Raw genomic sequence first — 55,956 nt, 5'->3', positions numbered from 1 at the left:
TCCGCTGGTCTGTCCACCCGGGCCCTGGTCAGCGTCGTCCACTTAAGGCGGGACGGTATCCGCATCGTGCTCTCCACGCCGCTGCGGGCTTCGGTCGCCGCGTGCGTGCTGGTCGGTGTGGCGGTCGCGATCATGGTTTGAGGCTGGCCCGGTCTGGTGCGCCGGCCCGGGCCGGTCGCACCGGATTCCTCCCACGCCTTGCAGTCGTTGCGGTTTCCGGCGAGAGGCCGGCCCACCACGACGACCAGGCGGGTGTCGGCATCGATGACAACCTGGTGATTGGTGGAGTACCTGTAGTTCTTGGACTGTGCGGACACCGTGTGGTCCCGGGTTGGGACCAGGGTGCCGTTCACGATCAGCACGGCGTCCTTGGCGAACCGCTTGCGCGGCTGGAGCGCGAGCATCGGTCCGAGATGGTCGATGATGCGGTCCGCTGCCGGCTTGAACACCCCGAACAGCGGCGCGAGCTGGCGCATCGTCAAGTTCGTGCGCCAGTACGCCGCAACCAGCAGCACCCGGTCCTCCAGCGGCGGACCCCACGGCCGACCTCGCCGTGCCGCGTCCGCGCCTTCACGGCACAAGGCGGTCAGCAGCTTGCCGAAGCAGCGCGGGCTCAGCCCGGTGAACGGGGCTGTCCAGGACGGTTCCGACGCCGTGATCACGGCAGCCAAGCCGCGATCATCGCACCGGGCCGGTGCCCCGCCAGCAAGCCTCCCCGCTTCAGCGGAACTCGTGCACCACCCGGATCTCGCCGACGATGCGGGCGTTGAAGTCGTCCAGCTCCTCGGCCGGAACCCAGAGCTCGAGGATCGTCTGCCCGCCGGCCTGCTGGACGGGATACCGGCTCAAGAACTCCGCGTCGACCTCGAATCGGGTGACGAAGCCAGCACCGTTGTGCTTCACGTTCCAGTCCCGCGCAATCTTGATCGCGTAGTCCTCGTTGAGGACCGGATAGAAGATCGGCTGCTCGGGGAGGCGGGGCGGCCACGCACGCCAGTTCAGATCGCGGACCAGGTCCAGCTCCTTGGAGCCGGTGGGGCGCCACAGGGTCGTCGTTGCTTGCCGGCTGGTCATGTGAATCGCTCTCTGAACCGGGAAGCCGCTGGCACGGCCGGTCGGGAGACCGGAACCTACCGGCAGCGTGAACTAAGCAGCTACCGAGTTTTCGAGCCCGACCATCGCCGTGACCAGCAGTTACGGAAAGTCCTACCCCTAGACAGCGAACCACATAGGCGTGAACGCCTAGAGCCAGTACGGGCGCGGCTAGAGCTGCCGATTGCTATTAGGCGCACGGCCGTTGAGAATTCATCAAGCGAAAGCACTCGACCCAAGAACGGCCAGAGTAGCGCTGCGTTTATCGCAGTCGCAACAGCGCCGAACAGGTACAGAGGGACCGCGAAATGACCGGCTCAAGAACTACCGCTTTCCGCAAACCAAGACGCAGTCACGGACCGGAGTTGATCAGCGACGTCCCGAACACGGATGGCGTCGGGTTTCGGCCAGGACGAGGCGTCGAGAACGTCGGCCCTGGTCACGCGCTGAAGAAGCGTCGCCCGAACGTCACGACCGACCGACCCACCATAATCGTCGAATCGGAAATCACTCGAGCTATTTGCATCCCGAGCCAGAGGAATGGCTGGCGTTTTCATTACATCCGCCACCACCAGTCCGTGCAAGCTGCTGGTCAGCACCCACTCAGCACGCCCAATAGCCGCGAGCACGCCGTCAAGCGGATCCGAGGTGTATACGACGCAGGCGTTCAATCTTTGCGCGTGAGATTCCAATTTGCTGGTTGTCCGCGCATCTCTTTTAGCACTGTAGTGTGCCACCACCACGCCGCCACTCTTCCTATCGCCTGACACAAGGCGCCCTTCGAGCAGCAGAGCCGGATCCCCTAGAGTCGTAGTTTGAGGTAGTCCCAGCAACTTTCGCGTTTCAGGTCCGCGAACGGCTAGCAGGTCGAGGCGGCGCACTCCGCGTCGAACCCGATCAAGCAAGTCCGAGGAGTCGAGTTGAGGCAGACCTGACCCGATCACGGCGGTTCCTTCACCTGCCTCCAGGGCTGCCCTCTGGAGAACTGAACCCAATGTGAAGACCTCCGCTGCTGGGGCATCCGCGTGCCTCACCGCAGTCGTTTCACCAAGCTCCATACGAAGAATTGAGGGGGCCAGTTCATCACCGAAGTTACGGAGCGCCCAAGGCGGCAGCAGACGCCCATCGCTCCGACGCGTCCAGAGGTAACGGAGGTCAAGGACCTTCTGACGGCGAGTTCCCGTCATTGGCCTCCACCAGAAGAGCCGGATCGGGGGGGTGGTCGCGGTCATGACCAAGGAGCCTTCCTGCCGCGTGAAGGGCAACTAGCAACGCAGTCGTCACGGCGTAGTTGACCATTACATAAATACCGCCGCCGTTAACGACGAACGACCTAATAGCCAGAAATGAAGCAGCCGGACCTATGGAGGCCACGCCCGGAGACGCAGCATCAACCATCGAACGCAATCTGTCACAGGTTTTCGCAGGCGAGGCGCCCAGCACAAGAAAGATGGTGCGGCAGCCGGCGCACGACGTGCGGGGGAATGATCCTGATAAATCGCAACAAAAGCATGCGGAAAGTCTAGTCCTGCCGAGGCGGGCGGAACGGCGGCGCGCCGCAAAGCGCAACCCCACCTCGGCATCCAGCAGGAGCAGGACACGGTCTTGATCGAAGGCCTCAAGTGGTCGCTCGAGTCGACGGGAGGCGGGGTCAGCAAGATGATGCGGCCGTCGAGGACTTCACGGAGACCGACACCGCCCGGTCCGCTCCACGATGAAACCCCCAGGTCAGTAGCCTGGGGTTTATTTGGTAGCCGTTGTCATTCCGGGCACGGTGGCGCTTGCCGGTATCGGGTCGACGTACGACGGGGCCGCACCCCGCGGCCGACCCCGACCGGCCAACGCGACTGCGGCCATCGGCATCCGATCGATCACCCGTGTGGGGCGAACGGATCCGAGGCGCCCTGCGCCATGGGGGCCAGTACCGGAAGGCGCCCAGTCCGACTTGCAAGGCGTGGCCATCGTTTTTGTGCGCGAAAAGGGTCCACGGAGCCCTCCCAGGCGTGAGGGCGCAGTCACCCTTGGTAGCACAGTGACGCTTGTGACGCTCAATCCGATGTGTGACTTGTGGTGAAGGTGCGAGCAAGTGATGTAGCTGATGCAGTCGTTGCGAATGTCGCGGCTGGAAATGTGATGGCCTTCACCCCGATGTGGCAGACAGTGATCAATTCCTTACGCAAGGAACGCGTGAGGGACTGCACGCAAGCAAACGTGCGACCTGGAGGTTTTCGAGTGCGACCGTTCACCCTCAACTACGCGTTCCCCAGAGGGCTTCCGGCCGTCATAACGCCGTACCACTTCGACGCTTCGCGTCAACTGAACGTGCTTCCCGATGGCCGCCCTGCCGTCAGCGACCCTGACCTCCTTCTGGCAGTCGGCACGACGACGTCCACCGCCGGTTCCCAGACACACTTCGACGACTGACGCCCCGTAGCCGAATGACCGTACTGATCCTCACGTCCGAAGAGGACGTGACCGCCGACATGGTGGTGGCCAAGCTTCATGAGGCGGGGGCACCCGTGATGCGGCTGGACCCCGCTGACCTGCCGGGCAAAGCCGTGTTGTCCGCCGACTACGCCCACGGCGACTTCAACGGCCATCTGTCGGTGAACGGGCATGTCCTCAGCATGGGGGGCCTGCGCTCCGTATGGATGCGCAGGCCCGGTGAGCCGGCCGCGAACGCGGCACACCCCTCGCCGTGGCTCACCGCCGAAACCCGTCAGGCGCTGTACGGAATGCTCCACTCCGCCTCCACACGGTGGATGAACCATCCGCGCAACGCCGACCAGGCCCGCCTGAAACCATGGCAGTTGAGGGTCGCCCATCTCAGCGGCTTCGCCGTTCCACCGACCGTCTTCACCACCGCCCCGCGCCTGGCGCAGCAGTTCGCGCAGGAGCACCGGGACGTGGTGGTGAAGTCCGCCTCGGGACCGCCGCCCGGTGACCCCGCGCTGGCCCTGCCCACCACCCTGATCGGACCCGACGCGGACTTCTCCGCGGTCGCGGCCGGTCCCGTGCTGCTGCAGCGGTACATACCCAAGCGTGCCGACATTCGGCTGACCTGTGTCGGCACCCGGCTGTTCGCCGCGCGGAAGACGGCCGAGCCCGGCCAGGTCGACGGGCGCTACGGCGACACCGGGCACGCCTGGGAGGCGGTGTCCGTGCCCGAACGCATCAGCAAGTCGGTGCACGATTACGTCGCCCTTGCCGGACTGGCGTACGCCGCCTTCGACTTCGCCGAGGACGAGGACGGCATCTGGTGGTTCCTGGAGTGCAATCAGGGCGGCCAGTTCGGCTTCGTCGAGTTGGAGACCGGGCAGCCGATCTCGGAGGCGCTCGCCCTGTGGCTGTCTCAGCGCAGGACGGATCGCCGTTTTCCCGAGGGCCACTGGTGAGCGGGCGGATTGTGTTCGCGATCTCCCGCATCGCGTGATGGCCCCTCGTGGCTACTGATGGGCCTCGGCAGGCAGGAGAGGGCCGCGGCGGACGTGACCCGGCTCCTCGCCGCGCAGACGGGCGACAGCGGAGACGGCTTCCTGCTCCAGCTGTTCCAGGGCGGACGTGACGTCCCCGTAGCGGGCGTGCTCGATGACGGCGCGTACGGCCTCCTCCAGGCTCAACAGCCCGGCGGACACCCTGTGGCCGGGGCGGACCCGGGCGTACGCGGACCAGGTCCCCGCGTCGGACGGGATGCCAGGGCCGACCGACCGGATGACGCGGCCGACCGGGAAGCCGCCGGGAAACCCGTCGTCCACGCAGACGTACACCACGTCGTCCGCGGCAGCGCTCCGCTCGGGCATGAGGAAGAGCCCGCGTTGTGCCAGCAATCCGGCGAGAGACTCGTCTACGACGGTCAAGTCCATGTCCCTTCCTCGGGGGCGGCGGCCGCTCCCCCGCCAATGGCCGCCGCCCGGTACAGCGTGCCCTCGGGTGCTTCCCGCGGTTGAACTCCGGGGGTGCGATGGGCACTTGCAAACTATGGCGAGAGACGCTGCAATGCGGATGAAATTCTGATGATGCGCGGAGCGGGGCGGAGGCTTCCGGGTGGGTACGGGATTACGTCGGCGGCTGCGGCTCGCCGTGCTCGGCCCGGTACGGGCCTGGCGTGACAGCACACCGCTGGATCTGGGACCTGTCAGACGGCAGGCCGTACTCGCCGCGCTGGCGCTGCGTCCGGGCTTTCTGGTGAGCCACGAACAGTTGCTCGACGGGGTGTGGGGGGCCCAGCCGCCGAAGTCGGGCCGCAGCGTACTGCCCAGTTATGTCTACACGTTGCGGCAGACCTTCGACGCGCCGGGCACCGGACCGACGGATTCGGTGATCCGCGGGGAACGGGGCGGGTACCGCCTCGTCGTGGACGGCCTCCAGCTCGATGTGGCGGACCTGGCCGAGCAGGTCGACGGCGCCCAGCGCGCGAAGGCATCCGGCGATCCGGCCACCGCGATGGACCGGTTGTCGGGAGCACTCGCCCTGTTCGACGGCGAGCCGCTGGCCGGGCTCCCCGGACCGTTCGCCGACGTGGAACGGCAGCGGCTGCTGGAGCGCCTGCGTACGGTTCGCGTGGAACGGCTCGAGTGCCTGGTTCTGCTGGGCCGCTTCGCCGACGCCGGCTGCCACTGGCCCTGCGCATCTCCGGATCGCGGCTGCAGAACCGCCACACCTGGGCGGTGGAGTACCTGGTGGGCCGCATGGCGGGCGATGAGCACCGGCTCGGCGAACTGAGCGTCGGGGATCGCAGCGTGGAGGCGGCCTTCAGCCTGTCGTACGACCAGCTCGCACCCGAGCAGCAGCGCGGATTCCGCGCCCTGGGCCTGGTGCCGACGGTCGAGTTCGACGTGCTGACGTCGGCGACCATGCTCGACCGGCCGTCGTACGACACCGAGCAGGTCCTGGAGAGCCTGGTCGACACGAGTCTGCTGCAGCAGCCGCGTCCGGGCCGCTACCGACTGCACGACCTGGTGCGGGTGCACGCGCGGCGGCTCGCGGAAGCCGCGCCCGCCGAAGCCGGCGCGACACGCACCGCCGCACTCCGCCTCTACCTGGACGCGGCCCGGATCGCCAGTGACTGGGGCCCACGCGGTTTCCCCACCGGACCCCGACCCGCCGACGCGCCGTTCGCGCACTGGAAGGATGCGGAGGCCTGGCTGGACGCGGCCGGCGGAGAGCTCGCCGACGTCGTCGGACACGCCGCGGCCCACGGCGAAGCCGACTTCGCCTGCTGGATCGCCGAGGCGCTGGTCGACTACTTCGTACGACAGGGCCGCTACCACGAGTGCCAGATGGCTCTGGAGATCGCACTCGACCACGTGGACGAGGCCACCGACCAGCGCATGGCCCTCGCACTGTGGAACTGCCTGGGCTACACCGCCGTATACCAGCGCGGGTACGCGCACGCGCGCACCTGCTTCACCGAGGCGCTGGACCTCGGCCGACGCCGCCCCGACCCGTGCGAAGGGGCCCGTACTCTCGCCGGGCTGGGGGCTCTCGACCTGAGTGTGGGCGAGGGTGAGCAGGCGATTCGCCATGTCACCGCGTCGGTTGACCTGGCCGAGCGGCTGGGCAACGACTGGCTCGCCTCGACGGCACTCGTCGTCCTCGGCCTCGCGCACTACTTCGGGTAACAGAACGAGGAGGCGCTGGCGTGCTTTGCCGACGCCCATAGCCACGCCGAGACAGACGGCAGACCGCGCATGCTCGGCAGGCCCTTGAGCTGCGCCGCCGACGTCCACCTCCGCCTCGGCCACTACGGTGAGGCCAAGAGGCTGTACCGCGAGGCGATCCACCTGGTCGAGCAGGTCGGGGACATCTTCCTCTGCGCCCGCAGCCTGACCCGGCTGGGCACGGCGGAGCAGGGCGAGGGAAACCTGGGCGCGGCCATCGCCCTCCATCACCAGGCCCTCCTGCAACACCAGTTGCTGAACCCGCTCACCGACCCCAGCTGCGACTGGCTGGAGATGGACATCCGTTCCCGCTTGGGCCGCGCCTACTTGGCGACAGGCCGCGTACACGACGCGCACCGGCAGTTCCAGTCCGTGCTCGACGTACACGACGCCCGTGCGCACCGCGCTGACCGCGCACGGGCGACTGAAGGGCTCAAAGACCGCGAAGCCCGGTAGCGACAGCGAAGCCGAGTAGAGAAGGCGAAGCCCGGTAGAGGGCCATCACACAGGTGCTCGCCCCACCCGGAAGCTGCTCCGGCGACAGGTGCAGAGCCGCTCGCCCGGAAGGTGGCGAGGCACGAAGACCAGCCCGTAGATGACGAGCACGGACAGGGCCATCGTGGCCAGGGACCAGAGAGGGAACGTGGAGAGGAAGATCAGCTGGCCGACCATACAGGCGGCGGCGAGCACGATGCCGGTGATCCGCGCCGCTCTCGACCCCATGAAGACGCCCAGAGCGGCCAGGATCTGTGCGATGCCGACAAAGATCCACACCCAGCCCCAGACTCTGCTGCGCAATTCCGGGGTCAGGCTGCGCGAACACGGCATCGCCGGTCACAGCCGCCGCACCGGGCGTCGCAGCCTCACCCGCGCCGACAGCAAGGCCGCGCCGGCACCGGACCTGATCGGGCGTGACTTCACCGCTCCCGCCCCGGGCCTGCGTGTAGTCGGCAACATCACCTGCATCCCCACCGCTGAGGGCTGGCTGGGTTTATTTGGTAGCCGTTGTCATTCCGGGCAGCGGACGGAACGTCGGGCTGATCGCCGGGATCGAGATCGCCGGGCAGCTCCGGTAAGAGCCAGGTTCCCGCGGCGGCGCGAGCGGCGTTCAGGTACCACGTCAGGACGCAGGTACCAGGTCAGGACGCGTTTCAACGCGGCGCCACGACCCGCTGCCGTTTCCGCCACCTGCGCACGCTCCTGCGCGTACTCACGAAGGAGATCGTGGAAGCGGTATCGGCCGCCCGCCGTCTCGGGTTCGATCAGGCGGGTAGCGGCCAGGGGCCCTGAGCATCGGGCTTGGTGCAGCGATGCGTCCAGGAGGGCTGCCGCGACTACGGCGGCGAGCTCCGGTGCGGGGAACAGGCCGAGCAGGCGGAACAGCCGGCGCGAGCACGCGGGCCTCGACCGGCAGGAGGAGGTCCGACGGCAGGGCTCGTGCCCCGTCGCGGCCACAAGATCGCCGAGCCGGTTACGACTGGGGGCGACGACGCCGCATGCGACTCTCGCGGAACTGGACGCAGCCTATGCCGCCGAACCCGTCCGGCCGACCCAAGAGGACGCAGATCTGCTGGACGGACTGCCCTACCTGGCGCTCAACCTCGCCCATGCGCCTCAGCAGCATCTTCCGCGGTTGTTCGAGGTCATTCAGCTCACCAACCTACTGGCAAGATTCCATGCCCGCCACGTCGAGGTCAAAGGCCCCGAGGGCCACAGCACGTACAGATGCTGTTGGCGCCCCCGGCAGGACTCGAACCTGCGGCCAAGCGCTTAGAAGGCGCCTGCTCTATCCACTGAGCTACGGGGGCCGGGTGTGGTGGCCTGTGTCCTGGTGCCCGGGTGTGGGCTGATCCGTGACCTTGCCGGGGACAAGGATAGAGCTCCCGCGTCCCTGTCCCTCACGCTTCGCCTCCGTGGCTCGATGTGGAGGTTCAGTGAAGCGGTCCCGATAATCGCAGGCGGGTACGAATCGTGCACCGCTTTCGGCGTCTCACACACCTGGTGTTGTGCACTCGTTATGCCTGGACTGCGCCTGCGCCCCAGACGCACCTTCCGCCCCATGTGTCCTGTCGGCGCGCAGACACAGCCATATGCTTCAGAAAGCCTCCAAAATTGGGCATTCTTCGCATGTGGTGACCTTGGACGTACGGCCTCAGCTGCTCGACGCACTTTCCGCCCTGCGCGACCGTGTCGCCGCCGCACGCTTCCCGCTGCCCCTGGCGGGGGCCCCACGCGCGCGTGCCAACCGCGACGAACTGCTCGCACAGCTCGACGACTATTTGGTGCCCCGGTTGAGACACCCCGAAGCACCGCTTCTCGCCGTCATCGGGGGCTCCACGGGCGCGGGCAAGTCGACCCTCGTCAACTCCCTTGTGGGGCGCCGGGTCAGCGAGGCGGGGGTGCTGCGGCCGACGACCCGCACACCGGTACTGGTGTGCCACCCGGAGGACCATCACTGGTTCAGCGGGATGCGGGTGCTGCCCGACCTCACGCGCGTGTGGGTGCCCCATCAGGAGCCCGGCGACGACCTGGCCTCGCTCAGCGAACGCGAGGAACGGGTGCTGCGCATCGAGACCGCCGACACGCTCACCCGCGGCCTCGCCCTCCTCGACGCGCCGGACATCGACTCCCTGGTCGCCGGCAACCGCGTACTCGCCGCCGAACTGATCAGCGCGGCCGACATCTGGGTCATGGTCACCACGGCCGCGCGGTACGCCGACGCCGTGCCGTGGCATCTGCTGCGTACGGCCAAGGAGCACAAGGCGACCCTGGTCACCGTGCTCGACCGGGTGCCCCACCAGGTGGTCTCCGAGGTCTCGCGGCAGTACGGCGCCCTGCTCACCAAGGCCGGACTCGGCGAGCTGCCCCGCTTTACCGTGCCCGAGCTGCCCGAGTCCGCGTGGGGTGGCGGCCTGCTGCCCGCCACCGCCGTCGCGCCGTTGCGTACGTGGCTCACGCACCAGGCGCAGGACCCGGCAGCCCGACATGCGGCGATGGCCCGTACGGCCTGCGGAGTCCTCGACTCGCTGAAGGCGCGGATGCCCGAGCTGGCCAGCGCGGCCGCCGCGCAGCACGCCGCCGCGCTGCGCCTCAACGCGGCCGTCGACGGGGCGTACGACAGCGAGTACGCGCGCGTGAAGGGACGTCTGCAGGCCGGGGCCGTGCTCTCCGGGGACGCGCTCAAGCGCTGGCGCGCCTATCCCCTCGACTGCAGCGCGAGCGAACTGCTGGACTCGCTCGCCGAGAGCCTGAGCGCCCTGCTGCTGTGCTCCGTCACGGCGGCCGACGAGCGCGTGGACGATGCGTGGCGGCGCGAACCGGGCGCGAGCGCTGCGGGGCTGACGGACGGTGATCCGACGCTGGAGAGCGCCGAGCACCGGATCGGCATGGCCGTACGACGCTGGCGGCGCGTCCTGGAGGAGTACGCGGAGGACGAAGTGCGCGGCATGGACAAGAACTTCGCGCCGGACCCCGAAGTCGTCGCCGCGTTGGTCGCCACGGCGCTCCTGGGCGGACGCAGGGCACGCACCGCGGGCGAGGGGCTCGCGGGGCGGATCGGGGCGCACGGCGCGCTGCGGTTGCGCGACCGGGGCGGACGGCTGCTCACGGAGTACCTCGACAGGGCCCTGCACACCGAACGCGAACGCCGTCTCGCGCCCCTCGACGCGCTGGACGTCCACCCAGAACCCCAGGCCGAACTCATCGCCGCGCTGTCCGTACTGCAGAAGGAGAGGTGACCGCCGTGACTGCCGTCGCTGACCACACGGATCACGCCGACCGTCCGGAACGGCCCGGGGAGGACCGGAGCAGGGAGGACCGGCGCGGGGAGGACCGGCGCGGGGAGGACCGGCGCGAAGACGGCCTCCCCCAGGACGCCGCTTCCGAAAACGCCTCCTTCGAAGAGGGCACTTTCGAAAACGGCCTCTCCGGGGAGGCGATGTCCGAGGACCCGCCCCAGGAGGGCACCGGGGACAGCAGCGCCTCCGAAGGGGGGCTCGCCGACCGCGCCGCCTCCAGCGACGGGCACGCGCGCGTGAAGGACCGTGTGAAGGACATGGACGGTCACACGCGCGCGAAGGACATGAAGGGCAACGACGACACGTCCGCGCCCGCGGACGGCGACCCCGTCTGGGACGACGGACTCATCGCACGGCGCGTGACAGTGACGGCCACCGGGCAGGAGGCGGCGCCGGTCGTGGAGACCAAGCCCGCCGTGCACACCCCGCCAGCCCCCCTCGCGTACGACGGACCGCTGCGCTCACGGCTGGACGCCCTCGGCGAGCTGGTGGGCCTGTCGCGCACGCGGCTCGACAGCGGGACGCTCGCCGAGGCGGGCCGGGTCCTCGACGAGGCGGCGGCGCGCCGCAAGCACTCCGGGCAGCACACCGTCGTCGCCATCGCCGGGGCCACGGGGAGTGGCAAGTCGACGCTCTTCAACGCGCTCGCCGGCGTGGCCATTTCGGAGACCGGTGTCCGCAGGCCGACCACCGCCGCGCCCATCGTGTGCAGTTGGAGCGACGGCGCGGCGGCGCTCATCGACCGGCTCGGCATCCCCGGACGGCTGCGCAGACGTCCGCTGCAGAGCCCCGAAGCGGAGGCGCAACTGCGCGGCCTCGTCCTGGTGGACCTGCCCGACCACGACTCCGCCGCCGTTCAGCACCGCGAACAGGTCGACCGCATCCTGGCGCTCGTCGACGCGGTCATCTGGGTCGTGGATCCGGAGAAGTACGCCGACGCCATGCTCCACGAGCGCTATCTGCGGCCCATGGCCGGGCACGCGGAGGTCATGTTCGTCGTCCTCAATCAGGTGGACCGACTGCCCGGGGAGGCCGCCGACCAGGTCCTCGACGATCTGCGGCGGCTGCTCGACGAGGACGGGATCGCGCTCGGCGAGTACGGCGAACCGGGCGCGACCGTGCTTGCGCTGTCCGCGCTCAACGGGGACGGCGTCGGTGAACTGCGCGAGTCGCTTGGCCAGTTCGTGGCCGAGCGCGGCGCCGCGGCGCGCCGGATCTCCGCCGACGTGGACGCGGCCGCCGCCCGCCTGCGGCCCGTCTACGCGACCGGGCGGCACGTCGGGCTCAGCGAGCAGGCACGCGACGAGTTCGCGGACCGGCTCGCGGACGCGGTGGGCGCCGTCGCGGCCGGCGAGGCCGCCGAGCGTGCATGGCGCCGCAACGCCAACCGCGCCTGCGGGACGCCCTGGCTGCGGCTGTGGCGCTGGTACGAGGGCCGGGGCGAGCCCGTGACCGGCCGCCTGCCCGTACGGGCCCTGGTGGACGAGGAGGCCACGGCACGCCAGCGCGTCGAGCAGGCCGTACGGACGGTCGCGGACCGGGCGTCGTACGGGCTCCCCGCGCCCTGGGCGATGGCGGTGCGCGAGGCCGCCGTACGCGGGGCGCAGGGCCTGCCCGAGGCCCTGGACGAGATGGCGGCACGCGCCACGACCCCGGTGGGGCGTCCGCCGCGGCCCGGCTGGTGGCCGGTCGCCGTACTGGCGCAGGCCTCGATGACGATCCTCCAAGTCATCGGCGGACTCTGGCTGGTGGCGCAGATCATCGGGGTCGCATCGCCGAATCTCGGGGTGCCGGTGCTGCTGATGGTGGCGGGCATCATCGGCGGTCCGGCCGTCGAGTGGAGCAGCAGGATGGCGGTACGCGGGCCCGCCCGGCGCTACGGGCTCGAAGCCGAACGGCGGCTGCGCGAGGCCGCCGCGGGGTGCGGGAGGGCCCGCGTACTGGATCCCGTGGCCGCTGAACTGCTGCGCTACCGGGAGGTGCGCGAGCAGTACGTGCGGGTCACGGGGGCGGCGACGTCGGCGCCTGTCGGCTGAGACGACGTGGGCGCCTGTCAGGTGAGATGACGAGAGCGCCCGCCGGTGGGACGACCGCACTCGGCGGCCGTGCCGGGGTGCGCTGACGTGGCCTCACTCCGTCGGGTGACGCGGTTGTCCACAACCAGCCGGTAGCCCACAGCGCTCAGCGGGCTCCGCCCGGCGAAGGCAGTCTGATCTCGCGGCGAACGCAGCGGATGCGGTCGCCGCGACAGACGCATTTCGTACGGGAGAGGGGTTCGGGACGATGAACGAGACGATAGTATCGTCTTAGCCAGTGGTGCAAGAGTCGCACCGGGCTGGGGGGATGACTATGACAGCAACAGCGCGCGAGTATTTGCGTGTGTCCAAGGGCAAGGGGCGTACCGCCCGCAGCATCGACCGGCAGCACACCGAGAACCTCACGGCCGAGCAGGAGCACGGCCCCTGGTCGTGGGGCGAGCCGTACAGGGACACCGGCAGCGCCAGCAAGTACGCGACCAGGGCGCGCGACGACTTCGAGCGGCTCATGGCTGATCTGCGATCCGGCGCGTTCGGCGACCCCGGCGACGTCTTGGTCTTGTGGGAGATCAGCCGACTGGCCCGCGAGACGGGCAAGGGCGTTGCGCTCATCGACGCGGTAGAGACAGGCGGCTACCTGATCCACGTCACCAGCGTGGAGCGCACGTTCAATCCGGCCAACTACGACGACCGCCACTCCCTGATCGGCGGCATCAACGACGCAGAGAAAGAGAGCCGGCTGTTGTCCAAGCGCACCCGGAGCGGCATCAACTCCGCAGCCAGGGACGGCCGGCCACACGGCCGCGTGCCACTCGGCTACAGCCGCGATTACGAGAGCATTGACGGCCGTCCGCGCTGCGTGAAGCAGTACCCGGATTCAGTCTGGGGCCCCCGGATCGAGGGACTATTCACGCGCGTTGCCGGGGACGGGGGGAAGCTCCCTGAGCCGATCTACTCGATCGCCAAGGATTGGGAGAGGCGCGGTTGGTGGATCCCGGAGAAGACGGAGAACGGCGAGGTCATCCCGTCCCGCCCGTTCACCGCGCAGCACCTCCGGGCGTTGCTTGTGCGGCCGGTGTACGCGGGTGTCCGGATCTTCAACGGTCAGGAGCTTCCCCGCTGGGAGGGCTGGACGCCCGTCGTTTCCCGCGAGTTGTTCGACCGCGCGCAAGCGGTGCTCGCCGACCCGTCGCGGCGCACCTACATGGGCGGGGGCGTCAGGTGGGCGCTGTCCACAACGCTGCGGTGCGACTCATGCGAAGGCCCCATGGTCGTCAGCAAGCACAGGCGCGGCCTCGGTTACGAGTGCCAAAAGGGCGGATGCTCCCGGATTCCGAAGGATGAGACAGACGCGTTCCTGGTCGGTGAGCTTGAGCGCGTCGACCCCGAGAACGGCGAGCCGCTGCCGCCCAAGCTGGGCGTGATCCTGACGTACGTCGCGGCGCCGCACCGCCACGCGGCACTGAGCCGGCCAGCCGGTGACACGTCCGCCGAAGAGGCCGCGGTGCGCGCCGAACTGATCCGCCTTCAGAAGGAGTTGAAAGAGCTCGAAGAGGCGCCCACGCCGCAGACGGCTCGCGCCCGGATCGCGCGGACCAACGATATGGAGGCGTTCGAGCTGGAGATCACGAAGCTAGAAGCTGCGTTGCGGAAGTCGGACGCACCCAATCCGCTGGCGGGACTCCTGCCGACCGATCCTGAGGCCGACGTGGTGTCGTGGTGGACGGCCCTGGATGTACGGCGACAGCGGGCCATTGCGGCGCTGCTGCTGTCCCCTGGGCTGCTCGGGCAGGTGCGGGTCATGCCAGCGCCGGGCCGCGTCTCCGTGCCCGTCACAGAGCGGATCCGGTGGCTTCGCGACGTCTGACCGGTTGCGACCTTGGGCCCCTGGCTTCGCGCCGGGGGCTCTCGCGTGGCACAACTCTCGTAGGAAGCTACAGACTTGGGACGTCATACCGGACATCACGACATAACGTGACACAACCCCGCCAAGGGGGCATTGCTTCTATAAGCCCCAGTACGTACCTTCGTGCTTAGTAAGTTCTCGCGAACGCCGGAATTGACCGGACGCCTCCTAACTCCACGGCTGTGGAGAGTCGAAGACCGAGTACCCCGACAGGGGTAGTGGCCTCGGATATCGGCTGCGGAGGGGCATACGCGTTGCACGCGAGTCATCGAAGCGCACTCCTACGGGGGATAGCGCTCTGACTCGGGAGTGCATTCATGCCTGCCAAGACCGCAGAACAGCGACGCCTCATAGCGAAGAAAGCCATCACGACTCGCCACCATCCGGACCGTGACACCACCGATCTGGACCGCGAGATCAAGGCCCTTTCCCTCGAAGACCACATCAGGCGCGTCGTAGACACGGCGCCCGAACTCACTGACGAGCAGCTCTCCAAGCTGGCTTCGCTCCTGCGTCCTGGAATGGGGGCGTGATGGACATCGAAGCCCTGGCCGAAGGCACGCACGTCATCAGCTTCACGCCCGCCCCGGACCGCGAACTTGACGCATCCCTTTACAAGGATGGCAAGTACGTGACGACCGTTCCCGTTATCGGATGGGCCGTAGTCGTGCACAACGACCGCGACGAAGAAGACGAAACCGTAATGGACCGCTACACCGACCTGAGCCCGGTCGTCCTTTACGAGCGTCGCCCCTGGACGCAATCTGATCTGATACGTCACTTCAGCTTCTCCGTGCGCCTCTCCTTTTAGCCCCTGCACGACGAAACCCCCCGAGACCGTCACCGCGATCCGGGGGGCTTATCGAGACGAGTACTTCATGTACGACTTTAACGGGGCGCAGGGGTCCGCACAAGAAGAGCCGATCTTTGCCCGCCCTGAAAATCCCAATGACGCGACCCTGCGTGCGCTCGCGGACGCCATCACGAATGGCGAACTCAACGACGCCACCAGGACGGACCTTTGGACCGCGGCGGGCTTTATCACCGACCCTTCCACGTTCCACACCTACATCAAGAAAGCCGAAGAGGCGCGTGACGCGGCTAAGTCCACCGAAGAAGGGCCCACGCCGGATCTCGTCTTCCGCACGCTGGCCGACATTGCACGCGACGTCGACACGCGCCCGCCCAGGGAGTTCCTGTTCGAGCCGGTAATAGTGGCCGGTGACTACGGAATCATGGCGGCGGAGAAGAAGGCGGGAAAGAGTTGGGGAGTGGGCGACGCGGCCGTATCGTGCGCGGCTGGAATGCCGTGGATGGGCGCCTTCCCGTGCCGCACGCCCGGCTGCGTACTGGTCTTCTACGGAGAGGGCTCCGACGCCAAGCTGACGCGACGCCTTCGCGCCATCGGTGCGGCCAAGGGGCTCAGCTACGAGCAGACCGATGCGCTTGACATTGTGGTGTGCTGCCGTGCACCGCAGCTGAACGACGAACAGCACCTGCACTTGATGCGCAAGGCAGTTGAGCAGTACCGCCCCAAGCTGGTCATCATCGATCCCCTGTACCTCTCGGCAGGCGGCGCCAAGGGCAGCGACCTGTACTCCATGGGCGCGCTGCTCGGCAACGTTCAGCGCGTCGTCCAGGACGCCGGAGCGAGCCTGATGATCTCGCACCACTGGAACAAGGGCGGACAGGGCAACGGGCACGACCGCAGCAGCGGCGTAGGCCCTGCCGAATGGGGCCGCTTCCTGATCTCCGTGGCCGTGAAGAGCAAGAGCACGAACCCGGTCACGCTGGAATCGACCGTGGTCCTTGACTGGCAGTTCGCCGGAGACGAGATCGCCGACACTGGCGTGAACCTGATCCGTCGCGTCCGCGCCGAAGACCCCACCGACCTCAACTCGCCAATGCACTACAGCGTGACGATCGACACCATGCCCGACCAGGGAGGCCAGGAGGTCAAGCTGAAGCCCGCCGAATGGAAGCTATTGCAGGCGCTTCAACAGGCTAAGGGGTACGAGACGATCGAGCGGCTGGTCGACCGCGTCAAGAAGGAGCACGGACACGGACTCGTACGCGAGACGTGCGCCAGGGGGCTCAAGACTCTGACCGAGCTGGGCTATGCCGCCCATCAGGAAGGCCTTCGGACCGGCTTCCCCGGGTCGTGGGTGGTAACGGAGAAAGGTGCAGCTCGGCCCGTGTGACCGTGACGGCCCGTCAGATCGGTTCGGATCCGCCCAGGTCATGCGTGTGACGTCACACGGCAAGCCATTCGAAGGATGGATGGATCACGCGGCGGCCAGTAAAAGGCCTGGTCAGCCCGCGTGACCAACACGGTCACACGTGACCAGTCACATGTGTGTGATTGCGCCCCCCCTTATAAGGGGGCGCTCACGGTCACACGGACGCATCGCATTGAAGTCACACGACAAAGGATCAGCAAGGAAGGAAGCTACCCATGCCAGCAACTCCAACGGCGATCGCCTGGCGCGATGGCCCAAACCTGGTCGTCGTCTGTCCGTTCTGCCATCGCGAACACCGCCACGGCGTCGTGGGCCCCAACGTCGGCGACGGCGACGGCTACCGCACCTCTGACTGCATAGGGCGCCAGCGCGGGACGTACGAGGTCCGCGAGGAGCGCTAAACAATCTTGCTAGCACTATTGCGCTAGCGCTGACGATCATTCAAACTAGGCAGCGGAGGGGCATGCCCGCTGGGCGGCCCCCTTCGAGATCGAGTCCTGGGCTGCCAACCAGGCCCCGCGCGATCCAGAGCCCCCGCCGCCGTAGCTGGTCGGGGGCTCTTCGCTGTGATGGCGGGGCGATGGCGGCCGTCTCACACACCCTCCGGCTCCTCTGGCCCGACACAGAACGGTCTCACCTCATGTCGCAGAGCAATGGACGCCCCGTCCTCGAAGAGATCGCAGAGCAGGCAACCGAGGGCAGCGCGCTCAAGGAACTCGCCGTGGCCCTGATCGGGCTGCGTGACAAGGTCGACGTCCTCACCGACACCATGGCGCTCTCTGCCGAGATCCTCGGGCGCGTTGACGCCAAGCTCGACAAGGCCCTTGAGACCAGGTCTCGGGAGCCCCGGAGGTGGTGACCATGACTCGCCCTCGCCTGCTGTCTGATGGCTCTCCAGCAGGCGAGGGCGCCCAGGTAACGACGACCCCCGGGCCGCTCCCGCGGCGTGGCCTCAGTCCCGCTCTCACGGGCCCGCGCTGGGCGACAGTGGAAGAGGCGGCAGCGTGGTGCGGTAGGCCTACAGGCGCCCTGTACAGGTGGCACCGTGAGGGGCGTATCAGGCTGCGTGGCAGCCGCGGTCACAAGACTGTGGACCTGCGGGAGCTGGCCGGCCAGGAGTACAACGCGGACACCCCCCGCTTCCCTGCCCCGCCCCGCGTCCGCTACAGCCCGCCTGCCCGCCCCGCACAGGGGCGGTGACCACGTGGCAGGCAACCCGCTCTATTCGAGCTATGCATATCGGCAGGTGCGTGCTCAGCTACTGAGCGCATGCGACATCTGCCATATCTGCGGCCATCCCAATGCAGATGTTGCTGATCACGTCATCTCAATTGCCAAGGGTGGCGACCCGCTCGACATCAATAACCTGCGCCCCGCTCATGGCGTGAAGAAGTGTCCGACGTGCGGGCGCAACTGCAATGGCGAGAAGTCTGACAAGCTACTCAGTGAGGTCAGCACGTTGAAAACTTCGCGTGATTGGTTCGCTGAATAATTCTCAGAAAATCTCAGAGACTTCAGAGATCTACGAGATTTTTTTAGAAATCGGGCATTCCCAGCCCCGCGCCCAACTCTTTCTTTTTTGTGCCAGGCCGGATGTCCCAGCGATGATCAAGGGGGTACCCGGTGGGTCCCGTCGAGTCCGCAGTCCGTGACGACGTTAAAGACCTCGGCCAGCTGCTGGGCGTAGAGCCCACGCTCGCCGAACTCGCGTACCGCGTCGCCCGCGAGATTGACCAGGGCGGCGGCGAAGAGGGACGGCAGATGTCCGCCCTCAGCCGCGAACTCCGCTTGACCCTTCAGCAACTGACGCAGGGGCATGGCGGGGGGATCGACGATGAGTTCGGAGATCTGGCGGCCCCCGAGTAGCTTCGCCGAAGACCTGCGCCGCGAGTACGGGCTTGAATGTCCGCCGGCTTGGGGAACTCCGCGCCGATTCGAACACCCCACCCTGGGCGGTGCTGCTGCCAAGGTGATGCGGGCTCTTGGCCATGAGCCGATGGCGTGGCAGCAATATGTGTTGGATACGGCCCTTGAGGTCGACCCCGATACTGGGCTGTTTCTCCACCGCAAAGTGGGCCTGAGTGTCCCGAGGCAGCAGGGCAAAACCGAGACGATTTTGACGGTGATGATTCACCGCATGATGGCCTGGCCGAATCAGAACATCGTCTACTCGGCACAGACGCGTATCGATGCGCGCAAGCGGTGGGAAGACGAATTCCTTGCCAAGATGGACGCGTCCAGGCTCTTCGGCAGATATCACCCGCGGAAGACGACGGGCAATGAAGCCATCATCTGGAAGTCGAATCGTTCGCGCCTTGGGATCGTCAGTAATACCGAGAAAGCCGGGCACGGTCCGCCGCTCGACCTGGGCATGATGGACGAGATATTTGCCCATAGAGACGATCGTGTCGAGCAGTCGATGTCTCCCGCAATGCTGACGCGCCAGAACGCGCAAATGTGGTGGGCTTCCGCAGGCGGCGACACGAAGGCGACGTTCCTTAATAACAAGCGTAAGCAGGGCCGCGAGCTTATCGAGCGCGGCTGGGCCACCGGTCAATGGTCGCAGGTCGCCTATTTCGAATGGTTTGCTCCTGACGATCTCCCGCGTGATGACCCGAAAACTTGGCGTACCTGTATGCCCGCGCTCGGAATCACGGCCAAGGAGGAAGTCATCCGCGGCGAACTCGACTCGATGGATGCGCCCGAATTCGACAGGGCGTATTTGAATCGGACGAGAATGCCGACCCCAATCAGCGATCCGAATATCCCGCGTGAGGCCTGGCCGAAGCTGGTCGACGAGACGTCGCAGGCGGGCGCTGATCTCGTGTTCGCGGTCGACGTGGCGCAGGACCGTTCGTCGTCGTCGATAGGTGTCGCCTCGAAGCGCGCTGACGGCCGCACTCACCTTGAGGTGGTCGCCCGCCGTCCAGGTACCGCGTGGGTCGCTGAGGCGCTCGCGCTCCTGTCGCAGCGCCGCCGCCCTCTGGTCGTCGCTGTGGCCGGCTCTGGGGCGCCCTCGCAGAGCCTCATAGACGACATCGAGGCGGCGGGCATCACGGTGCCCGCAGACAAGGGCAACCCGCACCGCGGGCACCTGGTCGTGCTGCGCACGGGCGACGCGAGCGAGGCCGCTGCCCAGTTCGCTGACGCGGTCCGTCAGGGCGCCGTCGCGCACCTGGACCAAGCGCCATTGACGGCTGCGGTAAATGCGGCCCGTACAAGGCGTAATGGCGATGCGTGGGTTTTGGATCGCACTAACTCACCCGTCGATATCGCCCCGTTGGTCGCGGTGACCAATGCCCGCTGGGCGCTGCTCGCCAAGGGCGCTGCGGTGCTCGATGACTACGACGTTCTCAACTCCGTCTTCTGAAGGGGCCCGTATGAAGTGGACCCGGCGTCTCTTCCGCAGGACGGAGGAGCGCGCGATTACCTCGCTGCCGTGGGACGTCGGCGGGGCGATGCCGAGTCAGGTGTCAAGCCAGACGGCGGGGAGGATCGTTCCGCTCTTCGCGTGCTGGAGAATTCTTGCCGACAACATCGCTTCGCTTCCTGTGCAGACGTTCCAGCGGAACGCCGCGACCAGGCTACCGAATCCCTTTCTGCCTGATCTGCTGTTCCGTCCGGCCGCTCGGGACAATCTGTTTCAATGGCTGCATAAGTGCGTGGTCTCACTCGCGGCCCGCGGCAATGCGTACGGCCTCATCACGGCAAGGGACAATTTCGGATTCCCCGTCAATATAGAATGGCTTCACCCTGATGACGTTTGGGTGGACGAAGAGCGGCCCACGGAGCCTATTTACCACTGGCAGGGCATGCCACTTCCGACGGAAGACGTATTTCACATCCCGTGGTTCGTGATGCCTGGCTGTGTAGTCGGCCTGTCGCCCATTCAGTGGTTTGCCAGCACGCTCGGTGAGAATGTCGCGGCGACCGAATACGGCCGCAGGTGGTTCGAGAACGGCGGCACGCCTCCGGCGGTCATGAAGAACTCGGCCAAGACGATCAACCCGGAAGAGTCGGAAGAGATTCGTAATAGGCTCTCGATTGCGATTCGTTCCGGAAAGCCCATCGTCATCGGTAACGACTGGGACTTTACGGCTCTTGACGTCAATCCCAATGAGTCTCAATTCATCGAGACGCGGCGGCTCAACGCCACGGCTATTGCGTCGATCTACGGCGTTCCGCCGGGCATGGTCGGAGGCGATCAGGGCGGCGGCTCCGTCACGTACGCCAACGTCGAACAGCAGACGATCAACCTCACGACGCTGACGTTTCGTGCGTGGCTGGTCAGGATTGAGAACGCGGTCTCTGACCAGCTAGCCGGCCGACAGATGATGCGCTTCAATGTCGACGCCATGATTCGCGTTGACACGAGGACGCGTTACGAGGTCTATTCTCTGGCACTTCAGAACGGATGGATGAGCGTTGACGAAGTGCGCGCCCTTGAGAATCTGGCGCCCCTTCCGAACGGCGCCGGCCAGGTCTACAAGTCGCTCGCACCACAGCCCGCGCCAGTACCGCCCGACGAACAGCAACTGAGCCCAGAGGGCCGCGCGTTCCTCGAACTGCTCGCAAGTGAAAGGGACGCCAATGCGTGAAGTCGAGCGGCGTTATACCCGTGTTGAGGCGCGGGCGAGCGGCGACGGGAAGAACATCACCGGCTATGCCGCGGTCTTCAATCGGGAGTCCTCGAACCTGGGCGGCTTCGTCGAGGTTGTCGACCCCGCGGCGTTCAACAAGTCCCGCGGCGACGGCTGGCCGGACGTCGTGGCTCGCTTCAATCACGAGGACATGTTCCTTCTGGGCACTACTACGGCCGGAACGCTGCGGCTGTCGCTGGACAACACCGGGCTCAATTACGATGTGACACCGCCGAATGCCCGCGCGGATGTCCTCGAACTCGTCCAGCGCGGCGACGTCCAGAAGTCCTCTTTTGCGTTTAGGACTTTCGAAGATGACTGGTCGGCCACGGAACAGGGCTTCCCGAAGCGCACGCTTTTGAGCGTCCAATTGCTGGACGTCGCGCCGGTTGTCAGCCCCGCCTACCCGGATACCTCCGCAGGGCTCCGCTCCCTGGCGCGCAAGTTCGACGCGCCCTTTGAGGACGTGCGCAAGCTCGCCGAACGTGAAGAGCTGCGGAAGCTGTTCGTGCGCACCGACCAGCCCGTCATTCGCGCCGCTGAAGTCGGCGGCACGGCGGGCAGCCGGCTCACGCCCGCGCAGGCGCGGATGAAGCTGCTTGCGCGGCGCGACTCGCCTTACGTTCCGTAAGGCATATCCGAGGCAGGACGAAATCCACCTCGCTAACTGAATAGCCGAAGCAGCCGGGCAGGCCGACAGCCACCCAATTCCCACGAGACAAAAGGAATTGGGTAATGTCAGAGCTTGCTAAGCGGCTCAATGAGCGTCGCCTGTCTGCCTACAACGAGGCTAAGGCGATCGTCGACCGGGCCGGAGATGAGAACCGCGCGTTCACGGGTGAAGAAGAGCAGACATGGACGCGCCTCAACGACGAGATCGACACCATTGACGAGCGCGTGAAGAATGTCCTTGCGATGGAGAAGCGCGCCAAGGACGCCGACACGGCTATGTTCGGCGGCGCGCCGCGCAAGGGCGACGGCAGCCCCGCGGGCAACCCGGACCAGGATCTTGCGGACCAGTTCCGCAAGCTTGCCGCTGGCGAAATCCGCAACATCGATGTTGCTATGCCGAGTGCCTTCGAGCGTCGGCAGCTGTCCGGCGGTGTCGAGAACCGTTCGCTGATCAAGTCGGGTGCGCCTGTTCCGACTACGTTCATCGGTCAGCTTTACAACTACCTGGTCGACACGTCCACGATGCGCGCCACGAACCCGACGGTCTATACCACCTCTTCGGGTGAGAACCTGACTGTTCCGATTTCCACCGCAGAAGGTACGGCGACGTGGACCGCTGAAAACGTGGCGCTGACTCCGTCCGACCCGACGCTTTCCAGTGTCACGCTCGGCTCTTTCAAGGTCGGCAAGTCCATCTTTATCTCCTACGAACTGCTTCAGGACACGGGCTTCGATCTGCTCGGGTTCATCTCGCAGCACGCGGGGCGCAATATCGGCATTGCAGTCGACCAGGCCTACGTAGCGGGTGCCGGTGGCACTCGCCCCGAAGGCTTCCTGGTCAACGCGGGTCTTCAGACGACCTCGATGGGCACTGGCACCGTCAACGGCTTCGTTGCTGGCGTCACGCAGGCGGACACCCTTTACGACGCTTTCCATGGTGTGCTGCCGCAGTACCGCCCCCGCGGTTCGTGGCTTATGCACGACACCACGATCAAGGCCGCGCGGAAGCTCAAGGACACCACCGGTCAGTACCTCTGGCAGCCCGCTCTTACTGCGGGCGTTCCTGACACGCTCCTTGGCCGGCCGGTTTATGCCGACCCGAATATGGAGCAGTTCGGCGCGACGGGCCGGAAGGTCATCGCGTTCGGTGACTTCGGCGGCTACTTCATCCGCGATGTCACGCCCCTGCGCTTCGAGCGGTCCGACGACTTCAAGTTCGACACGGACATGGTCAGCTTCCGCGTGCTGTACCGCACTGACGGCAAGCTCGGTGACACGCAGGCGATTCGCGTCCTCACCACTCTCACCTAATCCCCTACAGCCGGGGCACGGCCTACCCGCCTTGCCCCGGCTCCGAGCCTTGGAGAAACAGGATGAGAGTCCGCATTGCGGTCCGGGCGAATTGGGGCGGCGTCTCCCTCAGGAGTGGCCGCCTGGGCGAGCCCGGCAGGGAATACGAAGTACCCGACGACGAAGGCGCGGCGCTCTGCGCTGCGGGAGTGGCTGAGCCCATCGCGGTTCGCAAGCCAGTAGAGACACGGCGCGGACCGGGGCGCCCTCCGCAGTCGAGGAAGTGACGTCGTGGCTAATGAGTACGTCAACATCGCCACGCTGAAGGCATCGTTCGGTACGACGGACAACGCTAGGGATGATCTGCTGACGGCCGCCATAGCCGCAGCGTCACGCCTTATCGACCGGAATACCGGGCGCCGCTTCTACCTCGATGCGGCGATCAGTCAGCGTATTTATAAGCCTGACGGCCGCGCCCTGTGCAAGAACGACGGAGAGCTTCTGATCGTTGATGACATCGGAAGCCTCACGGGCCTGATAGTCGAAGTCGGCTCTGTCGGCGGAACCTATACGGCCATCACCGATTACGAGACGACCCCAGAGAACGCAACGCCCCGTGGCCTCCCGGTCACGGGGCTTCTGCGTACGGGCGGAAGTTGGGGCCGCGGCATATCGCGGGTCAGGGTCACCGCTAAGTGGGGCTGGCCGGCTGTGCCGGAAGAGGTCGCGCAGGCTGCGCTCATTCAGGCGTCTCGCCTCTACAAGCGCAAGGACTCGCCGGAAGGTGTCCTGGGGTCCGCCGACTGGGGCGGCGCTCTGCGTCTCGGTCGCATCGACCCCGACGTATTCGAGCTGACCAAGCATCTCACGCTTCCAGGTTTCTGAGGGGATGAGATGCAGATATCAGAGATCCGCGCCGCGATAGCGGCGGCGGCGTCAGCTGTCGTCATGCCGACTGGCGTTGGGAAGCTCACCTGTACTGGCTACCTGCCCGACTCGATCTATGAGCCGCATTTCTACGTGGGCGAGTACGACCAGGAATACGACCGGACTTACGGCGGCGTGGACCGTGTCGAGTTCACGTGCCTCGTGCTGGTCGGGCGCGCAGACGACCTCTCGTGTCAAAAGATCCTGGACGGCTTGCTCTCCAGAGGTGGGCCGTCGTCATTGAAGGTCGCCATCGAGGCGGTGCGCGGCGCCCCCGGCCAAAAGGCTCTAGGCGGACTCGCGCATGACCTACGCGTGATCCGCGTGCAGGCCTATCGCTGGTACGAGCACGACGGAACAAAGTACGTCGGCGCTGAACTCGTCGTAGAAGTAATCGGAGACGGGGCGTAAATGTCACTTCAAGTGCTTACGGGAGTGCGCCTCTTCGCTGTCGGCGCCGACCTCACCAGTACAAACAACAAAGCCGAGTTGAGCGCGGAAGTCGAGGAAAAAGATTCGACGACTTATGGGTCGAATGGCTGGAAGGAAGTCCTGGGCGGTATCGCGTCGAGCGAGATATCCGCTGAGGGCTTCTGGGAGGCCGGAGACGCTTCCAAGGTTGATGACGCGAGCTGGTCGCAGATAGGCGGTACGGGCCCGTGGACGGTCGCGCCTGTCGGCGCCTCTGTCGGGGATCCGGCGTACACGACAAGCGCCCTGAGGGCTGAATACAAGCTCTTGGGCGCCGTGGGCGATGTCGCCCCCTGGTCGGCCAAGGCGTCGGGCAGTTGGCCTGTCGCCCGCGGCCAGATAGCCCACCCGCCCGGTACGGCGCGCACCACGACCGGTACGGGCACGGGCGTCAACCTGGGCGCCGCGGCCTTGAACAAGCGGCTGTACGCGGCCCTGCACGTCCTCAGCGTCGCCGGTACGGCCACACCGACCATCACAGCGCGCATCGAATCCGACACCTCCGGCGCATTCGCCGCGCCCACGACTCGACTCACTTTCACCGCGGCCACCGCTATCAGCGGCGAGATTCTGCGCACCAGCGGCTCAGCGATCAACGATACGTGGTGGCGCGTCGGCTGGACCATCACCGGCACCACGCCGTCATTCCTTTTCGCTGTCGCTTTCGGAATCCAGTAAGGAGTATCGCCGTGGCTCTCATGGTGCTTACCGCTGAATACATCAGCCTCGCTTCCAACGACCTCAAGGCGTACTGCAACAAGGCTGAGCTGAGCGTCGAAGTGGAAGAGAAGGACGTGACTACGTATGCGTCCCTCGGCTGGAAGGAAATGATTGGTGGCCTGAAGTCCGGTGAACTCTCTCTTGAGTTCAAGACAGACTTTGCCGCGGGCGCGCTGGATTCAATTCTCTGGCCGCTGTTCGGCACGGTCGTTGCCTTCGAGGTCCGGCCTACTCAGTCCGTCGTCGGCACGTCCAACCCGAAGTGGACGGGCAACGTGCTCGTCAAGGAACTGAAGCCGATATCCGGCGGTGTCGGCGATGAGGCGACGCAGAGCGTCAGTTTCCCGACTACGGGAGCTGTTACCCGAGCGACTGCGTAATGGCTAACCCTATCGACCTCTCGGTTTCATGTGACGGGCTTCAGGCTCTGGTGCGCGCTATCCGCCAGGAAGCGGACGGCAAGGAACTCCGCAAGGAACTTGCCAAGAACATGCGCGACGCCCTGAAGCCCGCGGCCGTGCAGGCGAAGAGCGGTATTGCGTCGATGGCTTCGGGTGGCGCCGGCCCGGGAACGTCACCCGCGCTGCGATCTGCCATCGCCAAGAAGATCAGGCCGGAAGTAAAGCTGGGCGGTCGCTGGACCGGCGCACGCGTCAAGGCGCGCAAGACGCCGACTGTCCGCGGCTTCGCCAACGCCCCGAAGCGGACTCAGTCCGACACCTGGCGCACGCAGTCGTGGGGCAACGGCGTGTGGCGCAATCAGCCCGGAAAGCTCAACTGGTTCGACCGGGCGACCAGCGCACACAAGGCCGAATACAAACAAGCAGTCTTCGAGGCCATGGAAGCCATGGCCGAACGCATCGCAAATCGTGCCCAATAGGGGGACCCATGTATCTCGTGTACAGGCCCGATGGACAGGAAGAGCCGACGCGGTACAAGTACCAGCCGCAGAGGCTCATGTCAGCAGAGCGGGAGATGTTGGAGCGGCGTACTGACCGCAACTTCTCTGACTTCCACAAGGACGTCATGCAGGGGAACAGCCTCTGCCGCCGTGCTCTGCTCTACATGTACACGAAGCGGGATCACGCGAAGGTCAAGTGGGAAGACGTCGACTTCGCGTGGGATGAACTCACTATCGAGTACTCGAAGAGTGAGTGGATCGAGATGAGGGATGCCGCATCCGAAAGCCTCCGCGGCGATCAGCTTGCGATGGCCCTTGAGCAGATCGACAAGGAAATCGAGGCCGCTTATGACGACTCCGAGGAGACGGGAAAAGCCAGTTCGCCGCTCGCCGTATAAAGCACATGGCGACTGCGGCGAATCTCTTCGGTATCCGCCCGTGGGAATGGGACCTACTCACCGTTGAGGACGCCAACGCGGTGTGCGATGTCTGCGACAAATACATAGAGGACTGCCAGAAGGCAGAAGCGAAGATGAAGAGGGCGTGACTCGATGTCGGATGTTTCTCTTGTCTTCAACCTGGTCGCACGCGACAACACCGGCCAGACGCTGGAGAAGGTCCGCGAGAAGTTCGATGCGGCGGCTGCCGGTATCGGCGCGGGCGTGGCCGCAGCGCTGGGCGTCGGCATTGCGGCCAACCTCGATATGGAAGCGGCTAACGATAAGTTGGCCGCACAGCTCGGGGTCGGACCGGCCAAGGCGGCAGAGCTTTCGAAGGTCTCGGCGAAGGTGTACGAGGGCGCGTGGGGCGAGTCCACCGCGGAAGTCAACGACGCCATCAAGAACGTGTATATGAACATTGGCGACACCTCGAAGGCGCAGGGCGGGCTTGAGGGCGCCACGGTCAAGGTAATGGCTCTGTCGGATGCATTCGACCAGGACTTGACGGCGAGTACGTACGCGGCCGGCCAGATGGTCAAGACCGGAATGGCGAAGAACTTCGACGAAGCCATGGACCTTCTTACCGTGGGTTTCCAGAAGGGCGCCGACAAGTCCGGCGACTTCCTTGACACCTTCAATGAGTACTCAACTCAGTTCAGGAAGCTGGGCATCGACGGCCCACAGGCAATCGGGCTAATCAGTCAGGGACTCAAGGGTGGCGCCCGCGATGCCGACATCGTGGCGGATGCCTTCAAGGAATTCGGCATCAGGGCCATTGACGGGAGCAAGACGACCGCCGATGGCTTCAAGTTGATCGGCCTCAGCGCCGACGACATGTCGAAGAAGATTGCGGCGGGTGGCCCCGGAGCGAACAAGGCACTTGACGAAACCCTGGACAGGCTCCGCGCCATGAAGGACCCGGTAAAGCAGAACGCTGCGGGCGTCGCACTGTTCGGTACGCAGTGGGAAGACATGGGGAAGGCGATGATGTCACTTGACCCGTCCAAGGCGGCTGACAGCCTCGGGAAGGTCGGGGGCGCCGCGGACAAGATGGCGAAGACGCTCGGTGACAACCCGAAGGCTGCCATCGAGAGCTTTAAGCGGAAGGTGGTCGGAGATCTCTCGGAGATAGCCGGGCACTTCATCAAGTTCGCGATGGAGAACCAGGGCGTCTTCGAGCCCCTCGCTTACGCGATCGGCGGCATCGCGGCTGTCGTCCTCACCGTCAAGGCTGGGATGATGGCGTGGGCTGCCGCTCAGGCTGCCTGGTCGGCTGCCACCGCGGTTGCCACGGCCGCGCAATGGCTGTGGAACAGCGCCCTGTTCGCTTCCCCGATTACGTGGATCATCGTTGGCATCGTCGCTCTGATCGCGATCATTGTCATTATCGCCACGAAGACGACATGGTTCCAGACCATATGGAAAGTCGCATGGGGCGCTATCAAGACTGCCGTATCGGCTAGTTGGTCGTTCATCCGTGACAAGGTGTTCGGGCCGATCGGCCGTTTCTTCACGCAGACGATCCCGCGATGGTCGGGCATGGTCAGGGACGCCGTAGTTGGCGCCTGGAACTCAACGAAGAACAAGGTGCAATCCGTAGTCGGCGGAATGCTTTCGTGGGTCCGCGGCAAGTGGGATGGCTTCATCGGATTCTTCCGCGGCCTCCCCGGCAAGATCGGACGCGCCACGAGCGGCATGTTCAACGGAGTGAAGAACGCTTTCCGGTCCGCTATCAACTGGGTCATCGGTAAGTGGAACAACTTCGGATTCAGCATCGGCGGCGGCTCGTTCATGGGCAAGAGTCTTCCGAGAGTGACGATCGGCACGCCGAACATTCCCTATCTCGCCAAGGGCGGTCTCATCACCCGCGGCGGTATGGCGATGGTCGGTGAGCGTGGGCCGGAAGTCCTGAGTCTGCCCAGGGGTGCGGGAGTTGCCCCGCTGCCTGTAGGCGGGGCGGGCACCCGAGTTGACGTGTATCTCCATGTCGACGCCGACGACGCCTATCTGAAGCGGCGCATTCGGAAGATGGTCAGCGTCGAAGGACGCGGCAGCGTCAACGCACTGTTCGAGTAAGGGGAGTTGACATGGCATTCCCGACGACTCCCCTTGCAACGCAGGTAGAGCTGAACCTCGGGGGCACGTGGACGGACGTCACTTCTGACGTCTATCTGCGTAACCCCATCGAGATTGAGCGGGGGCGCGGCGACTGGGCGTCACGCGTCGACCCCACGAAGTGCAAGCTGACTTTCAATAACCGCAACGGCAAGTACTCGCCCCGGAATCCCACGGGCGCCTATTACGGACTCATAGGCAGAAACACTCCGATCAGGGTTTCCGTGAACGCCGGTGACTCTTACCTTGCGACGACCGGAACGACGACTTCGAACAACGGGGCCAGTACTCCTGACGTCGCTGCGCTGGACATCACGGGCGATATCGACATCCGCTTTGAGGCGACCCTCAGCAACTGGAATGCCGCGGGCTCTGTCGAGCTGTGCGGTAAGGGGCTCATCACTGGCAATCAGCGGTCGTGGGTCCTGATGATGCGTGACGAGCGGCTGCACTTCGAATGGTCTGCGGCGGGCACGACGACCATTCAGAAGGACTGCACGGCCGCGCTGCCGCTGCCGCCCTCTGGCCGGCTCGCTGTGCGGGTCACGCTGGACGTCAACGACGGCGCGGGCAACAACGTGGTGACGTTCTACACCGCGCCCTCGATCAGTGGCACGTGGACGCAGCTTGGGAGCGCCGTCACCACCGCGGGGACGACCAGCATCTTCAACAGCACTGCGCCTGTCCGCGCCGGCGACGGCTGGGGAGACCTTGCGTTTCCGTGCTCGTCCGGGGCGGTGCACGCCTTCGAGCTGCGCAGCAGCATCGGCGGCACCGTGGTTGCGAACCCGAACTTCCGCGTGCAGACGCCGGGCGCCACGTCGTTCGCGGACGGCACTGGCAAGACCTGGACGGTCGGCGCCAGCACCACCATCACCAACCGCAAGGCACGGTTCGTCGGCGAGGTCTCTTCGTGGCCGGCCCGCTGGGACGTGTCCGGCATGGACGTATATGTACAGGTCGAAGCGGCGGGCATCATGCGCCGACTCGGTCAGGGCGCGTCGCCGCTTCAGTCGACGTTGCGGCGCCGTATCCCGTCGTTCGCCTCTGAGCCGCTGCTCGCGTACTGGCCGGCGGAGGAGGGCAGTACGGCGACGCGCGCGTACTCGCCCATCAAGGGCGTGAGGCCGCTGAAGCTGACGCCCGCGCGCTGGGCGGCCGTCGACACCCTGGCCAGCTCCACTGCGCTGCCGACGCTGAACAGTTCGACCACTACGCCGTGTGAGCTGAAAGGCACTGTCCCTACCCCTGCAGGCGTGGTCACTGAGTGGAACGTCACTTGGATGTACCGGCTCGACACGGTGAACACCACGCTCCGTACCTTCATGCGCGTCCTCAGCACGGGCACGGTCGCTGAGTGGTACGTCCAGACCCGCAACGACTTGACTCGCGTCCTTGGCAAGGACAGCGACGGCGTCACCGTCTTCACGAACGACTTCGTGACGAGCACCGATCTCTATAACCAGTGGATACAGGCCGAACTCCAGATCCGTACGAGCGGCAGTGATGTTCACTGGGCAGTCCAGTGGACGGACGTCGGCGGCGACGCTGGCCAGATATCCGGGACCTTTACCGGCGCAACGGGTCGCCCCCTCGCCGTCAGTTCGCCCCCGGACGGCTACTCAGCAGACATCGACGGCATGGCTATCGGACACATCGCCGTATTTGGGTCTGAGACGACCTTCGCATACGACGGCGCCGTCACCGCGTGGGCGGGGGAGACCGCGGGCGACCGTCTCGTCAGGCTCACGGACGAAGAGTCGGTACCTCTGCTCGCGTATGGGGACGGCGCAACCCCGGTGGGCGCGCAGCTGCCTACACCCCTGCTGGACCTCTTGGGCGAGTGCGCCGACGCGGATCACGGCGTTTTGTACGAGGCGCGCGACTCTGTGGCTCTCCAGTACAGGGACCTTGCGGGCATGTGCAACCAGACGCCCGCGCTGGCCTTGAGCTACACGACAGCCGGCCACGTGACGCCGCCCCTCGAACCGGTCGACGACGACCAGGCCGTACGCAACGACGTCACAGTCACGCGTACCGGGGGCAGCTCAGCCCGCGTCACGCTCGACACGGGGGCGCTGTCGGTACTGGCGCCGCCGGACGGGGTGGGGCGCTACGACGAGTCGGTGACGCTCAATCTGTTCGAGGACGACCAGGCTGACGACCACGCCGGATGGCTCCTGTGGCTGGGTACGCAGGACGTGACCCGGTACCCGGTGTTGCACGTGGAACTATCCGCGGCGCCGAGCCTGATCGAGTCCGTGACGGCGCTGGACCTGGGCGACCGCATCACCATCAGCAACCCGCCCGCGTGGCTCCCGCCCGACACGATCGATCTATTGATGCAGGGCTATACCGAGACCATCGACCAGTTCGAGTGGGGCTTTGACTTCAACTGCACTCCGGCGCGGCCCTTCGACGTCGCGTCCGCCGACAACACCACGGTCGGCAAGGCGGACACCGAGGGCAGCGAGCTGAGCGTGGGCGCGACCAGCACGGCCACGTCTATCAGCGTCGCCACGACGTCGGGCCCCATCTGGACGACGTCCGGCGCGGAGATGCCGTTCGACGTCACCGTTGCGGGCGAGGTCATGCGCGTCACCGCGATCACTGGCGCGGCCAGTCCTCAGACGTTCACCGTCACGAGAAGCGTCAACGGTGTTGTGAAGGCGCAGCTGGCGGGCACCGATGTCCGTCTCACTCATCCGGCGATCGTCGCCTTGTAGGGGGTTCGCATGACCAACTGGCTTGCCGGTATGACGATCACCGCGGCGCGCCTCAACGACGGCATCGACGCCACGACCACGGCCAGCGGGCTTGTGGCCGCGTCGGGGTTCAGCGTCAATGACTTTCGCGGTTATAAGTCCGGGAAGGTCATTGTGCTGGACATGTTCATGGCGCGCACCGGCACCGACATCACGCAGACCAGCGGCAACATCACCGACACGCAGATCTGCACCGTTCCCGCGGGATGGCGTCCCACGAACGGGACGATCAACGGGCCGTGGGACAACGGGATCTCCGAGGGCGGGTTCGTCATCGGCACTGACGGAATCTGCACCCTCCGGACGGCGTCATCGAACATCGGCGGCACGGCCGGAACTGGCACGACCACTCTCCGGCTGCACGCGGCCTTCATCATCGACTAAGACCCCCGCGTAGGGCATGCGCGGGAAGGAAGCCCCCCATCACCGCTGTCGGGCCGGTGATGGGGGGCTTTTCCATGTCCTGCAACGGAGGGCGTTGCGGCGCCTGTCGTCTGGGAGGCACTTGGCTACGCCTCGTGGGACGCGTACTGCGCGACGGAGTTCGAGGGCGCTCGCATGGTCCGCCTGCCCCGCGACCAGCGGCGAGAGATCGTCGCGGAGATGAGCGCCGAGGGCATGTCGAACAGGGCTGTCGCGTCCGGGCTGGGCCTAGCTCACACGACAGTCGCTGATGACCTGAGAGCAGGTGGAGGAAATCTTCCACCTGGTCGACAGTCCGTGACACCCAGTCACTCTCCGTCAGGCGCCGTCCTGGACCGCTTCGAAGCTGTACTCGTAACCCACCGTCAGCCGGTACGGCAGGCACCATTCCCCGTACTCGATGACGCCCTGGTCGTCCCATAGGCGGTGCGCGCCGGCCAGGATGGGCGACCCGACGCGGACGCCCAGGAAGCTCGCCTCACGCTCGTCTGCGTCGCGGCTGTGGACGTCGTCCCGACCCGCCGTGACGCGCCGTCCAGCGGCCTCCTGGATACGCGGCAGCAGTCCTGTGCCCTTGCCCGGCGCCGTCGACAGCAGCTCCGGTACGAGGGCAGCGAACCGCGCCGGGTACCAGGTGACGGCGAGCATGAGGCGCTTGGAGCCCTTGCCGGTGTGCCATTGACGGCGCACCACCTGATCGCCTTCGTCCAGGTCGAAGATCTCCGCAACGTACTGCGGCGGGGCGACCAGCTCGGCAGCCGTGACAAGCATCGTCTCGCCCTCGCCGAGGACAGACCCGGTACGCAGTACCCGCGTGATGCGGTCGTACGAACTGGGCGCCACAGACGGCGCGTTGGCGACGAACGTTCCGCGGCGCGAGGTGACGATGTACCCCTCCACCTGAAGGTGATCGAGGCTGCGGCCGAGCGTGGCGACTGCAACGCCCTCTTGTTGCGCAAGCTCGCGCTGTGGCGGCAGCTTTGCGCCCTCCTTCAGCTGGCCGTCAAGAATGCGGCGGCGAATGCGCTCGGCAACCTGCATGTACGGAGGCTGATCTGTGTCCGGCATTGCGACTCCTGATGGCGCGTGACCTAGTGCACGGGCGACTGTACTAGGGCACGGGTAATCCCTGCGAGGGATGTTGCGCAGATGCCTTGAGACTCTGTCCTAGGTCACGCTACGGTCTGACCTAGGACAGCAGTCATGGAGGCGGGGCCGATGGCAAGGCACGAGATCGAACAACGGGGAAGCGGCGCGCGGGCCATGGTCCCGGCTCATGTCGCGCGCGTCACCGAGAAGGTGCTGAACACCTATAGGCGCTACGTCACGCACGCGCTGGAGTGCGAGGGCTGCCAGGCTATCGGCGGTCACTGCGAGAGCGGCGCGGAACTGTGGCGACAGTACAAGGAAGCGCGCACCGCCGCGGGTGGCAGCCGGTGACCGCGACGGTGCGCGTCTGCCGACACTGCGACGAGCCGATCACCGACCCCGAAGACGCGGTGTTGGTCGCTCACGAACTCGGCAACAGCGGTCCGGGATGGGACATCTACGCGCACCGCGATCACGTCGACCTGGTGGAGCTGATTGACCCTGTCGTCCTTCGGATCATGGCCCGCATCTGGACGGCGCAGGTCCAGCGGTAAGCCCACAAGACAGCGCCCCCCGTTCCCTGAGTCGTCGGGAGCGGGGGGCGCTTCGTCGTCTGCTACGTGGCTACCTCAGTCTGGGCGGGGTCGTCGGGGAGCCCGAAGGCACGCCTGACGCAGCTCATACGCGCCATCCGCTCGGCCTTCTCGCGGCCCTGGGGCAGCGCCGCGGCCATCTCGTTCAGCCAGCGCTCGTACTCGGCCTCTTCGCGGGCGGGGTCGGCGTTCACCGCGCCTCGCCGCCCTCGTACGCCTTCACGAGGCCCATGAGGATGCCGACCGCGTGGCCGACGGCCTGGTTGCTGCCGCGCTCGTAGCCGTGTGCTTCGAGAACCTGGAAGACGTCGTGGACCAGCCCGAAGTTGAAGCGGTCCGCGGGCGGGTTCGTGTCAGGGGTAGTGTCGGTCATGGGTCGTCTCCTGCCTAGATCAGGTGTTCGACCTAGGCCCTGTCCGGTGTTCCAGCACCGGGCGGGGCCGCTGTCTTGTCTGAACGGGTCGGCTGCTTCACAACCTCCCAAGTCCTAAGGCGTAACCATGGTGTGCGTGGTGGGGAATGTCGCGACGCGGCCGGTGTACAAGGAGTTGTCGACGGGGGCGTCGACGCGGTTTCGGCTGGCCGTGACCTCGCGTTACTGGGATCGCGAGAAGAACTTGTGGGCCGACGGACACACCAACTTCTTCACGGTGTGGGCCAGGCGGGCACTCGCGACGAACGCGGGAGCGTCTCTGTCGGTGGGCGATCCGGTCGTCGTGCAGGGGCGGCTGAAGGTACGCACGGAAACACGCGACGGCCAGACGTGGGCCTCGGCGGACGTCGACGCCGTGGCGATCGGGCACGACCTCTCGCGAGGCACATCCGCCTTCCGCCGGGCGTCGAAGGGCGACATGGGACCGGCTCCGGCCGCTCAGCCGGAGCCCAGTTGGGAAACCGTTCCGCAAGCCCAGCCCGACTCCACGCCCCAACAGCGGCCCGAGCCAGCGGGAGTGACGTGATGTCAGAGACGCGCAGAACCTGAATCGACCTGCGGCTTACCGGCAAGTACCTTCCGAACGGTCCCCATGGATTTGTCGATAGGCCCAGCTCACAGCCGTGTGGGCGATAACGATTCCGAGTCGGATCGGTTACCCGACCGCACCAGTGGGGAGTGCGGTGCGCCGCGTCTTTAGGATGCCGAACACAGCTCTCGGGGCTTCTGATTCTGCTGGCGGGACCGTCCCCCCATGTCAACGGGTCCTGCGCGAAGGGGAATTCTGTGTTTTCTTCGTTCTCTGCGTCGTCCGCGCGCAGGCGAGGGGTCGCCCGCCTCGCCGCCGGGACGTTGGTGTCGGGACTCGTCGCCGCGGTGGCGCTGGCCACCGCCGGTACGGCCGTCGCCGACGAGACCCCGCAGAGCCAGGGCGGCGCGACCGCCACCATAGGTGACCTCAAGACGTACGGGTCCGCGGTCATCCACGCCGACGGCGCGGACTCGTGGGTGTCCGCCGGTCTGTTCGAGATGTCCGTCGACAGCGGCGGCATGCTGCAGACCTACTGCGTCGACCTCCACAACCCGACGCAGCAGGACGCCAAGTACCAGGAGACCCCCTGGAGCGGTACGTCGCTGAACGGCAACAAGGACGCGGGCAAGATCCGCTGGATCCTGCAGAACTCCTACCCGCAGGTGAACGACCTCGCGGCCCTCGCCAAGAAGGCCGGTGTCGGCAGCCTCACCGAGAAGGACGCGGCGGCCGGCACCCAGGTGGCCATCTGGCGGTACTCGGACGGCGCCGACGTGGAAGCGGTGGACGCGCCGGCGGAGAAGCTGGCGGACTATCTGTACAAGAGCGCGCGGAACCTCGCGGAGCCCAAGGCCTCGCTGGCCCTCGAACCGGCCGCGGTCTCCGGCCGCGCGGGCGAGAGGCTCGGCCCGGTCACCGTGCACACCAACGCGGACAGCGTGACCGTGACGCCGCCCTCGGACGCCACCGCCGACGGGGTGAAGATCGTCGACGAGAACGGCAAGGAGATCACCTCCGCGGTCGAGGGCAGCCGGCTCTACTTCGACGTACCGATAGACAGCGCGGACGGTTCGTCCTCGCTGACCGTGCACGCGTCCACGACCGTGCCGGTCGGCCGCGCCTTCACCTCGGAGACCCGCAGCCAGACACAGATCCTCGCGGGCTCCAGCGAGTCGATGGTCACGGCGACGGCGACGGCGAACTGGGCCGAGAAGGGCGCGATACCCGCCCTGTCCGCCGAGAAGAACTGCGCCGAGGGCGGCGTGGACATCACGGCGGCCAACGCGGGCGACGAGGCGTTCAGCTTCGAGCTGATGGGGATCGAGTACACCATCGAGGCGGGCACGTCCCAGGCGGTGACCATCCCGCTGCAGGAGGACCAGGAGTACGGCTTCACAATCAACGGTCCAAGCGGCTTCGTGAAGCACTTCAAGGGTGTCCTCGACTGCGAGGTCCAGGGCGGCACGAGCGACATCTCGACCCAGACGGTCAGTGAGCCGAGCCCCGCGACGGTGGGCGGCACCTCCGACGGGGGCACCGACCTCGCCGAGACCGGCAGCACCAGCGCGACCCCGTTCATCGCGGGCATCGCCATCGGCCTCGTGGTGATCGGCGGCGCGGCGGTACTCTTCGTCCGCAAGAAGGCGGCACCGACCCAGGACTGAACCCGAACGATCCTGACCTTGGCAACTCAACGGCCACACCACGGTGACTCCGTGAGCCCACGGCCCGGCCCTCAGGCGCCCGGGCCGCATCGCGGAGCGGCGGCACCCGGATACTGCCACGGGGGCGAACGCCCCTGACACCGCATCGGCCGGCTGGAAAACCGGCTCACGCCGCCGCGGGACGCCGCTTCGTGTAAGGAGTTGGACCGGGCGGACGAGATCGCCGCCCAGTACTCCGGATGCGCGAAAGCACGGGGCGTCCGGCGGGGCCGACCGTTTCTTGGTGGGGTTCGTCGTTCGCCGGACAGACCGGTACCCATGACCGCTTCGGCAAGGTCCTGGCGCGCTGCTGGGGTCACCTGCACCCGAAGCTGGACCGGCCCTGGGCCGGCCACCAGGGCGAACTCCCCATCGTCGAGGGAACCCTGGTTCACCTGGCAGTTGAGCACCTGCCCGGCAACCGTGACCCCAAGCGGTTGTGGCGGTGGCACAGCGACCCCGACGCCACCGCGCATGACGTCGACCGCCTGTGGCGGATCTTCCTTCCAAGATTCGATATTGAGCATACTTTCCGCTTCTTCAAGCAGACCCTCGGCCTGACCCGCCCCCGCCTGCGCAGTCCCGAGCAGGCGGACCGGTGGGTGTGGCTCATCCTCGCCGCCTATGCCCAGCTGAACGGTCCGTGCTGCCCGCCTGTCCGGCGGGCAGCACGGGCCGCTTTCCCTTTTCCCGCCTTGTGGGCTGTACGCGGCGCCGATCCCCGTCGGACAGGTGGCGCTCGACCTCGGGCAGCTCAGATGCAGTCCGTTTCGGACATGCGGGATCCGCATCGGGCACCATGCCGAGCCGGGAACGGAACAGGTTCAGGAACCAACCGGGCGCCGCCATTGCAGGAGGGAGGGATCCGTCAGCTCGTCCAGATGTCCCACCACCGCGTCAGGATCAGCATGCCGACGATTGCGATGGGTGCAGCAGTGGCAGCACCCAGGCCTCCGGCCTGCGCCCGCGGTTCTCGCCATCAACCGCGCAGGCTCCGGGCCGGCAGGACGACGTGCGCCGCCTTCTCCAGCGTCTCATCGGCGCCCGCGAACGCTGCCAGCGCCTCGGGGGCCACGAGCTTGCCCGGTGCGGCCTCAGGCCAGGGACGGCTGGTGAACACCAGGTAAGCGAAGCCGCGTTGGGCGACCGCCTTCAGCCATTCGGGCGGAGCGGTGCACTGGGCAGTGAACTGCGGCATGGTGACGACCGCCTGCCCGGCCTCGACCAGCAGGCTGACAGGCAGGCCGGGCTTCGTGACACCGTCGAGGAGGTCGCCGCCCACAGGCAGGCGGTTGCTCTCCAACAACTGCCGCACGGCGGCGGATGACGCCTCGGGGCCGCCCACGCCGTCGCCGAGGGTGTAGGTGAGCAGATAGGGCATATCACCGTCGGGGGCCTCGCCGCTCCAGGCAAGTACGACGAGCGTGCCCAGCTCGGCAGGGCGCAGGGGGCGGGTTTCGCTTGAGGTTGAGGTCACCACGCGACCGTATCGACGCCCCGAAAGCGCCTCGGTGTCTTCTCACCCGAGTGGACGATGCCTCGAACTCCCTCCACACGAACGAGGGACGCCCCTCGACGCCCCTCGAACGCCGTCCCGGGAAGGTCAGCTCTGCAACGGCAGGCCGCCCAGCAACGGGTTGTGCTGGTTCAGCGCACCGGTCGCGCCTTTGACGGTGTTGAGCACGGAATCCTTGTTCTCCGTGTCGAGCGCGCTCGACTGGTGACGCAGCGGCATCACGTCGATGGGGCCCTGTGTGAGCGTGTTGACTGCGCCGTTGAGGCTGGTGGGCGTCACTTCGGCGGCGTCGTAGGCGAACGCGGGCGCGGCGGCACTGGCGACGGCCATGGATCCGGCAACGACTGCGGCAGCCTTCAGAGACTTCATCGTCTTCCTTTCCTCGGCAACTCATGTCACTTCAGCAATTTCTGACGCCGTGATCAACGATCCCCGGCCGGGACGGAAACCCCGGGTGCAGAAGTTTCTGCACCCGGGAGTCGTCATCAGATCGGAATAAGAAAACAGCCGTTGCGCCGGCTGGGAGATTCCGGCGCAACGGCTGTGGGTCCGCTTCCCGTGATGTCTTACGGCGTCGGCACCGACAGGCCGGGCAGGTCGGGCGCGGGCAGGCCGCTGGCGAGCAGCGTGGCTGCGACATAGTTGACGAGGGCCGTGACCACGCCGGTGACCGCCGTGGCTACCTTGCCGGAATCCCCGGAGGTGACGGCATCGAGGAGGGTGTCCAGCGACTTCTGCAGGGCGGCGAGGGCGTCGCTCACGGCGTCCTTGGCCTGCGGGTCGCCGACGGCCTTCGGGGTCACGTCGGCGATGGCCTGCTTCACGGCCTTGATGAGCTGGGTCGCCTCGGTCGTGGCGAGTTGGCCGTTGTCGGCCTTGAGCACGGTGTTGAGCAGGCCGGTGACCGGGGTGACCGCTTCGCCGAGATTGCCGAGGCTCTTGATCTGCGCCATGAGCGTGTCCACACCAGGGACGGATGCATGGGATGCCGCATGGCTGCGCTCCCTTACGGAGTCCGCCGCCATGGCGGCCGGGCCGGTTATGCCGGCGAGGAGGGCAGCGCAGAGTGCGGTGGACGCGATGCGCCATGCGATCAGACCACGCAGGGTTCCTTTCGGTGGTGCTTCGGATCTTGCGACCACCGTTCAATCGCTCACCATCATCTGCAACCGACCGGAAGCGCTGCGTCACGATCCGCCCCATCCATCGTTCCTGGTGAGGCGCTTGCTCGGGCCGGCCCGGTGATCCGGCGCCCCTCCCGCCCATTCGGGGCACCGCACGTGCGCCACAGAACAAGCGAACCGGCCGCCCTCCCGTGCGGGGGGGGCGGCCGGCCGATGGAGTGCGCGGCGACGTCAGGTGTTGGCGCAGGTGTTGCCGAACGCTGGGTTCAGCAGACCGATGACATCGACGGTGTTGCCGCAGACGTTGACCGGCACGTGAACAGGGACCTGGATCGTATTGCCCGACAGGACGCCCGGGGAGTTGCTGGCGGTGCCGTTCGCGCCACTGTCCGCGGCGGCGATGCCAGCGGCGCCGGCAACGGCCGCAGCGGCGACGGAGGTAAGGACCAGGCCCTTCGCGATAAGCGACATGGAGAGGTTCTCCTTGGGGTTGACACAAACATCCGGGCGGATGCCCGACGCTGTGTCAACGCGCGGCTTCGGCGAAGGTTGTGCCGCCAGAGGAGTGATCTGCCGAAGAACCGGCCTGCACGGACGCCGGCAGGCGGTACAACGCCCGGCGCCCCGCCCCCGCCCTGGTCTCCAGGGCGCCGACGTGGAGCCACGGGCGGCGGGCTGTGACCGGAGACGGTGAGCGGGGCGGGCGAGGCCAGTCCGGGGGACCGAGCACGCGATCGCGGCGATGGGTCTCAGGACGACGACTTGGGACCAGCCCCTGACCGTTCTCCAGCAAACTGCCAGAGCGTCGGCGGTCGGGCGGGGCTTCGCGTCCTCGCGTCCCGGGCTCTCCATGGCCGGCCCGGTAACGGCCTCCGGCCTCGGCCCGGCCATGCGCTTCGCGCACAACGCGGCCTCCACGGCTGCGACCTCGTACCGGGGGTACGGCGCCGGCTGCCCACGGAGCCCTGGAGTAGCGCGATTCGGGCGTCGGCGGGCGGGGACGGAGCGGGGCGATGGCCCCGGTACGTCACTGACGGTCTGCCATGTGGACTCCTCACACATGGCAGACCCATCGAGGTTGCTACGACTGGACTGCTACGGGTGCCGGGCACTCGGGCGTCGGCACCGGCTGATCACCTACAGTGCGCGGCTCGGCTTCGCCGGTACAGGATCATCCCCCCCGCGATGAGTGCGGCGCTGACGCCCGAGGTCGCCAGCAGGGTCCCACTACCGGTCTCTGCCAGGACGGACTGGGTTTCGCCACCCATGAGGGTGAGATCCTCCTCCGTGGGGGTGAGATCCCCCCCCTGCGCGGTGAGATCCTCCCCCTGCGTGGTGAGATCCTCCCCCGTGGGGGTGAGATCCTCCCCCTGCGCGGTGAGGTCCTCCTCCGTGGGGGTGAGATCCTCCCCCTGCGCGGTGAGATCCTCCTCCGTGGGGGTGAGATCCTCCCCCTGCGCGGTGAGATCCTCCTCCGTGGGGGTGAGATCCCCCCCCTGCGCGGTGAGATCCTCCCCCGTGGGGGTGAGATCCCCCCCCTGCGCGGTGAGGTCCTCCCCCGTGGGGGTGAGATCCTCCCCCTGCGCGGTGAGATCCTCCTCCGTGGGGGTGAGATCCCCCCCCTGCGCCTGGTGGGTGGAGGAGGAGTCGTACTGCTGCTCCGGGGAGGCCGAGTCGCCCCGCGGCTGTTCGGCGGGGGAGGGCAGCCGGGGAGCCGGAGTGCGAGCGACGGGTGAGGTGCTCGCGACGCCCGTCGGCAGGAGCGTCTGCGAGGAGCCGGTGTCACTGGAACCCGCTTGCCTCGGGATATCCTGCGAGACTTGTGCGGCCGAATTCACCTGGCTGGCACAGGAGTTGCCGAACGCCGGGTTCAGCAGACCGAGGACGTTGATCGTATTGCCGCAGGCGTTGACCGGTACATGGATCGGCGCCTGCACAGTGTTGCCCGACAGCACGCCGGGCGAGTCCGAAGTGGCACCGTCAGCGACCGAGTCGGCGAGGGCGGGGATGTCGTACAGGGACAGAATGCTCGTCGCGGCCGCGGCCAGGACCATTCCCCTGCTCAGGGTCTGTCGCAATCTCGTTCTCTTCCTGCTTGTTGAAGTAAGGGGGCCGGCCTTGGAACCGAAGAGGCGTTCCAAGGCCGACCGTGACACAGACGAGGCGGCTGATGTGCCCGTATCGTCAGTCGCTGGCGCAGCCGTTGCCGAACGCCGGGTTCAGCACGCCGATGACGTCGACCGTGTTGCCGCACAGGTTGATGGGAGCGTGCACGGGAATCTGGATCACGTTGCCGGAGAGGACACCCGGGCTTCCGGTGGCGAGGCCCTCGGCGCCGGTGTCCGCGAAGGCCGGGGTGGCCATACCCAGGGCCGTGATCACACCGGCGACGAGAGCGGCGGTCTTCTTGAGCTTCACGTACTTTCCCTTCTTTGCGGTCATGCCCCTTTGACGGCCGAAACCGAGCGAGCACACCATGAATGGCTCGCACCATGACCTGCAGGCTGTAACGAGGGATAAGTGCCCGGGGGAACTACAGAACGCGAGGCGTTTGGGAATTCACTCGAATCGCCCCCGAATTCACGGCGGCTCGGGCGGCCGGCACGCGGACGCGACGGCGCGCGGCCCGAGCCACTCCGGGACCGGCGATCAGCTGCCGACGGCGCCGTTGCCCGACAGGACCGGGATGTTGTCCAGGATGTGCGAGAGCGGCTCGTCGCCCTTGATCTGGGTGGAGTTCTCGGTGCACTGCTGGTTCTGCGGGGCCGAGAGGACCGGCACGTCCTGGACGGCGGTGACCGGCACCGCGCCGACGACCGAGCCCACGTTGGCCTTGGCCGGCAGACCGACACAGAGCTTGTTCAACGTGCCCTGGACCGCCGAGAGCTGGGGGCTCTGGTCGCCGTGCGTGGCCCCGTTGCCGTACGACTGCTCGGCACCGGTCCCGTTGGCCGTGGTGACACCGTCATCGTTGCCGATGGCCAGCGCCTGCGGGGCGGCCGCCGCCGAGACACCGACGACGGAAGCCGCGACCATCGCCGCGGCCATTGCCTTCTTGAGCATTTCTCCGGTCCTTTCCTAGGCAGAGAACACGTATTCCTGCTCCCACATCAACCGAGGGCGGCGGGATTGGTTTCGTGGCATCACCCGAATGGACCGTTCGCGATCCTGGAATTCATGGAACACCTCGTCCAGAGGCCCGGTGACCACGTCCGCCGCGTGAGCCATCGGAGTGAATCGGAGCAACCATGCGGGCCGGGGTCAGTTGTCCAGAGCGCTCCGGTGGACGGGGTTACTCCAGAAGGGACCAGTAAGTGATCAAGAAGGTTATGGCTGCCGCGGCAGTCGCCGCTTCCGTCGTCGGAGCCTCTGCTGCCGCCGCGCCCCAGGCGCTGGCGATCGGCAACGACGGCGGCGTCACCACCGAGAACGGTAGCGGCGCCGCACAGATCTACGGCAACCAGTACACGTACGGCTCGATGAGCCCGCAGATGGCGCTCATCCAGGGCTCGCTGAACAAGCCCTGCATCGGCCTGCCGGCCAAGGGCAACGTGGGCTCGGTCGTCGGCCTGGTGCCGGTCACCGCCGTCCAGGACGTGCCGGTCCTCTCGGCCCCGCAGAACCAGCAGTGCACCGAGAACTCCACCCAGGTCAAGGGCGACGAGCCGCTCTCGCACATCCTGGACAACATCCCGGTCCTGTCGGGCAACGGCGCCAGCAACAGCTGACCCCCCTCGGCACCGCGCGCAGCGGGCCGCCGATCCCCCCGGCGGCCCGCTGCCGCTGTCCCGTCCACGACGACAGCGGCAGCGGCGCGCGTCACCTCCGGTCCCGGCACACCCGGCGGACTGTTGATCATCACGGGGCTCCGCACCGGAGTCCGCACTCCGAAAGGGCAAACGAACATGAAGAAGCTGTGGGCGACCGCGGCCATTGCCGCCTCTCTCGCCGGTATCTCAGCTGCCGCCGCTCCCCAGGCGCTGGCGATCGGCAACGACGACGGCGTCAACACCGAGCAGGGCACCAACGCCGTCCAGAGTTACGGCAACCAGGAAACGCACGGCGACATGAGCCCGCAGATGGCGCTCATCCAGGGCTCGCTGAACAAGCCGTGTGTCGGTCTGCCGGCCAAGGCCAACGTGGGCTCGGTCGTCGGCCTGGTGCCGGTCACCGCCGTCCAGGACGTGCCGGTCCTCTCGGCCCCGCAGAACCAGCAGTGCACCGAGAACTCCACCCAGATCAAGGGCGACGAGCCGCTCTCGCACATCCTGGACAACATCCCGGTCCTGTCGGGCAACGGCGCCAGCAACAGCTGACCCCCCTCGGCACCGCGCGCAGCGGGTCGCTCTTCGGAGCGGCCCGCTGTTTCGCGTGTCATGCCGCCGCCGTGTCACGCCGCGGCTGCGTCATGCCTCGCCGTACAGCGCCTCGATCTCGGCCACGTACGCCGCCGACACCGCGTGGCGTTTGACCTTCAGGGACGGGGTGAGCAGGCCGTTGTCCTCGGTGAACTCGCCCTCCACCAGAGTGAACCGGCGGATGGACTCGGGCCGGGAGACCGCTTCGTTGGCGTAGTCCACCGCCTTCTGGACATCGGCGCGCATCAGGGGGTCGCGGACGACCTCGGACAGCGGGGTGTCCGCGGGCCATTTGCGGACGGCGAGCCAGTGGGCGACGGACTCGGGGTCGAGGGTGATCAGGGCCGCCACGTACGGGCGGTTGTCGCCGACGACGACGCACTGGCCGACGGGCGGGCGGCTGCGCAGCCGGTCCTCCAGGACGGCGGGCGAGACGTTCTTGCCGCCGGAGGTGACGAGGATGTCCTTCTTACGGCCGGTGATGGTCAGATAGCCGTCCTCGTCCAGGGCGCCGAGGTCGCCGGTCGCGAACCAGTCGTCGGTGAGGACGGCGTCGGTCGCGGCCGGGTTGTTCCAGTAGGCGCCGAAGACGATGCCGCCCTTGATGAGGACCTCGCCGTCGTCGGCGATGCGGACGGCCGTGCCCGGGACCGGCAGGCCGACCGTGCCGGGGCGGGGTCGGAGAGGCGGGACGATGGTGGCCGCCGCGGTGGTCTCGGTCAGGCCGTAGCCCTCGTAGACGATGATTCCGGCGGCGTAGAAGAAAAGGTTGAGGTTGCGGTCGAGCGGGGAGCCTCCGCTGATGGCGTAGTGCGCCCGGCCCCCGATCTCCTTGCGGATACGGCGGTACACCAGCAGGTCGTACAGAGCCCAGGCGGCGTACAGGCCGGGCCCGGGCCCCTTGCCCACGCCGAGGAACTTGTTCAGGTACGCCTGCGCGAAGCGGACGCCGATGCGGTCGGCGCGGTCGAAGGAGGCGCCCCGGCCGATCTTCTCGGCGGTGGCGCGGCCGGTGTCGTGGATCTTCTCGAAGAGGTACGGGACGCCGACGAGGAAGGTGGGGCGGAACTCCTTGAGGGCGGGGCGCAGTTCGTCCGGCTTGATGCTCGGGCAGTGGCCCAGCTCGATCCGGGCCATCAGACAGGCGATCTGGAGGGTGCGGCCCAGGATGTGGGCGAGCGGGAGGAAGAGGAGGGTCGAGGCGATCTGGCCTGTGACCTCCTTGAAGATGGGGTGCAGCAGCTCGACCGTGTTGGCGGCCTCGGCGTACAGGTTGGCGTGCGTGAGGACGCAGCCCTTGGGTTTGCCGGTGGTTCCGGAGGTGTAGCAGACCGTCGCGACCGTGTCGGGGGTCAGGGCGGTGCGGCGCTTGGTGACCTCCTCGTCGGGGATGTCCCGTCCCAGGGCGGCGAGTTCGGGCACAGCGACTTTGTCCAGCTCCCAGACACGTGGGGGTTCGGGGTGCCGGGCCGTGCCGGTGGCCACGGTGTCCGCGTTCTCGGCCGTCTCGACGATCACGAAACGCGCGCCCGAGTCCCGTACGATCCACTCCACTTGCTCGGCGGACGCGGTCGCGTAGACCGGGACGGTCTGGCCGCCGGCCGCCCAGATCGCGAAGTCGAGGACCGTCCACTCGTAGCGTGTACGGGACATCACCGCGACCCGGCCGCCCGGTTCGAGGCCCGCCGCGATCAACCCCTTGGCGGTGTCGGTGACTTCGCGGGCGAAGGCGGCGGCGGTGACCGGGCGCCAGGTGCCCTGGGCCTTGCGGCGCAGGACGACGGCGTCCGGTGCCTCGACCGCGTTGGTGAAGGGCAGGTCGGCGGTGCTGCCGGTGGCGGGGCTCGGTGCCAGGCGGGCGGTTCGCACCTCGCGCACGGTGCCGGCCGCGTCCCTGACCAGTTCCAACGTGCCGCGAATGGCCAGGTCGGTGCGCTTCCTGGCCCGTTTCAGATCCTTGCGTACGCCCATGACGGCTCCCGGTCGCAGGGTTCTTACTCGTGGGTCAACTTACTCAGGCGTAACGGAATTTCAATGGGTTGCGCACGGTGGGCTACGGGCAGTCCAGCTCGCAGTCGCTCAGTCGGCTCGCCTGCTCGAGCGCGGTCGCGAGGCCGCTCACCGCCGAGTCCTCGGAGTCGTCGGCCAGCCTGTGGGCGCGGCCGGCGAGTTCGTCCAGGGGGAGGGCGCCGGGCAGGGTGCTGCTCCGGCGGGCCTCGCCGTCCGCGCGCAGGGCGTCGGCGAAGTAGGCCGCCACGGCGGTGACTTGGAAGGAGCGGGCGGAGGTCCACAGGTCGTCGTGGAGGGAGCCGGACTCCAGTTGGCCGGACGCCTCGTGCGGGGCGCGGGTGCGGGGGTCGAGCCAGCGGACGCTCGCGGTGGCGAGGTGGCCCGAGGCGCCGGGCCTGGTGCGGACGGCGTAGAGCGCGGTGACCGTGTGGCCGGGGCCCACCTCGCCGCCGTCCACCCGGTCGTCGCGGAAGTCCTCGTCGGCGACCTTGCGGTTGTCGTAGCCGATCAGCCGGAACTTCTCGACCGTCTGCGGGTCGAAGGCGACCTGGGCCTTCGCGTCGCGGGCCGTGAGGCCGATGTTCCGCGGGAGCTCGGTGCAGAACACCGTACGGGCCTCGTCGCGGTCCGACACGTACGTGGTGTGGCCGTCGCCCTTGTCGGCGAGGCGCTCCATGAGGGCGTCGCCGTACTCGCTGCCGACGCCAACGCCGAAGAGGGTGATGCCGTGCTCGCGGCGTGCGTCGGAGATGCGCTCCAGGATGGAGTCCGCGTCGGTGTCGCCGGTGTTGGCGAGTGCGTCGGAGATCACGACGACACGGTTGGTGGCGCCCTCGCGCAGGCCCTCGACGGCCGTCTCGTACCCGGTGTCCACGCCCGCGCCGAGGTTGGTCGAATCCTCCGGCTCCAGGCCGCCGATCGCGTCGTGGACCCGACCGCGGTGGTCGCCGAGGCGGGTCATCGGCAGTACGGTCTCGGCCTCGTCGCTGAAGGTGACCAGCGCGACCGAGTCGTCGTCGCGCAGCCGGTCCGTCATCACGTCGAGGGAGTCCTTGGCCAGGTCGAGGCGGCCCGGCTCCGCCATGGAACCGGAGATGTCGAGGACGAAGGTGAGGGCCGCGGGCGGGCGTTCGCGGTCGCTCTCGGCGGCGCGGGTGGCGAGGCCGACCCGGACCAGCGACCAGCGGTCGTCGTCGGTGCGGGCGCCGTCGACGGTGACCGAGAAGCCGTTGCCGCCGGGGCGTTCGTAGTCCTGGCGGAAGCTGTTGACGAACTCCTCGGGGCGGATGGTGGACGGGTCCGGGATCCCCCCGCCCTCCAGGGTGCGGCGGGCATAGCCGTACGAGGCGGTGTCGACGTCGAGGGCGAAGGTGGAGAGGTAGTCGGGGGCCGGGGCGAACTCGCGGTCGGGGGCGCCGGTCTGCTCACCCTCGGCGGTGTCCGGGCCCGACGGCTGGGCGGGGGCGGGCAGGGGGAGGTTGCGGCCGCCGGATTTGTCCATGCCGTCCGATGAGTTGCCGCCGCCGCTGCTCGCGCTGCATCCCGTCAGCAGCACGGCGCCCGCCGCTGTCAGTGCGAGGAGCGTGCCGCGCAGTCGCCGACCGCGCGTGCCGCCCGTCCCTATGTGGTCCATCCCCATCTGTGCCCCCTCGGTGAGCGGCCTGTGTGTGGGCCGACGTCTGTGACTGTGACGTCCGAGGGGGCCGGGATGTGCGCTCCGGGGTGTTGCGGATGGATCTCAAAGCGGCCACGACGGGCGGCCGTCGAGACCGGTAGGTGATCCTCCGGAGACCTACGACACGATGTCCTTGCGCCGGAAACCGCGGAAGGCCAGGGCGAACAGCACGAGCGCGTACGTTATGGAGATCGCCGTGCCCTGGATCATGCCGCCCCACTCCGGGGTCGGCTGCACGGCGTCCGCCCACGCGAACTGCCAGTGCGCGGGCAGGAAGGCGCGCCAGTCGCCGAGGGCGGTGACCGCGTCCAGTACGTTCCCCACGATCGTCAGGCCGACCGCGCCGCCGACCGCGCCCAGGGGAGCGTCCGTCTTCGTCGACAGCCAGAACGCGAGGCCCGCGGTGACCAGTTGGGACACGAAGATGTACGCGATCACCACGAGGAGCCGCTGGGCCGCGGAGCCCGCGTCGAGCTCGCCGCCGGTGGGGATCTCCAACGGGCCCCAGCCGTAGGCCGCGGTGCCCACCGCCAGCGCGACGACCGGCAGCAGCACCATCGCGGCGAGGCTGAGGCCCAGCGCGACGGTGAGCTTGGACCACAGCAGGCGGGCCCGTGGCACGGGGGCCGCCAGCAGATAGCGCAGTGACGACCAGCTCGCCTCGGAGGCGATCGTGTCCCCGCAGAACAGGGCGACCGGGATCACCAGGAGGAAGCCCGCGGACACGAACAGGTTCACCGCGGCGAAGTTCGCGCCCGACGCGGTGGCCGTGTCCAGCAGCGTGACCTGGCCGTTCTGCGCGCCCGGCTCGCCGCCGATCGCGAACGCCACGACCAGGACGAAGGGCAGCACCGCGAGGATCGCCCCCATCACGAGGGTGCGGCGCCGCTTCAACTGCCGGATCAGCTCCACGCGCAGCGGCAGGGTGCCCCGCGCCCGGTACCCGTCGGCCGTCTCGGCCCGCTCGACGAGCGTGCTCATGCTGAGCCTCCGATCAGGGTGAGGAACGCGTCTTCGAGACGTCGGTGGGGGCCCACCGACTCCACGGGCACTTCGAGCCGTACCAGCTCCACGACCAGGCGTTGCGCGCTGCCGCCGGGGTCGAGGCGGACCAGCAGCCCGTCCTCGGCGGCGACGGCCGAGGCCACGCCCGGCAGTGCGCCGACCTTCTCGACGACCGGCTCTTCCACGGGGGAACCCGTGCCGACGAGGAGCGTGTCGCCCGAGCCGACGATCTCGGACACCGGGCCCGCCTGGATCAGCCGGCCGCGGTCCATGACCACCAGGTGGGTGCAGGACTGCTCGACCTCCGCCAGGAGGTGGCTGGAGACGATGACCGTGCGGCCCGCGGCGGCGTAGCGGATCATCACCTCGCGCATCTCGCGGATCTGGGGCGGGTCGAGGCCGTTGGTCGGTTCGTCGAGGATGAGGAGGTCCGGGAGGCCGAGCATCGCCTGGGCGATGGCGAGCCGCTGGCGCATGCCCTGGGAGTACGTGCGGACCGCGCGGGCCAGCGCGTCGCCGAGGCCCGCGATCTCCAGCGCCTCCTCCAGGTGGGCGTCCTCGGGCGGACGGCCCGTCGCCTGCCAGTACAGCTCCAGGTTCTCGCGGCCGGACAGGTGCGGCAGGAAGCCCGCGCCCTCGACGAACGCGCCGACCCGGGAGAGCACGGGCGCGCCCGGCCGGATCGCGTGCCCGAAGACGCGGATCTCGCCGCCGTCCGGCTTGATCAGGCCCATCAGCATGCGCAGGGTGGTCGTCTTGCCCGCGCCGTTCGGCCCGAGCAGGCCGAGAACCTGGCCCTTCTCCACGCGGAACGACAGGTCCCGTACCGCGTACCGGTCCGCCGACTTCGCGTACCGCTTGCTCAAGTCCGTGATCTGGAGCGGCACTTCGGCCAGCTCCGGATCGGGCGCCCCCGGCGTCGTACGGCGGCGGCCCGTCAGCAGCAGCGCCAGCGCGACCAGTGCTCCGGCGAGCGGCAGCCACCACACCCAGGCGGGCAGCGGCGCGGCGGCGGTCGTCACGCCGGATGCCGTCGGGACCTGGAGGTCGCTCTTGAGGGACACGGTGTACGTCGCCGGGGTCGCCGGTGACGCATAACCGAGGTCCGTGGAGGCGAGGACGAGGCGCAGCCGGTGGCCCTTGCGCACCTCGTGGTCGACGGCGGGCAGCGCGACGGTGACGTCCTTGCCGGTCCTGGCGCCCTCGACCCGCACCGGTGTGACCAGCTGCGAGGGCAGCACCTGCTGCATACCGCCGCCCGGTCCGACGTCGTACACCTTCCCGAAGAGGACCGCGTCGTCCGTGGACGACTTGACGTGCACGGTGACGGCCGGCGAGCCGGTGATGCGCAGGTCTTCGCCGAACGCAGTGGACTCGAACCGCGCGTACTGGCCGGGGAAGTCGAGCGAGACGCCGACACCAAGGGTCGAGAGCTGTGCGAGGCCGCCCGAGCCGCCCAGGCCGGGGAGGGCCGAGACGGCGGGCGGGTTCGCGCCCGCGGGGTTCTCGAAGCTCTGCTCGCGGCCCTGCAGCGCGACGGCGCGCCGGCCGCTGTCCAGTCCGGGATAGGTGTCCGCGCTCGCGCCCCGCAGCAGGGCGGTGCCGTTGGTGGAGTCGATGCCTCCGGTGCGGGTGACGCGGAAGGCGGGGCCCGTGTCGGCGCTCTTGTCGTCCTTCAGGTAGCGGTCGAACCACGAGGCGACGCGGGACTGGACGCGGTCCGCCTCCATGTCGCCGCCGTCATGCCCGCCGGAGATCCAGTCGACGTCCACGGGCGCGCCGCCCGCCCGGATCGCCTTGGCCATCGCGTCGGCCTGGCCGAGCGGGAAGAGGGAGTCGGACTGGCCCTGCACGATGAGCGTGGGCACCGTGATGCGGTCGGCGACCGCGGACGGGGAGCGCGCTTCCAGCAGCTCCCGCGCGGCGGCGTCCGGCGTGCCGGACTCCGCGACCCGGTTGTACATCGAGCACAGCCGCGCCTCGAACTGGTCGCAGCCGCCGCCGGAGTTGACGAAGATGCCGGCCCAGAGTTTCTTGAAGACCCCGTTCGGGAAGAGGGCGTCCGCGAGGTTCCAGTACGTGATCGCCGGGGCGATTGCGTCGACCCGCTGGTCGTGCCCGGCGGCCAGCAGGGAGATCGCCCCGCCGTACGAGGCGCCGGTGGCGCCGACGCGCGGGTCGCCGCTCTTGTCGAGCTGGACCTCCGGCCGTTCGGCCAGCCAGTCGATCAGCTTCGACACATCGGCGACCTCGCCCTGGGGGTCGTTCAGCCCGATCTTGCCGGTGGACTTCCCGAAGCCGCGCGCCGACCAGGTCAGCACCGCGTATCCGTCGCGGGCGAGCCTCTCCGCCTCGTCCCGTACGTCGTCCTTGCTGCCGCCGAAGCCGTGCCCCAGGAGGACGGCGGGGCGGCGGTCCGAGCTCGCGCCCACCGTGAAGTACGAGGTGTCGATCCGCACCCCGCCGCCCATGGCCATGACGCGGTCGGCGCGGTGCACGCGCGGGGTGTCGTCCGACGCGACAGCCGTCCACGTGCCCGCGCCGGCGAGCACGACGACGGCGGCGGCCGCGGCCGCGACCCACCGCCGGGGCCCGCGCAGTCGGGGCAGTCGAAGATCCATGCCCTCAAAGGTACGGGCGCCCACTGACAACCGATGCAGCCACCAGGCTGAACCCCCGCCCCTCCCTAAGGAGTACGGCCCCGCTGCCGCATACCGCGCCCGTCGTACGAACGGCCCATCGAATGCGGCCTACGGCCCGTTACGCCCGCAGGTAAAAGGGACGTCAGGCCGTCCGCGGGGGACGGCCTGACAGACGCGTTCAAGACCTCAGTGGTTGCGCGGGAACCCCAGGTCGACTCCCGCCGGGGCCTCGGACGGGTCCGGCCAGCGGGTGGTGACGACCTTGCCGCGGGTATAGAAGTGCGTGCCGTCGTTGCCGTAGATGTGGTGGTCGCCGAAGAGGGAGTCCTTCCAGCCGCCGAAGGAGTGGTAGCCGACGGGCACCGGGATCGGCACGTTCACGCCGACCATGCCCGCCTCGATCTCCAGCTGGAAGCGGCGGGCGGCGCCGCCGTCCCGGGTGAAGATCGCGGTGCCGTTGCCGAACGGCGAGGCGTTGATGAGCGCCACGCCTTCCTCGTACGTGTCGACGCGCAGCACACACAGCACCGGGCCGAAGATCTCGTCCTTGTACGCGTCCGCGGTCGTCGGCACCTTGTCGAGGAGCGAGAGGCCGATCCAGTGACCGTCCTCGTAGCCCTCGACGGTGTAACCGGTGCCGTCGAGGACGACCTCGGAGCCCTGCACCGCCGCGCCGTGGACGTACGACGCGACCTTGTCGCGGTGCGCCGCCGTGATCAGGGGGCCCATCTCGGAGGCCGGGTCGTCGCCGGGGCCGATCTTGATCTTCTCGGCGCGCTCGCGGATCTTCTCCACCAGCTCGTCGCCGATCGAGCCGACGGCCACGACGGCGGAGATCGCCATGCAGCGCTCACCCGCGGAGCCGTATGCCGCGGACACGGCCGCGTCCGCCGCCGCGTCCAGGTCGGCGTCCGGCAGGACCAGCATGTGGTTCTTGGCTCCGCCCAGGGCCTGCACGCGCTTGCCGTGCGCGGCGGCGGTGGTGTGGATGTACCGAGCGATCGGGGTCGAGCCGACGAAGGACACGGCCTTGACGTCCGGGTGCTCCAGGAGGCGGTCCACGGCCACCTTGTCGCCGTGGACGACGTTGAAGACGCCGTCGGGCAGACCGGCCTCCGCCAGCAGCTCGGCGACCTTCATGGAGGCCGACGGGTCCTTCTCGGACGGCTTCAGCACGAAGGTGTTGCCGCACGCGATGGCGATCGGGAACATCCACATCGGCACCATGGCCGGGAAGTTGAACGGCGTGATGCCCGCGACGACGCCCAGCGGCTGCCGGATCGAGGCTACGTCGACCCGGGAGGCCACCTCGGTCGACAGCTCGCCCTTCAGCTGTACGGTGATCCCGCACGCCAGGTCGACGATCTCCAGGCCCCGCGCGACCTCGCCGAGCGCGTCGGAGTGCACCTTGCCGTGCTCGGCGGTGATCAGCGCGGCGATCTCGTCGCGGTGCGCGTCGAGCAGCGCGCGGAACTTGAACAGGATCGTGGACCGCTTGGCCAGCGAGGACTGGCCCCAGGTCGCGTAGGCGTCCTTCGCGGCGGCTACCGCGGCGTCCACCTCGTCGACCGTCGCGAAGGCGACCCGGGTGGTCACGGCGCCGGTCGCCGGGTCGGTGACCGGCCCGTACGTAGCCGACGCACCCGCCGCGTTCTCGACGGGCTTGCCACCGATCCAGTGGTTGACGGTCTTCGTCATGGCCAAAACTCCCTCACAGATGGCGGCGTCGGGCGGCGACGTGCCGGTCGTACTCCTCGCGCGCCTTGACCGCCGACGATCGGGTCGCGGTCTCGGCCACAGGGACATCCCACCAGGCTTGAGCCGGGGGCGCGCCCGACACTGTGTCTGCCGTTTCGGTCTCCACGTAGACACATGTGGGAGTGTCCGCGGCGCGCGCCTCGGCAAGGGCGGCACGCAGGTCACGCACCGTCTTCGCGCGCAGGACCCGCAGGCCCAGGCTGGCCGCGTTGGCGGCGAGATCGACGGGCAGCGGCGCCCCCGTGTACGTACGGTCCGCGGAGCGGTAGCGGTACGCGGTGCCGAACCGCTCGCCGCCCACGGACTCGGAGAGGCCGCCGATGGAGGCGTACCCGTGGTTCTGCAGGATCAGTACCTTGATCGCGATGCCCTCCTGCACGGCCGTGACGAGCTCCGTCGGCATCATCAGATACGTGCCGTCGCCGACCAGCGCCCACACGGGGCGGTCGGGCGCCGCCATCCGTACGCCGATCGCGGCCGGGATCTCGTAGCCCATGCACGAGTAGCCGTACTCGACGTGGTACTGGTCAAGGGACCGGGTCCGCCACAGTTTGTGCAGGTCACCGGGGAGCGAGCCGGCCGCGTTGATCAGGATGTCGGCGTCGTCGACCAGTTCGTCGAGCAGGCCGAGGACCTGCGGCTGGGTCGGCCGGACGTCCGGGTCCCCGGCTGCGTACGCCGCGTCGACCCGGTACTCCCAGCGCTCCTTGTCGTCCGTGTACTCGGTGACGTACGCGGGCTCGGCGCGGTGCTTGTGCAGCAGCAGTGCCTGGGTGAGCTCTTCGAGTCCCGCGCGCGCGTCCGCGATCAGGGTCTGCCCGGACATCTTGTGGCCGTCGTACGGCGCGATATTGAGGTTCAGGAAACGGACACCCTCGGCGCCGAACAGGGTGCCTGAGGCCGTGGTGAAGTCGGTGTAGCGGGTGCCGACGCCGATCACCAGGTCGGCGGTGCGGGCCAGTTCGTCGGCGGTCGCGGTGCCGGTGTGGCCGATGCCGCCGACGTCCTGCGGATGGTCGAAGCGCAGCGAGCCCTTGCCCGCCTGCGTGGAGGCGACGGGGATGCGGGTGGCGGCGGCGAGTTCGGCGAGCGCCTCCTCGGCGCGGCTGTGGTGGACACCCCCGCCCGCGACGAGAAGGGGACGGCGGGCCTCGCGGATCGCGTGCACGGCGGCGGCCAGCTCGGACGCGTCGGGCGCGGGGCGGCGTACGGCCCAGACGCGCTCGGCGAAGAACTCCTCGGGCCAGTCGTACGCCTCCGCCTGCACGTCCTGCGGCAGCGCGAGCGTGACGGCGCCGGTCTCGACGGGGTCGGTGAGCACCCGCATCGCCTGCAGGGCGGCCGGGATCAGCGCCTCGGAACGGGTGATCCGGTCGAAGTACTTCGACACCGGGCGCAGACAGTCGTTGACCGACACATCGCCGGCGTACGGGACTTCGAGCTGCTGGAGGACCGGGTCGGCGGGGCGGGTCGCGAAGACGTCGCCGGGCAGGAGCAGCACCGGGAGGTGGTTGATCGTCGCGAGGGCGGCACCGGTCACGAGGTTCGTGGCGCCGGGGCCGATGGAGGTGGTCACGGCGTGCGTGGACAGGCGGTTGGACTGGCGCGCGTAGCCGACCGCCGCGTGCACCATGGCCTGTTCGTTACGGCCCTGGTGGTACGGCATCTCATCGGCGTACTCGACGAGCGCCTGACCGATCCCGGCGACGTTGCCGTGTCCGAAAATGCCCCAGGTGGCGCCGATCAGCCGCCGCCGCTCGCCGTCCCGTTCCGTGTACTGGGCGGCCAGGAACCGCACCAGCGCCTGTGCGACCGTCAGCCTCGTCGTTGAGGTCATCGGTATCCCTCTGTGCTCGCTGTGTTGTCTACGTGTTCCGGGTGGAAGCAGATCCGCCATTCCCTTTCCTCGCCGGGCCCGGCCATCACATTCAGGTAGTACATCGTGTGGCCGGGCTGGGCGATGGACGGGCCGTGCCATCCGTCGGGTACGAGGACGGCGTCGCCGGTGCGGACCTCGGCGAGGACGTCGGATCCGCCCTCACGCGACGGGAATACGCGCTGATAGCCGTATCCGTTCGGACCGTCGATCTCGAAGTAGTAGATCTCTTCGAGTTCGCTCTCCTTGCCGGGGCGGTTCTCGTCGTGCTTGTGCGGCGGGTACGAGGACCAGTGACCGCCGGGAGTGATGACCTCGACGGCGATGAGCTTGTCGCAGTCGAAGGCGTCGGCTGCGGCGAAGCCCCGCACCTGGCGGGCGCAGGTGCCGCTGCCGCGGTCTTCGACGGGAACCTCCGGCGCGGGGCCGTAGCGGGCGGGGAGTCGGCGCTCGCACTTCGCTCCTGCCAGGGCGAAGCGGCCTCCCGCGCCGGAGGCGATCTGTGCCCGGGCGTCACGGGGCACGTACGCGAAGTCGGAGACTCCGGCGAACACGCTGTCCCTGCCCAAGAGCTGGAACTCTCTGTACTCTGTTCCGTCCTTCACATGGACCGCGCATCCACCGCTGAGGGGGAGCACGATCCACTCGCTGTCACCGGTGGTGAACATGTGCGTGCCGCCGGGTCCCAGCTCCACGATCCGCAGGCTGCTGTGGGCCCATCCGGCCCGCTTGGGGTCGATGTCGAGCGCGTAGTACGCGTCGGCGGTGGCGCCCTTGGGGAGGTACAGCTCGTTGCTCATGCGGACCTCACAGCAGTCCTACGGCGGTGTCCACGGCCGCGGCCACATCGCCGTCCGCCGGGTAGAGCAGCGAACGGCCGACCACCAGACCCTGGACGGTGGGGAGTTGGAGCGCCCCGCGCCACTTCTCGTACGCGCCCTCCTGGTCCTCGCCGACATCGCCACCGAGCAGCACGGCGGGCAGGGTGGAGGTCTCCATGACGCGAGCCATGTCGTCGGGGTTCTCGGTGACGGGGACCTTCAGCCACGTGTACGCCGAACTGCCGCCCAGGCCGCTGGCGATGGCGATGGACTTGGTGACGGCCTCGGCGCTGAGATCGTTGCGCAGGGTTCCGTCATCGCGGCGACGGCAGAGGAACGGTTCGACGAAGATCGGGAGATGACGCTCCGCCATCGCGTCGATCACCCGGGCGGTGGACTCCAGGGTGCGCAGCGAGCCCGGGTCGTCGTAGTCGATCCGCAGCAGCAGCTTGCCCGCGTCGAATCCGAGCCGCTCGATGTCCTGCGGGCGGTGCCCGGTGAACCGGTCGTCCAACTCGAAGGAGGCGCCCGCGAGTCCGCCGCGGTTCATCGACCCGATGACGACCTTGTGGTCGAGCGCGCCGAGCAGCAGCAGGTCGTCGAGGATGTCGGCGGTGGCGAGCACCCCGTCGACGCCGGGCCGGGAGAGGGCGAGGCACAGCCGCTCAAGGAGATCGGCGCGGCTCGCCATGGCGAACTTGCGCTCCCCTACGGCCAGGGCACCCC

At 67.8% G+C, this 55,956-nt stretch carries 57 protein-coding genes, 1 tRNA gene and 2 pseudogenes (2 of these 60 only partly in view); 34 read left to right on the top strand and 26 right to left on the bottom strand.

Going from position 1 to position 55,956, the window contains the following annotated elements; genetic code table 11:
* Window positions 1-141, top strand: partial view of a lipopolysaccharide biosynthesis protein gene (locus C4B68_RS41420; RefSeq protein ID WP_143674247.1) — the final stretch only. Its footprint begins 1,167 nt before the window's first position; only the last 141 of its 1,308 coding nucleotides appear in the window; its start codon lies beyond the left edge, outside the window; the stop codon is at window positions 139-141.
* A gap of 35 nt (window positions 142-176) precedes the next feature.
* Here C4B68_RS41420 and C4B68_RS26235 read toward each other — a convergent pair.
* The 3 genes and pseudogenes from C4B68_RS26235 to C4B68_RS44825 form a co-directional block, all read right to left on the bottom strand.
* Window positions 177-671: pseudogene (locus C4B68_RS26235) on the bottom strand (helix-turn-helix domain-containing protein); the annotation flags it as partial.
* A 49-nt stretch (window positions 672-720) separates the two neighbouring features.
* Entirely contained in the window at window positions 721-1,074 is a 354-nt protein-coding gene (locus C4B68_RS26230) for a hypothetical protein (RefSeq protein WP_099499346.1), read from the bottom strand.
* Window positions 1,075-1,409: 335 nt separating this feature from the next.
* On the bottom strand, window positions 1,410-2,150 hold the full coding sequence (locus C4B68_RS44825; RefSeq protein WP_167459170.1) for a polysaccharide pyruvyl transferase family protein: 741 nt from the start codon (window positions 2,148-2,150) through the stop codon (window positions 1,410-1,412).
* 1,174 nt (window positions 2,151-3,324) lie between these two features.
* Here C4B68_RS44825 and tgmA point away from each other — a divergent pair.
* Window positions 3,325-3,516 (top strand): putative ATP-grasp-modified RiPP, encoded by a 192-nt coding sequence (gene tgmA, locus C4B68_RS26220; protein ID WP_099499348.1) that lies wholly within the window; start codon window positions 3,325-3,327, stop codon window positions 3,514-3,516.
* A 14-nt stretch (window positions 3,517-3,530) separates the two neighbouring features.
* Window positions 3,531-4,487 carry an ATP-grasp ribosomal peptide maturase gene (gene tgmB / locus C4B68_RS26215; protein WP_107475391.1) on the top strand — a complete coding sequence of 319 codons (957 nt, stop codon included), beginning with the start codon at window positions 3,531-3,533 and terminating at the stop codon, window positions 4,485-4,487.
* Between the two features lie 51 nt (window positions 4,488-4,538).
* Here the strand turns inward: tgmB and C4B68_RS26210 are convergent, their stop codons facing one another.
* Window positions 4,539-4,955 carry a hypothetical protein gene (locus tag C4B68_RS26210; protein WP_099499349.1) on the bottom strand — a complete coding sequence of 139 codons (417 nt, stop codon included), beginning with the start codon at window positions 4,953-4,955 and terminating at the stop codon, window positions 4,539-4,541.
* 181 nt (window positions 4,956-5,136) lie between these two features.
* On the opposite strand from C4B68_RS26210, the gene C4B68_RS43515 reads away from it, so the two are divergent.
* The 3 genes from C4B68_RS43515 (at window position 5,137) to C4B68_RS43505 (ending at window position 7,208) form a co-directional block, all read left to right on the top strand.
* Window positions 5,137-5,814 (top strand): AfsR/SARP family transcriptional regulator, encoded by a 678-nt coding sequence (locus tag C4B68_RS43515; protein WP_240634475.1) that lies wholly within the window; start codon window positions 5,137-5,139, stop codon window positions 5,812-5,814.
* Window positions 5,760-6,713 (top strand): hypothetical protein, encoded by a 954-nt coding sequence (locus C4B68_RS43510; RefSeq protein ID WP_240634474.1) that lies wholly within the window; start codon window positions 5,760-5,762, stop codon window positions 6,711-6,713. Before C4B68_RS43515 ends, C4B68_RS43510 begins: the two co-directional genes overlap by 55 nt.
* Before the next feature lie 69 nt (window positions 6,714-6,782).
* Entirely contained in the window at window positions 6,783-7,208 is a 426-nt protein-coding gene (locus C4B68_RS43505; RefSeq protein WP_240634473.1) for a tetratricopeptide repeat protein, read from the top strand.
* 45 nt (window positions 7,209-7,253) lie between these two features.
* Here C4B68_RS43505 and C4B68_RS26200 read toward each other — a convergent pair whose 3' ends face one another.
* Window positions 7,254-7,550, bottom strand: coding sequence for a DUF7144 family membrane protein (locus C4B68_RS26200; protein WP_143674248.1), 297 nt, complete (start codon window positions 7,548-7,550; stop codon window positions 7,254-7,256).
* A gap of 934 nt (window positions 7,551-8,484) precedes the next feature.
* Window positions 8,485-8,560, bottom strand: a tRNA-Arg gene (locus C4B68_RS26190).
* A 321-nt stretch (window positions 8,561-8,881) separates the two neighbouring features.
* On the opposite strand from C4B68_RS26190, the gene C4B68_RS26185 reads away from it, so the two are divergent.
* The 9 genes from C4B68_RS26185 to C4B68_RS26145 all read left to right on the top strand — a co-directional run bounded on the left by C4B68_RS26185 (window position 8,882) and on the right by C4B68_RS26145 (window position 18,223).
* Window positions 8,882-10,489, top strand: a complete 1,608-nt coding sequence (locus C4B68_RS26185; RefSeq protein ID WP_099499351.1) for a dynamin family protein — start codon at window positions 8,882-8,884, stop codon at window positions 10,487-10,489.
* Window positions 10,486-12,585 carry a YfjP family GTPase gene (locus tag C4B68_RS26180; RefSeq protein ID WP_099499352.1) on the top strand — a complete coding sequence of 700 codons (2,100 nt, stop codon included), beginning with the start codon at window positions 10,486-10,488 and terminating at the stop codon, window positions 12,583-12,585. The genes C4B68_RS26185 and C4B68_RS26180 overlap by 4 nt, the downstream gene beginning before the upstream one ends.
* Window positions 12,586-12,898: 313 nt before the next feature.
* Window positions 12,899-14,452, top strand: coding sequence for a recombinase family protein (locus C4B68_RS26175; RefSeq protein WP_167459169.1), 1,554 nt, complete (start codon window positions 12,899-12,901; stop codon window positions 14,450-14,452).
* A 356-nt stretch (window positions 14,453-14,808) separates the two neighbouring features.
* Entirely contained in the window at window positions 14,809-15,024 is a 216-nt protein-coding gene (locus C4B68_RS26170) for a hypothetical protein (RefSeq protein ID WP_099499354.1), read from the top strand.
* A complete protein-coding gene (locus tag C4B68_RS26165; RefSeq protein WP_143674250.1) occupies window positions 15,021-15,302 on the top strand; it encodes a hypothetical protein in 282 nt (93 codons plus the stop codon). The genes C4B68_RS26170 and C4B68_RS26165 overlap by 4 nt, the downstream gene beginning before the upstream one ends.
* Window positions 15,303-15,369: 67 nt before the next feature.
* The gene (locus tag C4B68_RS26160) at window positions 15,370-16,692 is read left to right on the top strand and encodes an AAA family ATPase (RefSeq protein WP_099499356.1); all 1,323 of its coding nucleotides are present in this window, start codon (window positions 15,370-15,372) and stop codon (window positions 16,690-16,692) included.
* A 254-nt stretch (window positions 16,693-16,946) separates the two neighbouring features.
* Window positions 16,947-17,132 carry a hypothetical protein gene (locus C4B68_RS26155; RefSeq protein ID WP_099499357.1) on the top strand — a complete coding sequence of 62 codons (186 nt, stop codon included), beginning with the start codon at window positions 16,947-16,949 and terminating at the stop codon, window positions 17,130-17,132.
* A gap of 239 nt (window positions 17,133-17,371) precedes the next feature.
* Window positions 17,372-17,590, top strand: a complete 219-nt coding sequence (locus C4B68_RS26150; RefSeq protein WP_143674251.1) for a hypothetical protein — start codon at window positions 17,372-17,374, stop codon at window positions 17,588-17,590.
* A gap of 345 nt (window positions 17,591-17,935) precedes the next feature.
* Window positions 17,936-18,223 carry an HNH endonuclease gene (locus C4B68_RS26145; protein WP_206337091.1) on the top strand — a complete coding sequence of 96 codons (288 nt, stop codon included), beginning with the start codon at window positions 17,936-17,938 and terminating at the stop codon, window positions 18,221-18,223.
* Window positions 18,224-18,339: 116 nt separating this feature from the next.
* Here C4B68_RS26145 and C4B68_RS42075 read toward each other — a convergent pair whose 3' ends face one another.
* Entirely contained in the window at window positions 18,340-18,549 is a 210-nt protein-coding gene (locus C4B68_RS42075) for a hypothetical protein (RefSeq protein ID WP_167459168.1), read from the bottom strand.
* A 16-nt stretch (window positions 18,550-18,565) separates the two neighbouring features.
* Between C4B68_RS42075 and C4B68_RS26135 the strand changes: the two genes are divergently transcribed.
* The 13 genes from C4B68_RS26135 (at window position 18,566) to C4B68_RS26075 (ending at window position 32,056) form a co-directional block, all read left to right on the top strand.
* Window positions 18,566-20,101 carry a terminase large subunit domain-containing protein gene (locus C4B68_RS26135; RefSeq protein ID WP_240634472.1) on the top strand — a complete coding sequence of 512 codons (1,536 nt, stop codon included), beginning with the start codon at window positions 18,566-18,568 and terminating at the stop codon, window positions 20,099-20,101.
* A gap of 10 nt (window positions 20,102-20,111) precedes the next feature.
* The gene (locus tag C4B68_RS26130) at window positions 20,112-21,329 is read left to right on the top strand and encodes a phage portal protein (protein ID WP_167459167.1); all 1,218 of its coding nucleotides are present in this window, start codon (window positions 20,112-20,114) and stop codon (window positions 21,327-21,329) included.
* The gene (locus C4B68_RS26125) at window positions 21,322-22,002 is read left to right on the top strand and encodes an HK97 family phage prohead protease (RefSeq protein ID WP_099499363.1); all 681 of its coding nucleotides are present in this window, start codon (window positions 21,322-21,324) and stop codon (window positions 22,000-22,002) included. Before C4B68_RS26130 ends, C4B68_RS26125 begins: the two co-directional genes overlap by 8 nt.
* A gap of 104 nt (window positions 22,003-22,106) precedes the next feature.
* Window positions 22,107-23,354, top strand: coding sequence for a phage major capsid protein (locus C4B68_RS26120; RefSeq protein ID WP_099499364.1), 1,248 nt, complete (start codon window positions 22,107-22,109; stop codon window positions 23,352-23,354).
* A gap of 270 nt (window positions 23,355-23,624) precedes the next feature.
* On the top strand, window positions 23,625-24,218 hold the full coding sequence (locus C4B68_RS26115) for a hypothetical protein (RefSeq protein ID WP_099499365.1): 594 nt from the start codon (window positions 23,625-23,627) through the stop codon (window positions 24,216-24,218).
* 9 nt (window positions 24,219-24,227) lie between these two features.
* Window positions 24,228-24,671 (top strand): hypothetical protein, encoded by a 444-nt coding sequence (locus C4B68_RS26110; RefSeq protein WP_099499366.1) that lies wholly within the window; start codon window positions 24,228-24,230, stop codon window positions 24,669-24,671.
* Window positions 24,672-25,409, top strand: a complete 738-nt coding sequence (locus C4B68_RS26105; RefSeq protein ID WP_099499367.1) for a hypothetical protein — start codon at window positions 24,672-24,674, stop codon at window positions 25,407-25,409. It abuts the gene before it with no gap.
* Between the two features lie 20 nt (window positions 25,410-25,429).
* Window positions 25,430-25,831, top strand: coding sequence for a phage tail protein (locus C4B68_RS26100; protein WP_240634746.1), 402 nt, complete (start codon window positions 25,430-25,432; stop codon window positions 25,829-25,831).
* The gene (locus tag C4B68_RS26095; protein WP_099499369.1) at window positions 25,831-26,331 is read left to right on the top strand and encodes a hypothetical protein; all 501 of its coding nucleotides are present in this window, start codon (window positions 25,831-25,833) and stop codon (window positions 26,329-26,331) included. Before C4B68_RS26100 ends, C4B68_RS26095 begins: the two co-directional genes overlap by 1 nt.
* Window positions 26,332-26,339: 8 nt before the next feature.
* Window positions 26,340-26,750 carry a hypothetical protein gene (locus C4B68_RS26090; RefSeq protein WP_099499370.1) on the top strand — a complete coding sequence of 137 codons (411 nt, stop codon included), beginning with the start codon at window positions 26,340-26,342 and terminating at the stop codon, window positions 26,748-26,750.
* Window positions 26,751-26,903: 153 nt separating this feature from the next.
* The gene (locus C4B68_RS26085) at window positions 26,904-28,868 is read left to right on the top strand and encodes a phage tail tape measure protein (RefSeq protein ID WP_099499371.1); all 1,965 of its coding nucleotides are present in this window, start codon (window positions 26,904-26,906) and stop codon (window positions 28,866-28,868) included.
* 11 nt (window positions 28,869-28,879) lie between these two features.
* Window positions 28,880-31,633, top strand: coding sequence for a hypothetical protein (locus C4B68_RS26080; protein ID WP_099499372.1), 2,754 nt, complete (start codon window positions 28,880-28,882; stop codon window positions 31,631-31,633).
* Window positions 31,634-31,642: 9 nt separating this feature from the next.
* A complete protein-coding gene (locus C4B68_RS26075; RefSeq protein WP_143674253.1) occupies window positions 31,643-32,056 on the top strand; it encodes a hypothetical protein in 414 nt (137 codons plus the stop codon).
* 357 nt (window positions 32,057-32,413) lie between these two features.
* Here C4B68_RS26075 and C4B68_RS26070 read toward each other — a convergent pair whose 3' ends face one another.
* Entirely contained in the window at window positions 32,414-33,163 is a 750-nt protein-coding gene (locus C4B68_RS26070; RefSeq protein ID WP_099499374.1) for a GntR family transcriptional regulator, read from the bottom strand.
* A 150-nt stretch (window positions 33,164-33,313) separates the two neighbouring features.
* Here C4B68_RS26070 and C4B68_RS26065 point away from each other — a divergent pair, with 150 nt between their 5' ends.
* Both C4B68_RS26065 and C4B68_RS26060 read left to right on the top strand, forming a co-directional pair.
* Window positions 33,314-33,535: a hypothetical protein gene (locus C4B68_RS26065; RefSeq protein WP_104880014.1), complete on the top strand. Its 222-nt coding sequence runs from the start codon at window positions 33,314-33,316 to the stop codon at window positions 33,533-33,535.
* On the top strand, window positions 33,532-33,738 hold the full coding sequence (locus C4B68_RS26060) for a hypothetical protein (RefSeq protein WP_099499376.1): 207 nt from the start codon (window positions 33,532-33,534) through the stop codon (window positions 33,736-33,738). Before C4B68_RS26065 ends, C4B68_RS26060 begins: the two co-directional genes overlap by 4 nt.
* 62 nt (window positions 33,739-33,800) lie before the next feature.
* Here the strand turns inward: C4B68_RS26060 and C4B68_RS42070 are convergent, their stop codons facing one another.
* Window positions 33,801-33,971, bottom strand: coding sequence for a hypothetical protein (locus C4B68_RS42070; RefSeq protein ID WP_167459166.1), 171 nt, complete (start codon window positions 33,969-33,971; stop codon window positions 33,801-33,803).
* Entirely contained in the window at window positions 33,968-34,150 is a 183-nt protein-coding gene (locus tag C4B68_RS26055) for a hypothetical protein (RefSeq protein ID WP_099499377.1), read from the bottom strand. Before C4B68_RS26055 ends, C4B68_RS42070 begins: the two co-directional genes overlap by 4 nt.
* 127 nt (window positions 34,151-34,277) lie before the next feature.
* Between C4B68_RS26055 and C4B68_RS26050 the strand changes: the two genes are divergently transcribed.
* Together C4B68_RS26050 and C4B68_RS26045 are read left to right on the top strand one after the other, a co-directional pair.
* On the top strand, window positions 34,278-34,736 hold the full coding sequence (locus C4B68_RS26050; protein ID WP_099499378.1) for a single-stranded DNA-binding protein: 459 nt from the start codon (window positions 34,278-34,280) through the stop codon (window positions 34,734-34,736).
* 260 nt (window positions 34,737-34,996) lie between these two features.
* On the top strand, window positions 34,997-36,406 hold the full coding sequence (locus tag C4B68_RS26045; protein ID WP_099499379.1) for a Cys-Gln thioester bond-forming surface protein: 1,410 nt from the start codon (window positions 34,997-34,999) through the stop codon (window positions 36,404-36,406).
* Between the two features lie 907 nt (window positions 36,407-37,313).
* Here the strand turns inward: C4B68_RS26045 and C4B68_RS45010 are convergent.
* The 8 genes and pseudogenes from C4B68_RS45010 to C4B68_RS26010 form a co-directional block, all read right to left on the bottom strand.
* Window positions 37,314-37,393 (bottom strand): annotated as a pseudogene (locus C4B68_RS45010) (vitamin K epoxide reductase family protein); the annotation flags it as partial.
* Between the two features lie 31 nt (window positions 37,394-37,424).
* On the bottom strand, window positions 37,425-37,922 hold the full coding sequence (locus C4B68_RS26040; RefSeq protein WP_099499523.1) for a DUF5949 family protein: 498 nt from the start codon (window positions 37,920-37,922) through the stop codon (window positions 37,425-37,427).
* 126 nt (window positions 37,923-38,048) lie between these two features.
* Window positions 38,049-38,330, bottom strand: a complete 282-nt coding sequence (locus tag C4B68_RS26035; protein ID WP_099499380.1) for a hypothetical protein — start codon at window positions 38,328-38,330, stop codon at window positions 38,049-38,051.
* Between the two features lie 197 nt (window positions 38,331-38,527).
* Entirely contained in the window at window positions 38,528-38,914 is a 387-nt protein-coding gene (locus C4B68_RS26030; RefSeq protein ID WP_240634471.1) for a hypothetical protein, read from the bottom strand.
* A gap of 402 nt (window positions 38,915-39,316) precedes the next feature.
* Window positions 39,317-39,556 (bottom strand): chaplin, encoded by a 240-nt coding sequence (locus C4B68_RS26025; protein ID WP_099499381.1) that lies wholly within the window; start codon window positions 39,554-39,556, stop codon window positions 39,317-39,319.
* Between the two features lie 662 nt (window positions 39,557-40,218).
* On the bottom strand, window positions 40,219-41,163 hold the full coding sequence (locus C4B68_RS42505; RefSeq protein ID WP_240634470.1) for a chaplin: 945 nt from the start codon (window positions 41,161-41,163) through the stop codon (window positions 40,219-40,221).
* A 106-nt stretch (window positions 41,164-41,269) separates the two neighbouring features.
* Window positions 41,270-41,527 carry a chaplin gene (locus C4B68_RS26015; protein WP_099499382.1) on the bottom strand — a complete coding sequence of 86 codons (258 nt, stop codon included), beginning with the start codon at window positions 41,525-41,527 and terminating at the stop codon, window positions 41,270-41,272.
* Between the two features lie 207 nt (window positions 41,528-41,734).
* On the bottom strand, window positions 41,735-42,148 hold the full coding sequence (locus C4B68_RS26010; RefSeq protein ID WP_099499383.1) for a rodlin: 414 nt from the start codon (window positions 42,146-42,148) through the stop codon (window positions 41,735-41,737).
* 251 nt (window positions 42,149-42,399) lie between these two features.
* Between C4B68_RS26010 and C4B68_RS26005 the strand changes: the two genes are divergently transcribed.
* Window positions 42,400-42,813, top strand: a complete 414-nt coding sequence (locus tag C4B68_RS26005; protein WP_099499384.1) for a rodlin — start codon at window positions 42,400-42,402, stop codon at window positions 42,811-42,813.
* 177 nt (window positions 42,814-42,990) lie between these two features.
* Window positions 42,991-43,401, top strand: coding sequence for a rodlin (locus C4B68_RS26000; RefSeq protein WP_099499385.1), 411 nt, complete (start codon window positions 42,991-42,993; stop codon window positions 43,399-43,401).
* 90 nt (window positions 43,402-43,491) lie between these two features.
* Here the strand turns inward: C4B68_RS26000 and C4B68_RS25995 are convergent, their stop codons facing one another.
* From C4B68_RS25995 to C4B68_RS25960, 8 genes are all read right to left on the bottom strand, one after another.
* Complete coding sequence (locus tag C4B68_RS25995; protein ID WP_099499386.1) at window positions 43,492-45,414, bottom strand: AMP-dependent synthetase/ligase; 1,923 nt, start codon at window positions 45,412-45,414, stop codon at window positions 43,492-43,494.
* 82 nt (window positions 45,415-45,496) lie between these two features.
* Window positions 45,497-47,086 (bottom strand): vWA domain-containing protein, encoded by a 1,590-nt coding sequence (locus C4B68_RS25990; protein WP_099499525.1) that lies wholly within the window; start codon window positions 47,084-47,086, stop codon window positions 45,497-45,499.
* 159 nt (window positions 47,087-47,245) lie between these two features.
* The gene (locus C4B68_RS25985) at window positions 47,246-48,109 is read right to left on the bottom strand and encodes an ABC transporter permease (protein WP_099499387.1); all 864 of its coding nucleotides are present in this window, start codon (window positions 48,107-48,109) and stop codon (window positions 47,246-47,248) included.
* Entirely contained in the window at window positions 48,106-50,754 is a 2,649-nt protein-coding gene (locus tag C4B68_RS25980) for an alpha/beta fold hydrolase (RefSeq protein WP_099499388.1), read from the bottom strand. Before C4B68_RS25980 ends, C4B68_RS25985 begins: the two co-directional genes overlap by 4 nt.
* A gap of 207 nt (window positions 50,755-50,961) precedes the next feature.
* Complete coding sequence (mmsA, locus tag C4B68_RS25975; RefSeq protein WP_099499389.1) at window positions 50,962-52,473, bottom strand: CoA-acylating methylmalonate-semialdehyde dehydrogenase; 1,512 nt, start codon at window positions 52,471-52,473, stop codon at window positions 50,962-50,964.
* A 13-nt stretch (window positions 52,474-52,486) separates the two neighbouring features.
* The gene (gene iolD, locus C4B68_RS25970; RefSeq protein ID WP_099499390.1) at window positions 52,487-54,370 is read right to left on the bottom strand and encodes a 3D-(3,5/4)-trihydroxycyclohexane-1,2-dione acylhydrolase (decyclizing); all 1,884 of its coding nucleotides are present in this window, start codon (window positions 54,368-54,370) and stop codon (window positions 52,487-52,489) included.
* Window positions 54,367-55,209 carry a 5-deoxy-glucuronate isomerase gene (gene iolB / locus C4B68_RS25965; RefSeq protein ID WP_099499391.1) on the bottom strand — a complete coding sequence of 281 codons (843 nt, stop codon included), beginning with the start codon at window positions 55,207-55,209 and terminating at the stop codon, window positions 54,367-54,369. The genes iolD and iolB overlap by 4 nt, the downstream gene beginning before the upstream one ends.
* Window positions 55,210-55,216: 7 nt before the next feature.
* Window positions 55,217-55,956: the 3' portion of a Cgl0159 family (beta/alpha)8-fold protein gene (locus C4B68_RS25960; protein WP_099499392.1), read on the bottom strand. It continues 151 nt past the right edge of the window; only the last 740 of its 891 coding nucleotides appear in the window; the start codon falls outside the window, past its right edge; it ends in the stop codon at window positions 55,217-55,219.

The sequence above is a fragment of the Streptomyces dengpaensis genome, from assembly GCF_002946835.1.
GTDB classification, from domain to species: Bacteria; Actinomycetota; Actinomycetes; order Streptomycetales; family Streptomycetaceae; genus Streptomyces; species Streptomyces dengpaensis.
The sequence above is the reverse complement of the archived record's forward strand: the minus strand, read 5'-3'. Positions and strand labels throughout refer to the sequence as shown.

Bases quoted from the DNA above. Each gene is read 5' to 3' on its own strand.
- C4B68_RS26230 (WP_099499346.1), bottom strand. From the start codon at position 1,074: ATGACCAGCCGGCAAGCAACGACGACCCTGTGGCGCCCCACCGGCTCC.
- C4B68_RS44825 (WP_167459170.1), bottom strand. From the start codon at position 2,150: ATGGAGCTTGGTGAAACGACTGCGGTGAGGCACGCGGATGCCCCAGCA.
- tgmB (WP_107475391.1), top strand. From the start codon at position 3,531: ATGACCGTACTGATCCTCACGTCCGAAGAGGACGTGACCGCCGACATG.
- C4B68_RS26210 (WP_099499349.1), bottom strand. From the start codon at position 4,955: ATGGACTTGACCGTCGTAGACGAGTCTCTCGCCGGATTGCTGGCACAA.
- C4B68_RS43505 (WP_240634473.1), top strand. From the start codon at position 6,783: ATGCTCGGCAGGCCCTTGAGCTGCGCCGCCGACGTCCACCTCCGCCTC.
- C4B68_RS26175 (WP_167459169.1), top strand. From the start codon at position 12,899: ATGACAGCAACAGCGCGCGAGTATTTGCGTGTGTCCAAGGGCAAGGGG.
- C4B68_RS26170 (WP_099499354.1), top strand. From the start codon at position 14,809: ATGCCTGCCAAGACCGCAGAACAGCGACGCCTCATAGCGAAGAAAGCC.
- C4B68_RS26160 (WP_099499356.1), top strand. From the start codon at position 15,370: ATGTACGACTTTAACGGGGCGCAGGGGTCCGCACAAGAAGAGCCGATC.
- C4B68_RS26155 (WP_099499357.1), top strand. From the start codon at position 16,947: ATGCCAGCAACTCCAACGGCGATCGCCTGGCGCGATGGCCCAAACCTG.
- C4B68_RS26150 (WP_143674251.1), top strand. From the start codon at position 17,372: ATGTCGCAGAGCAATGGACGCCCCGTCCTCGAAGAGATCGCAGAGCAG.
- C4B68_RS42075 (WP_167459168.1), bottom strand. From the start codon at position 18,549: ATGCCCCTGCGTCAGTTGCTGAAGGGTCAAGCGGAGTTCGCGGCTGAG.
- C4B68_RS26135 (WP_240634472.1), top strand. From the start codon at position 18,566: ATGAGTTCGGAGATCTGGCGGCCCCCGAGTAGCTTCGCCGAAGACCTG.
- C4B68_RS26130 (WP_167459167.1), top strand. From the start codon at position 20,112: ATGAAGTGGACCCGGCGTCTCTTCCGCAGGACGGAGGAGCGCGCGATT.
- C4B68_RS26125 (WP_099499363.1), top strand. From the start codon at position 21,322: ATGCGTGAAGTCGAGCGGCGTTATACCCGTGTTGAGGCGCGGGCGAGC.
- C4B68_RS26120 (WP_099499364.1), top strand. From the start codon at position 22,107: ATGTCAGAGCTTGCTAAGCGGCTCAATGAGCGTCGCCTGTCTGCCTAC.
- C4B68_RS26110 (WP_099499366.1), top strand. From the start codon at position 24,228: ATGCAGATATCAGAGATCCGCGCCGCGATAGCGGCGGCGGCGTCAGCT.
- C4B68_RS26105 (WP_099499367.1), top strand. From the start codon at position 24,672: ATGTCACTTCAAGTGCTTACGGGAGTGCGCCTCTTCGCTGTCGGCGCC.
- C4B68_RS26100 (WP_240634746.1), top strand. From the start codon at position 25,430: ATGGTGCTTACCGCTGAATACATCAGCCTCGCTTCCAACGACCTCAAG.
- C4B68_RS26095 (WP_099499369.1), top strand. From the start codon at position 25,831: ATGGCTAACCCTATCGACCTCTCGGTTTCATGTGACGGGCTTCAGGCT.
- C4B68_RS26090 (WP_099499370.1), top strand. From the start codon at position 26,340: ATGTATCTCGTGTACAGGCCCGATGGACAGGAAGAGCCGACGCGGTAC.
- C4B68_RS26085 (WP_099499371.1), top strand. From the start codon at position 26,904: ATGTCGGATGTTTCTCTTGTCTTCAACCTGGTCGCACGCGACAACACC.
- C4B68_RS26080 (WP_099499372.1), top strand. From the start codon at position 28,880: ATGGCATTCCCGACGACTCCCCTTGCAACGCAGGTAGAGCTGAACCTC.
- C4B68_RS26075 (WP_143674253.1), top strand. From the start codon at position 31,643: ATGACCAACTGGCTTGCCGGTATGACGATCACCGCGGCGCGCCTCAAC.
- C4B68_RS26070 (WP_099499374.1), bottom strand. From the start codon at position 33,163: ATGCCGGACACAGATCAGCCTCCGTACATGCAGGTTGCCGAGCGCATT.
- C4B68_RS26065 (WP_104880014.1), top strand. From the start codon at position 33,314: ATGGCAAGGCACGAGATCGAACAACGGGGAAGCGGCGCGCGGGCCATG.
- C4B68_RS26055 (WP_099499377.1), bottom strand. From the start codon at position 34,150: ATGACCGACACTACCCCTGACACGAACCCGCCCGCGGACCGCTTCAAC.
- C4B68_RS26050 (WP_099499378.1), top strand. From the start codon at position 34,278: ATGGTGTGCGTGGTGGGGAATGTCGCGACGCGGCCGGTGTACAAGGAG.
- C4B68_RS26035 (WP_099499380.1), bottom strand. From the start codon at position 38,330: ATGAAGTCTCTGAAGGCTGCCGCAGTCGTTGCCGGATCCATGGCCGTC.
- C4B68_RS26030 (WP_240634471.1), bottom strand. From the start codon at position 38,914: ATGGCGCAGATCAAGAGCCTCGGCAATCTCGGCGAAGCGGTCACCCCG.
- C4B68_RS26025 (WP_099499381.1), bottom strand. From the start codon at position 39,556: ATGTCGCTTATCGCGAAGGGCCTGGTCCTTACCTCCGTCGCCGCTGCG.
- C4B68_RS26015 (WP_099499382.1), bottom strand. From the start codon at position 41,527: ATGACCGCAAAGAAGGGAAAGTACGTGAAGCTCAAGAAGACCGCCGCT.
- C4B68_RS26010 (WP_099499383.1), bottom strand. From the start codon at position 42,148: ATGCTCAAGAAGGCAATGGCCGCGGCGATGGTCGCGGCTTCCGTCGTC.
- C4B68_RS26000 (WP_099499385.1), top strand. From the start codon at position 42,991: ATGAAGAAGCTGTGGGCGACCGCGGCCATTGCCGCCTCTCTCGCCGGT.
- C4B68_RS25995 (WP_099499386.1), bottom strand. From the start codon at position 45,414: ATGGGCGTACGCAAGGATCTGAAACGGGCCAGGAAGCGCACCGACCTG.
- C4B68_RS25990 (WP_099499525.1), bottom strand. From the start codon at position 47,086: ATGGACCACATAGGGACGGGCGGCACGCGCGGTCGGCGACTGCGCGGC.
- C4B68_RS25985 (WP_099499387.1), bottom strand. From the start codon at position 48,109: ATGAGCACGCTCGTCGAGCGGGCCGAGACGGCCGACGGGTACCGGGCG.
- C4B68_RS25980 (WP_099499388.1), bottom strand. From the start codon at position 50,754: ATGGATCTTCGACTGCCCCGACTGCGCGGGCCCCGGCGGTGGGTCGCG.
- mmsA (WP_099499389.1), bottom strand. From the start codon at position 52,473: ATGACGAAGACCGTCAACCACTGGATCGGTGGCAAGCCCGTCGAGAAC.
- iolD (WP_099499390.1), bottom strand. From the start codon at position 54,370: ATGACCTCAACGACGAGGCTGACGGTCGCACAGGCGCTGGTGCGGTTC.
- iolB (WP_099499391.1), bottom strand. From the start codon at position 55,209: ATGAGCAACGAGCTGTACCTCCCCAAGGGCGCCACCGCCGACGCGTAC.